This window comes from Methanobrevibacter ruminantium (assembly GCF_016294135.1).
Classification (GTDB): domain Archaea; phylum Methanobacteriota; class Methanobacteria; order Methanobacteriales; family Methanobacteriaceae; genus Methanobrevibacter; species Methanobrevibacter ruminantium_A.
In genome coordinates, this window is the sequence record NZ_JAEDCO010000007.1 from 1 (window position 1) to 55,007 (window position 55,007).

At 32.5% G+C, this 55,007-nt stretch carries 60 protein-coding genes and 1 tRNA gene; 11 read left to right on the forward strand and 50 right to left on the reverse strand.

What is annotated here, in order from left to right; translation table 11 throughout:
* Positions 1–697: thermonuclease family protein (locus tag VW161_RS03015; RefSeq protein ID WP_325192695.1), on the reverse strand; the 697-nt coding region annotated here is incomplete at its 3' end.
* Positions 698–923: 226 nt separating this feature from the next.
* Here VW161_RS03015 and VW161_RS03020 point away from each other — a divergent pair.
* Together VW161_RS03020 and VW161_RS03025 are read left to right on the forward strand one after the other, a co-directional pair.
* Entirely contained in the window at positions 924–1,337 is a 414-nt protein-coding gene (locus VW161_RS03020) for a DUF3795 domain-containing protein (protein WP_304102600.1), read from the forward strand.
* A gap of 160 nt (positions 1,338–1,497) precedes the next feature.
* Positions 1,498–1,995 (forward strand): zinc ribbon domain-containing protein, encoded by a 498-nt coding sequence (locus VW161_RS03025; protein WP_304102597.1) that lies wholly within the window; start codon positions 1,498–1,500, stop codon positions 1,993–1,995.
* Between the two features lie 85 nt (positions 1,996–2,080).
* On the opposite strand, the gene VW161_RS03030 is transcribed toward VW161_RS03025, so the two are convergent.
* The gene (locus tag VW161_RS03030) at positions 2,081–3,286 is read right to left on the reverse strand and encodes a polysaccharide pyruvyl transferase family protein (protein WP_304092644.1); all 1,206 of its coding nucleotides are present in this window, start codon (positions 3,284–3,286) and stop codon (positions 2,081–2,083) included.
* Positions 3,287–3,394: 108 nt separating this feature from the next.
* Positions 3,395–4,390 (reverse strand): NAD-dependent epimerase/dehydratase family protein, encoded by a 996-nt coding sequence (locus tag VW161_RS03035; protein ID WP_304092642.1) that lies wholly within the window; start codon positions 4,388–4,390, stop codon positions 3,395–3,397.
* A gap of 251 nt (positions 4,391–4,641) precedes the next feature.
* Between VW161_RS03035 and VW161_RS03040 the strand changes: the two genes are divergently transcribed.
* Complete coding sequence (locus VW161_RS03040) at positions 4,642–4,785, forward strand: hypothetical protein (protein ID WP_304087832.1); 144 nt, start codon at positions 4,642–4,644, stop codon at positions 4,783–4,785.
* Positions 4,786–4,809: 24 nt separating this feature from the next.
* Positions 4,810–5,145 carry a DUF2085 domain-containing protein gene (locus tag VW161_RS03045; RefSeq protein WP_304087830.1) on the forward strand — a complete coding sequence of 112 codons (336 nt, stop codon included), beginning with the start codon at positions 4,810–4,812 and terminating at the stop codon, positions 5,143–5,145.
* A gap of 133 nt (positions 5,146–5,278) precedes the next feature.
* Here VW161_RS03045 and VW161_RS03050 read toward each other — a convergent pair whose 3' ends face one another.
* The 22 genes from VW161_RS03050 to VW161_RS03155 all read right to left on the reverse strand — a co-directional run bounded on the left by VW161_RS03050 (position 5,279) and on the right by VW161_RS03155 (position 20,786).
* Positions 5,279–5,914, reverse strand: coding sequence for a CBS domain-containing protein (locus tag VW161_RS03050; RefSeq protein WP_304087828.1), 636 nt, complete (start codon positions 5,912–5,914; stop codon positions 5,279–5,281).
* Positions 5,915–6,046: 132 nt separating this feature from the next.
* Entirely contained in the window at positions 6,047–6,874 is an 828-nt protein-coding gene (locus VW161_RS03055) for a 4Fe-4S binding protein (RefSeq protein ID WP_304087826.1), read from the reverse strand.
* 162 nt (positions 6,875–7,036) lie between these two features.
* Positions 7,037–8,080, reverse strand: a complete 1,044-nt coding sequence (locus VW161_RS03060) for a carbohydrate kinase family protein (RefSeq protein WP_304136232.1) — start codon at positions 8,078–8,080, stop codon at positions 7,037–7,039.
* 33 nt (positions 8,081–8,113) lie between these two features.
* Entirely contained in the window at positions 8,114–9,001 is an 888-nt protein-coding gene (locus tag VW161_RS03065) for a formylmethanofuran--tetrahydromethanopterin N-formyltransferase (RefSeq protein ID WP_304136234.1), read from the reverse strand.
* A 94-nt stretch (positions 9,002–9,095) separates the two neighbouring features.
* Positions 9,096–10,235 (reverse strand): hypothetical protein, encoded by a 1,140-nt coding sequence (locus VW161_RS03070; protein WP_304087821.1) that lies wholly within the window; start codon positions 10,233–10,235, stop codon positions 9,096–9,098.
* A 157-nt stretch (positions 10,236–10,392) separates the two neighbouring features.
* Positions 10,393–11,844, reverse strand: coding sequence for a 4Fe-4S binding protein (locus tag VW161_RS03075; protein WP_304104733.1), 1,452 nt, complete (start codon positions 11,842–11,844; stop codon positions 10,393–10,395).
* Between the two features lies 1 nt (position 11,845).
* Positions 11,846–12,880, reverse strand: coding sequence for a 4Fe-4S binding protein (locus VW161_RS03080; protein WP_304104736.1), 1,035 nt, complete (start codon positions 12,878–12,880; stop codon positions 11,846–11,848).
* Position 12,881: 1 nt separating this feature from the next.
* Positions 12,882–14,009: a hydrogenase large subunit gene (locus VW161_RS03085; RefSeq protein WP_304162050.1), complete on the reverse strand. Its 1,128-nt coding sequence runs from the start codon at positions 14,007–14,009 to the stop codon at positions 12,882–12,884.
* 86 nt (positions 14,010–14,095) lie between these two features.
* On the reverse strand, positions 14,096–14,557 hold the full coding sequence (locus VW161_RS03090) for an NADH-quinone oxidoreductase subunit B family protein (protein ID WP_292788381.1): 462 nt from the start codon (positions 14,555–14,557) through the stop codon (positions 14,096–14,098).
* A gap of 56 nt (positions 14,558–14,613) precedes the next feature.
* Positions 14,614–14,997 (reverse strand): DUF1959 domain-containing protein, encoded by a 384-nt coding sequence (locus tag VW161_RS03095; protein ID WP_304136241.1) that lies wholly within the window; start codon positions 14,995–14,997, stop codon positions 14,614–14,616.
* A gap of 60 nt (positions 14,998–15,057) precedes the next feature.
* A complete protein-coding gene (locus tag VW161_RS03100) occupies positions 15,058–15,384 on the reverse strand; it encodes a DUF2104 domain-containing protein (protein WP_304136244.1) in 327 nt (108 codons plus the stop codon).
* Positions 15,385–15,401: 17 nt separating this feature from the next.
* Positions 15,402–15,659 (reverse strand): hydrogenase, encoded by a 258-nt coding sequence (locus tag VW161_RS03105; RefSeq protein WP_304087810.1) that lies wholly within the window; start codon positions 15,657–15,659, stop codon positions 15,402–15,404.
* Between the two features lie 106 nt (positions 15,660–15,765).
* A complete protein-coding gene (locus VW161_RS03110) occupies positions 15,766–16,626 on the reverse strand; it encodes a respiratory chain complex I subunit 1 family protein (protein WP_304092634.1) in 861 nt (286 codons plus the stop codon).
* A 21-nt stretch (positions 16,627–16,647) separates the two neighbouring features.
* Positions 16,648–16,863 (reverse strand): DUF788 domain-containing protein, encoded by a 216-nt coding sequence (locus VW161_RS03115; protein WP_295607447.1) that lies wholly within the window; start codon positions 16,861–16,863, stop codon positions 16,648–16,650.
* Between the two features lie 33 nt (positions 16,864–16,896).
* Positions 16,897–17,565 (reverse strand): hypothetical protein, encoded by a 669-nt coding sequence (locus tag VW161_RS03120; RefSeq protein ID WP_304092632.1) that lies wholly within the window; start codon positions 17,563–17,565, stop codon positions 16,897–16,899.
* Positions 17,566–17,663: 98 nt separating this feature from the next.
* Positions 17,664–18,341: an EhaG family protein gene (locus VW161_RS03125; RefSeq protein WP_304087804.1), complete on the reverse strand. Its 678-nt coding sequence runs from the start codon at positions 18,339–18,341 to the stop codon at positions 17,664–17,666.
* A gap of 4 nt (positions 18,342–18,345) precedes the next feature.
* Positions 18,346–18,951 (reverse strand): EhaF family protein, encoded by a 606-nt coding sequence (locus tag VW161_RS03130; protein ID WP_304136247.1) that lies wholly within the window; start codon positions 18,949–18,951, stop codon positions 18,346–18,348.
* A 42-nt stretch (positions 18,952–18,993) separates the two neighbouring features.
* Positions 18,994–19,254: an EhaE family protein gene (locus VW161_RS03135; RefSeq protein ID WP_298535348.1), complete on the reverse strand. Its 261-nt coding sequence runs from the start codon at positions 19,252–19,254 to the stop codon at positions 18,994–18,996.
* Positions 19,254–19,580 (reverse strand): DUF2108 domain-containing protein, encoded by a 327-nt coding sequence (locus VW161_RS03140; protein WP_325192696.1) that lies wholly within the window; start codon positions 19,578–19,580, stop codon positions 19,254–19,256. Before VW161_RS03140 ends, VW161_RS03135 begins: the two co-directional genes overlap by 1 nt.
* A 38-nt stretch (positions 19,581–19,618) precedes the next feature.
* Positions 19,619–19,894, reverse strand: a complete 276-nt coding sequence (locus VW161_RS03145) for a DUF2109 domain-containing protein (protein WP_304087798.1) — start codon at positions 19,892–19,894, stop codon at positions 19,619–19,621.
* 77 nt (positions 19,895–19,971) lie between these two features.
* Positions 19,972–20,472: a hypothetical protein gene (locus VW161_RS03150; protein ID WP_304087796.1), complete on the reverse strand. Its 501-nt coding sequence runs from the start codon at positions 20,470–20,472 to the stop codon at positions 19,972–19,974.
* Positions 20,472–20,786 carry an energy-converting hydrogenase A subunit A EhaA gene (locus VW161_RS03155; protein WP_304087794.1) on the reverse strand — a complete coding sequence of 105 codons (315 nt, stop codon included), beginning with the start codon at positions 20,784–20,786 and terminating at the stop codon, positions 20,472–20,474. The genes VW161_RS03150 and VW161_RS03155 overlap by 1 nt, the downstream gene beginning before the upstream one ends.
* A 423-nt stretch (positions 20,787–21,209) precedes the next feature.
* Between VW161_RS03155 and VW161_RS03160 the strand changes: the two genes are divergently transcribed.
* The 3 genes from VW161_RS03160 (at position 21,210) to cgi121 (ending at position 24,291) form a co-directional block, all read left to right on the forward strand.
* Positions 21,210–22,148, forward strand: coding sequence for an SDR family oxidoreductase (locus VW161_RS03160; protein ID WP_304087792.1), 939 nt, complete (start codon positions 21,210–21,212; stop codon positions 22,146–22,148).
* Positions 22,145–23,686: a (R)-citramalate synthase gene (locus VW161_RS03165; RefSeq protein WP_325192697.1), complete on the forward strand. Its 1,542-nt coding sequence runs from the start codon at positions 22,145–22,147 to the stop codon at positions 23,684–23,686. The genes VW161_RS03160 and VW161_RS03165 overlap by 4 nt, the downstream gene beginning before the upstream one ends.
* A 77-nt stretch (positions 23,687–23,763) precedes the next feature.
* Positions 23,764–24,291 (forward strand): KEOPS complex subunit Cgi121, encoded by a 528-nt coding sequence (cgi121, locus tag VW161_RS03170; RefSeq protein ID WP_304087788.1) that lies wholly within the window; start codon positions 23,764–23,766, stop codon positions 24,289–24,291.
* Positions 24,292–24,374: 83 nt separating this feature from the next.
* Here the strand turns inward: cgi121 and VW161_RS03175 are convergent, their stop codons facing one another.
* From VW161_RS03175 to VW161_RS03195, 5 genes are all read right to left on the reverse strand, one after another.
* Positions 24,375–25,388 carry a DegT/DnrJ/EryC1/StrS family aminotransferase gene (locus tag VW161_RS03175; protein ID WP_325192698.1) on the reverse strand — a complete coding sequence of 338 codons (1,014 nt, stop codon included), beginning with the start codon at positions 25,386–25,388 and terminating at the stop codon, positions 24,375–24,377.
* A gap of 51 nt (positions 25,389–25,439) precedes the next feature.
* Positions 25,440–26,636, reverse strand: coding sequence for an Nre family DNA repair protein (locus VW161_RS03180; RefSeq protein ID WP_304087784.1), 1,197 nt, complete (start codon positions 26,634–26,636; stop codon positions 25,440–25,442).
* A gap of 139 nt (positions 26,637–26,775) precedes the next feature.
* Entirely contained in the window at positions 26,776–27,702 is a 927-nt protein-coding gene (guaA, locus tag VW161_RS03185) for a glutamine-hydrolyzing GMP synthase (protein WP_298535820.1), read from the reverse strand.
* A 100-nt stretch (positions 27,703–27,802) separates the two neighbouring features.
* Complete coding sequence (locus VW161_RS03190; RefSeq protein WP_304087782.1) at positions 27,803–28,045, reverse strand: hypothetical protein; 243 nt, start codon at positions 28,043–28,045, stop codon at positions 27,803–27,805.
* A 63-nt stretch (positions 28,046–28,108) separates the two neighbouring features.
* On the reverse strand, positions 28,109–28,678 hold the full coding sequence (locus VW161_RS03195; protein ID WP_304087780.1) for a GMP synthase subunit A: 570 nt from the start codon (positions 28,676–28,678) through the stop codon (positions 28,109–28,111).
* 209 nt (positions 28,679–28,887) lie between these two features.
* Between VW161_RS03195 and VW161_RS03200 the strand changes: the two genes are divergently transcribed.
* The 3 genes from VW161_RS03200 to VW161_RS03210 all read left to right on the forward strand — a co-directional run bounded on the left by VW161_RS03200 (position 28,888) and on the right by VW161_RS03210 (position 30,604).
* Positions 28,888–29,034, forward strand: coding sequence for a hypothetical protein (locus tag VW161_RS03200; RefSeq protein WP_298535826.1), 147 nt, complete (start codon positions 28,888–28,890; stop codon positions 29,032–29,034).
* Positions 29,035–29,166: 132 nt separating this feature from the next.
* On the forward strand, positions 29,167–29,892 hold the full coding sequence (locus tag VW161_RS03205) for an Ig-like domain-containing protein (protein WP_304092615.1): 726 nt from the start codon (positions 29,167–29,169) through the stop codon (positions 29,890–29,892).
* Positions 29,846–30,604 carry a hypothetical protein gene (locus tag VW161_RS03210; protein ID WP_304086568.1) on the forward strand — a complete coding sequence of 253 codons (759 nt, stop codon included), beginning with the start codon at positions 29,846–29,848 and terminating at the stop codon, positions 30,602–30,604. Before VW161_RS03205 ends, VW161_RS03210 begins: the two co-directional genes overlap by 47 nt.
* A 191-nt stretch (positions 30,605–30,795) precedes the next feature.
* Here VW161_RS03210 and VW161_RS03215 read toward each other — a convergent pair whose 3' ends face one another.
* The 11 genes from VW161_RS03215 to VW161_RS03265 all read right to left on the reverse strand — a co-directional run bounded on the left by VW161_RS03215 (position 30,796) and on the right by VW161_RS03265 (position 42,891).
* A complete protein-coding gene (locus VW161_RS03215; RefSeq protein ID WP_304086565.1) occupies positions 30,796–31,737 on the reverse strand; it encodes an NAD(P)/FAD-dependent oxidoreductase in 942 nt (313 codons plus the stop codon).
* Positions 31,738–31,857: 120 nt separating this feature from the next.
* On the reverse strand, positions 31,858–33,795 hold the full coding sequence (gatE, locus tag VW161_RS03220; protein ID WP_304086562.1) for a Glu-tRNA(Gln) amidotransferase subunit GatE: 1,938 nt from the start codon (positions 33,793–33,795) through the stop codon (positions 31,858–31,860).
* An 11-nt stretch (positions 33,796–33,806) separates the two neighbouring features.
* Positions 33,807–35,114 (reverse strand): Glu-tRNA(Gln) amidotransferase subunit GatD, encoded by a 1,308-nt coding sequence (gene gatD / locus VW161_RS03225; protein ID WP_304092610.1) that lies wholly within the window; start codon positions 35,112–35,114, stop codon positions 33,807–33,809.
* 223 nt (positions 35,115–35,337) lie between these two features.
* Positions 35,338–35,410, reverse strand: a tRNA-Ala gene (locus VW161_RS03230).
* Between the two features lie 540 nt (positions 35,411–35,950).
* Positions 35,951–36,382, reverse strand: coding sequence for a very short patch repair endonuclease (locus VW161_RS03235; protein WP_304086556.1), 432 nt, complete (start codon positions 36,380–36,382; stop codon positions 35,951–35,953).
* Between the two features lie 72 nt (positions 36,383–36,454).
* Positions 36,455–37,255, reverse strand: coding sequence for an NAD(+) synthase (gene nadE, locus VW161_RS03240; RefSeq protein ID WP_304086552.1), 801 nt, complete (start codon positions 37,253–37,255; stop codon positions 36,455–36,457).
* Positions 37,256–37,426: 171 nt separating this feature from the next.
* Complete coding sequence (locus VW161_RS03245) at positions 37,427–38,920, reverse strand: 2-oxoacid:acceptor oxidoreductase family protein (protein WP_325192699.1); 1,494 nt, start codon at positions 38,918–38,920, stop codon at positions 37,427–37,429.
* 12 nt (positions 38,921–38,932) lie between these two features.
* Positions 38,933–40,099, reverse strand: coding sequence for a 3-methyl-2-oxobutanoate dehydrogenase subunit VorB (locus VW161_RS03250; RefSeq protein ID WP_304136265.1), 1,167 nt, complete (start codon positions 40,097–40,099; stop codon positions 38,933–38,935).
* Positions 40,100–40,354, reverse strand: a complete 255-nt coding sequence (locus VW161_RS03255) for a ferredoxin family protein (RefSeq protein WP_296856814.1) — start codon at positions 40,352–40,354, stop codon at positions 40,100–40,102. It lies immediately after the preceding gene.
* Positions 40,355–40,509: 155 nt separating this feature from the next.
* Positions 40,510–42,183, reverse strand: a complete 1,674-nt coding sequence (locus VW161_RS03260; protein ID WP_304086503.1) for an AMP-binding protein — start codon at positions 42,181–42,183, stop codon at positions 40,510–40,512.
* 156 nt (positions 42,184–42,339) lie between these two features.
* Complete coding sequence (locus tag VW161_RS03265; protein WP_394349906.1) at positions 42,340–42,891, reverse strand: helix-turn-helix domain-containing protein; 552 nt, start codon at positions 42,889–42,891, stop codon at positions 42,340–42,342.
* Positions 42,892–43,324: 433 nt separating this feature from the next.
* On the opposite strand from VW161_RS03265, the gene VW161_RS03270 reads away from it, so the two are divergent.
* Entirely contained in the window at positions 43,325–43,693 is a 369-nt protein-coding gene (locus VW161_RS03270) for a hypothetical protein (RefSeq protein WP_304086499.1), read from the forward strand.
* 158 nt (positions 43,694–43,851) lie between these two features.
* Here the strand turns inward: VW161_RS03270 and VW161_RS03275 are convergent, their stop codons facing one another.
* From VW161_RS03275 to VW161_RS03315, 9 genes are all read right to left on the reverse strand, one after another.
* On the reverse strand, positions 43,852–45,225 hold the full coding sequence (locus VW161_RS03275) for an MATE family efflux transporter (RefSeq protein ID WP_304086496.1): 1,374 nt from the start codon (positions 45,223–45,225) through the stop codon (positions 43,852–43,854).
* 222 nt (positions 45,226–45,447) lie between these two features.
* The gene (locus VW161_RS03280; protein WP_304086493.1) at positions 45,448–46,482 is read right to left on the reverse strand and encodes a TIGR01177 family methyltransferase; all 1,035 of its coding nucleotides are present in this window, start codon (positions 46,480–46,482) and stop codon (positions 45,448–45,450) included.
* 89 nt (positions 46,483–46,571) lie between these two features.
* Positions 46,572–47,807, reverse strand: coding sequence for a geranylgeranyl reductase family protein (locus tag VW161_RS03285; protein ID WP_304086491.1), 1,236 nt, complete (start codon positions 47,805–47,807; stop codon positions 46,572–46,574).
* A gap of 132 nt (positions 47,808–47,939) precedes the next feature.
* Complete coding sequence (locus tag VW161_RS03290; protein ID WP_325192700.1) at positions 47,940–49,715, reverse strand: PH domain-containing protein; 1,776 nt, start codon at positions 49,713–49,715, stop codon at positions 47,940–47,942.
* 261 nt (positions 49,716–49,976) lie between these two features.
* Positions 49,977–51,251: a proteasome-activating nucleotidase gene (gene pan / locus VW161_RS03295; RefSeq protein WP_304086485.1), complete on the reverse strand. Its 1,275-nt coding sequence runs from the start codon at positions 51,249–51,251 to the stop codon at positions 49,977–49,979.
* A gap of 321 nt (positions 51,252–51,572) precedes the next feature.
* Positions 51,573–52,076 carry a multiprotein bridging factor aMBF1 gene (locus VW161_RS03300; RefSeq protein WP_296856809.1) on the reverse strand — a complete coding sequence of 168 codons (504 nt, stop codon included), beginning with the start codon at positions 52,074–52,076 and terminating at the stop codon, positions 51,573–51,575.
* Between the two features lie 207 nt (positions 52,077–52,283).
* Positions 52,284–52,676, reverse strand: coding sequence for a DUF356 domain-containing protein (locus VW161_RS03305; protein WP_304086481.1), 393 nt, complete (start codon positions 52,674–52,676; stop codon positions 52,284–52,286).
* A 321-nt stretch (positions 52,677–52,997) separates the two neighbouring features.
* Positions 52,998–54,224, reverse strand: coding sequence for a hypothetical protein (locus VW161_RS03310; RefSeq protein WP_304086581.1), 1,227 nt, complete (start codon positions 54,222–54,224; stop codon positions 52,998–53,000).
* Between the two features lie 59 nt (positions 54,225–54,283).
* Complete coding sequence (locus tag VW161_RS03315) at positions 54,284–54,781, reverse strand: hypothetical protein (protein ID WP_304104755.1); 498 nt, start codon at positions 54,779–54,781, stop codon at positions 54,284–54,286.
* Positions 54,782–55,007: the final 226 nt, after the last annotated feature.

Genomic DNA, 55,007 nt, shown 5'->3' on the forward strand with positions numbered 1-55,007 from the left:
TAATTGCATCAGATCTGCTCTTGAAAGTGACCTTATTCTTTTCAGAAATCTTCTTACCCCATCTGCAAGTAGGGTAATGGAACTTATGACTGTTTGCACTGGCTATATAAGATCCGGAGGAACTTGATGAAGAGTCTCCACTGTTTGAAGAGCTATATGAACTTACATAATGAGAATATCCATCTGAATTAGGTGCCCAATCATATGGATAGAACTCACTTGGAGGCATATACATGATTTCAGCAAGCCCTTCCCTTAAAAGCATTTCATTCAAGTTCTTACCATCTACAATGACAACAGCCAAATATCTTCCGTACTTATCAGTATACTTTGAATCATCAATGTCTAAGCTTACTTCCTTATTCAAGCATAGTTTCTGAACAAAACGTTTAGAGCAGATATAACCTTCCACTCCTCTTTCTGGAGTATTCACCCCTACAAAACGCACCTTTCCAAGTCCATCAACTTCAATGGTATCTCCATCAGTTACATAAGTGCATAATCCAGTGAATTCCGGTTGGCAATCTGTATCATCAAACTTGTTTAGGATATCATCATTTGACATATCAGAATATTTGGAAAAAGGAATATCATGAGTGAATCCAGTTCCAGTATAAGCTGATCCTGCAGATATAATGGAAAATCCTAAAATAAAAATAATTAGTATGATTAATAAATTTCTACCTTTTAACTTCATATTAATCCCCCTTTATTCAAATAAATGAAAAATTTATTCTAAAATAATTAATACTATTATATTATTGGAAATATATAAAATTTATCTTTAATGGAAAATAAGATTATAAAAAGAATTAATAAAAAAGGAGAAATAAAAATAATTAAATTAAAAATAATTAAATTAAAAATAATTAAATAAAAAAGAATTTAAAAAATAAATTAAAAAGATAATTCTAGTGTTGAAAATGAAAATGCCTGAAAAGATTGATACAATCATGTTTGCACCTTGTGGAATGAACTGCAAGCTATGTATAGAACATTTATCGGAAAGCAACCCATGTCCAGGATGTCTTATTGATAGTCCTAACAAGACCAAGAATGCATTAAAATGCAAAATAAAAAAATGTCTTGAAACAAAAAGAGTCAAGTATTGCGGTAGATGCAGTGAATTTCCTTGCAAGCTCATTAAAAAGCAAGATAAGAATTACAAGAAAAGATACAATTTTTCCACATTAGACAATGCAAAAAGAATCACCTACACTGGAATCAATAAGATAATGTTGGAAGACAGCATTAACTGGAAGTGCGAGTCATGCGGAGGAATCATTAGCATTCAAGAGCATGTATGTAGCGAATGTGGATTAAAATATGAGGATTAGATAGTTTACTTATTTCTAAAAAAATATAACTAGAAAATAGAATAAAAAATTATAAATTATATTAAATATTAAATAATATAGTACAAAGGTTAATATTGAAAATTTAAATAATATTAAAAAAATAATAAAAATTTGGAATATATTAAAAATAGTGATATAAATGAATCCTATAAAATGTCCTAGATGTGGAAAAATAAACGATGGAACTACCGATTTCTGCATTTACTGTGGGACTATCTATGATGAATACAATGCAGAGGAAGATGATTCCAATGTCTTCTTTATTCCTACACGTGGAGGAAAAAAACAAGAAGTCAAACTAAATCCTATGCCTGAAAACCTCTCATCCGGAAAAGAAAGTTACAGATTGATGATTATCATAGGTTACCTATTTGCAATATTAGGTAGTGTGCTCGGTTTTATTTTTGCCATTTATCTGATAACAAGAAAAGATTCAAATGCTAGAAAGCATGGGTTAGTCCAATTAGTTGTTTTAATAGCTGAATTTGCACTAATCGGTTTCTTGATTTTCACTGGTCAAATGGATCCGAACATTATCTTAAATCCATTCAATACCACAAACATAACTCAAATGTACAATTCAAGTGCAATGAACATGAGTGGTTCCACTAATTTATCCAGTTTATTTGGTTTTTAAATTCTAAATTTTACTTCAACAAATTTTGTGAAATGCTATCTTTTTCATCAAATTTAGCACTTAATTTCTCTTTCCTAACAGTGCCTTACCTTCTTTTTTTAGTGAATATACTACGAAAATTCCTAATAGGCTTTGTTAATTTCCAAGAATTAGAATTTTGCATTTCATTAATAAGATTTTTTTGTTTTTTAATAGTCTTTTCGTTTTCATTGATTATTTTTTTATAATTTTCTATAATGTCATTTTTAATATTAATTTTAGATTCAAAATCTCTGGACATATGTATTACATTATGCATATATTCCCTAGATTCACGAGCAGTGTTTGTTAACAAGTATGTTTGATAATTCCTTATCTCTTCACTATCATGCCAAATTTCATATGAATCTGAAATATGTCCTGTAAAACTTTTTGTCCGATTAATTAAATCCTTTCTAATTTTAAGATATTTTTTAGAGTTTTTAGGAGGATTTTCAACATCAAAAATGTCATAGTTATTCTTATATCCTTCAATAGTTGACTCTAAAACCAAATCACTGATTCCTTTAAACCTTTCAGGAGCAAATTTTGCTGAATTGAAAAATAAAACTGGAGTCTCTAAAGCCAAGCATGGAAATGCAGCATGAACCCTATCTGTTAAAACGCAACATGCATTCTTATATAGATTTAATATATTTTCTGCTACGAAGAGTTTTTCATTATAGTTTAAAAAAGAGGTTAATACGTAAGAAGTTGGCATTCTCTCTAAATATTTCTTATCAAAAGAGTAAATAAATTCTTGATTAATATCATAAATAGGCAAATCGGTTTTTGATTTTAAGAAATCTATGATTTCTTCAGAGTTATAAGAATTTACAACAATATAATCTTTTTCCGTTTTTGTTTTTTTACTCTCTAATGTTAAAGTTAGACAACCAGAATAATATGCATCAATATCTATTTCCTTTAGAAGTTCTAAAGTAGCATAATCCCTACAGCCAACAGGACCATAAGTAGAAAGGAAATCCCTACTTTCGGGTGATGAAATTACAGTTTTTGTATCATTAGCAGATGTGGTGAAATGCATTGAAATCAGTAAAGGATCAATTGAATCTGAAGGAGGCCATGATTTTAAACAATCCAAATACCATCCATTCATAATCATTTTAACCTTTTCTTGGTTTTGAAAAAGATTTAATTTTTCATGTTCAATATAATAATCAATTTGAGGTAGAAATCTTCTTGCAGCAATGCTTTGAATTTCATTACCTAAATTAGTAGTATAACTATATTTCATTAACCCATACTTCATTTTTACACCAAAATATATTGCTAATGTATGAAAGATATTTAAAAAAATAATTAAAAAAATTAGTGGTAAATAATGAAAAAAGTTTTTTGAAAAGGACTGGAAACTGAATTAAAATTCAGCATCTCTTTCAATGTTTTCCCAGTTGTCTGTAAACCAACCGTAAACTCTTTCTAAACCGTCATCAAATGAAACAGTTGGTTTGTAACCGAGAATGTCTTTTGCCTTATCAATGGAAGACAACAATTTGGTTTTAGCATCCCAATTACGTCTTGCCACATAAGCGATTCCTTCAGGGTTTCCAGTTAATTCATTAACCTTATTTGCCATGTCAATCACTCTGTGGTCCTTACCGGAACCAAGGTTAATAGCTTCACCAATGGCTTCCTCTTCGATTCCCATAGATAAAAGCCCGTTTACAATATCTCCAACAAATGTCCAGTCTCTTGTTTCAGATCCATCACCTGTAATTGGCAATGCCTGTTTGGTCATGGACCAATAGAAGAAGTTAGGAATAACATTTCTGTATTTTCCTGGAACTTCACCAGGGCCGAATACATTGAAGAACCTTGCATTTACAATAGGCATGTCATATAAGTTATGGAAATAATTGGTATATAATTCACCAAGAAGCTTGGTTACTTGGTAAGGTGTGTGCAAGGAAATGGAAATGTCATGCTCTTCAAATGGCATTTTAGAGTCTAAACCATATACTCCACAGCCAGAAGAGGAATATACAAATCTTTCCACACCAGTAAGCTGTGCATATTGAAGAACTTTCAAGATACCGATACCATTAACCATCAAGTCAGTTTCAGGATTGTCTACACTGTTTTGGTTAGCAAAGTGAGCAGCTAAATGGAATACATAATCAGGTTTCATTTTAAAAACACGCTTAAGCTCTTCATCATCCAAGATATCTCCTTGAATAAGCTCAACGTTTTCCAATTGTGGCACATTCCATTCGTATGCAGAGGACATATTGTCAAGTATTATTACCTTTTCTGCACCAAGTTCACCTAATCTTCTAGTTAAGTTACTGCCAACACAGCCTGCTCCACCAGTTACTAAAATGGTTTTATCTTGATATTCATTATATTTGGACATAAAAATCACTTCAATAATTAATAATTAGTTAAATCATAGTTTAAATTAATTAAAAAATAATTTTAATAGTTTATATGTTATAAAATATGTTTTTATTATTAATAAAATTATTTAATAGAATGAATGATAACTATTAAAGATTATTAAACAACTCAAAATAGAATTTAAACAAATTTAATTAAATTTAATTAAATTTAAATAATAAATAAGAATATAATAAAGATTAAGTCATGATTTTATAGGATGATAGAATGGATCTTGGTCCAGAAGAATTTTTAATATATGAAACTTATTTTGAAAATGAGGACAATAATGTAAACAGAAATGAAGGATGTTGCAGTACTTTAATAGTTCTTGCAGTGATTTTCATAATAGTTAATGTTTTAATTGTATAACTCTTAAATTAAAAAGGTTAGAAAATGAGCGTATTTGACTATATCTGCCATAGAAGACCCGAAAGAAGCTTCTTTTATAAAGGGAAGCAATTTCCAGTTTGTGCAAGATGCACAGGGTTTTACATTAGTGGAATAGCTACCATAATCCTTATAAATCTCTTCCCAATCCCATATAGCTTAACAACACTGCTTTTAGGAATCATTCTTTTAATCCCATGTGCAATCGATGGATTCACACAGCTATTTGAAATGAGAGAAAGCAATAACACTCTCAGATTCATTACAGGAATTCTCGGAGGAATAGGCTTAATTTTTGTCTATGAAATCATGATAGAATTCTTTGTATTCAATTTCTTATAAAAAAGGTCTGAAATAGATAAAATAAGAATAAATAAAATTAAAAAAAGCAAATAAAAATAGAAAAAAATAATAAATAAAATAATAAATAAAAAAGAAAAGGAGAAATTTAAAACTCTAAAGAGATTTAAAAATATTAACGTCTTGCACGGCCTACTTTACGTGCAATTACGATTTCTCCAACAGAAATAAGTCCTGCAAAGAACTTTTCAAGTCCACCTGTTGCCCAAATAGCTTCACCAAAAGTAGAATTTTGAATATTTTTCTCATACTCTTCAGCAGTGATTTTAACACCAGTGGTTCTTGTAGAGATTTTAGCTGAAGCTTCCATTAATTCATCCCAGGTAACCCCTCTAAGTTCCTTCTCCATAGCTTCATAGATTTTTACAACTTTAATGTCATATAATGAAGACATGGAATCCACTACATCTACAGATCTGCATACACCAATTACCTGATTTTCATCATTGATAATAGGAATGCTGATTAACTTATTTTTTGAAGCTGCAATTACAACATTTCTTGCCGCTTCATTTTCACTAATGGTCATGATTTCCTCAACAGGACTCATAACATCAGCGATAGTTTTCTTTCCTTCACGTAATCCTTTTGTTATGTTGAATGAAGTAATCCAACCTTCCAATTTCATGTTTTCATCTAAAACAGGAGCAGTAAATCTTTTGTCCTCTTCCATTTTTAGAGAAACATCTTCTATAGAATCATTTTTTGATACAAAAACAAATTCTTTATCCATCATCTCTCTAGCTTTCATTTTAAACACTTCTCCATAAAGATTTTTGAAAAATCTGTAAAAATAATCTATTAATTAATTTTATTTAATTCCATCTTTTAATTTATCTAATTAAATTTTTTAATTTATTTAATTAAATTTTTTATTTGATTTTTAATCATCTAAAACTAAATTTAAAGCACCTACAGGACATCTGGAACTGCATTCCTTACATCTTATGCATTTATCGTTATTAAGGAAAATCTCACCGTCAACAACCTTGATGGCTGAAACAGGGCAGTTATCCTCACACAATTCACAAGCTACACAGATATCTTGATTGACATCAATGTGACTGTAAATCACTACTGGGCCTAAATCCCTTTTAAGGTTAATTGCACCTTGAATACATAAGTTAGCACAAGACCCGCAACCGCAACAACGGTCTTTGTCAATATAGGAATACATATATCCATCTTCAGAGTCAATAGCCCCATCACTTGGACATGTCTCTCCATGCACTTCTATGAATTCTTTAGTTCTAAGTGATATTGCATTGGTTGGACAGTATTTTAAGCAAGACCCACATCCAATACATTCTTTACGATTTATGGAAATTTCTTCCATTTTAAGAGTTCTATGAGGAACCTTGATTTCCTTTAATGTATATTCTACAGAATCATCTTCCTTAATGACTGATTCAGCATTCCATACATAAATACATGAAACCGGACAGGTTTGAGCACAAATTTCACATTGCACGCACTCTTCACCGATTTTAGCTTTCTTAAGCCAGGTTGAAGAACTGATTACATTAATAGGACATTCTTCAACGCAAAGATTGCATCTGACACAACGAGGAGAAATTGTAATGAGCTTTTCCTGATCATTGAAATCATGAATGTCTACATTAAAGTCTTCAATATCTTCATCTAAATCTACAGATTTAAGAGTGATTTCCCTCTCTAAGGTTTCAATCTGCTTTTTTAGTTTAATTTCCATATTTTTATCCCCATAGATAAAGTTTATTATTAATTTACTCTAATAAGCAAATCTTTAATCTTAAATTTCACAGTTTAAAAACATTATTATGTTTATATATCTTTTAAATAACTTAAATAATTTATTATAATTATTCAATATAGTATTATTGTTCAAAATTTTTTACAAAGACTCAATAAACTCTTCCAATTCCTCTAAATTAGGCAATCCAGTAATGCCAATGGCTTGAACGGATTTTGAAGCAACCCAATTAGCTATTGTACATGATTTAGCCAAATCATATCCTTTAAGATATGAATACAGGAATCCAGCATTAAATGAATCTCCTGCAGCAGTTGTATCAACTGCATCACATTCAAACGCAGGTATTTTAACCTCTTCATCCTTCTTATTTATTGCATAAGCTCCAATAGATCCTCTTTTTACAACAACAGTATCAATGCCATCATTTCTAACATTTGCTGCCAAGTCTCTGAAGCTTAATGAATCATCATCAGACAAATTCAATTTTTCCTTATAATAATCTTCAAACAATATCTTCAATTCGCCTTCATTAATAAGAAGAATATCAGTTCTTTCAAGGATTTCCTTAAGCTCTTCGACTCCTTTTTTAACATATAGCATACCTGGATCAAAGCTTAAGACAATTTTATCTGCCAATAATGGCAACAATTCCTTTTGAGCATTGAATGAATCCCCTACAAAGGAAGTGTAATGAAGTATCTTGCATGCGTTGACATTCAATGGATTTATCTCATCAATGGTTATCTCATCATTTACACCAGGGTCTACATAAAGAGCCCTATCTCCAGCATCAGAAACGAATCCCAAAACCTTTCCAGAATTTCCGCTTTCTGCATAGATGAGATTTGTTAAGTAAACATCATTAATCATTAGATTATATTCCAATAAGTCTCCTTCCTCATCATATGCAATCTTTCCAATATAAGATGTTGAACATCCAAGCTTTGAAAGGCCTATGATTGTATTTGCTGCTGAACCACCAGGAGATTCCTCTTCACCTTTAATGAAACTTTCACCATCGATTTCTGCAATGTGACCAACCTTATAAAGCTTATCCACATTCAATGCACCAAAACCTATTACATCCACATTGATTGCATCATAAACTATCTCATCAACACCTAAATCTTCAGCAGTTACATTTTTTGAGGATTCCGGAATATTTGTATTATTTTCTTCCATTTAATCACATCGTTAAAAGATTATTAAGAAGCATTATTTCAAAATATCCAATAAATTGGTCTTATGTTCACCTAATTGGCCTTCAAAGTTTCCAGCTGAAATCCTTTCAACACCAGGAATGTCAATTATTGCATCGATAGCTTTTTTAATAGCCAAATTCATAGCTTCCTGACTGGTTGCATTTATAACTATTTCTGGAATGTAATAAACTCCTTCTGGAACTTTTGATTCATCTCCGAGTCTTTCCTTCAATGAAGGGCAATAAGGATGATTTGTACTTGGACCAATCTCTGGGAAATTGGTTTCAGGCTTACTTGCTGCAGAGCATATTCCAAATGGAGTGCAAACTCCTTCCACTTCCATTATAGTGTCAATGATGATTCTACCTGCCTTTAAAACAGCCTCTTTAGTAGAACACATATACCAGAAGTTACCGCCCATGATTCCTTCTGCATAAGCAAGTTCAGATTCAATCTGGAAATCTGGAACCGCAATAGGAACATTGATCATTTTTCTACCAAACTCTTCAATTTCCCATTCATAGCCATCTCCACAATGACCTACACTTTCCATCATTCCAATAGCGCCAACTGGATTTTCAGTTATGCTGAATACCCTTGTAAATGGCTTTACAAGAATGTCTTGACGAATTCTGTAGGATAATTCCTTTTCAAATTTTTTCAAGTCATCAGTTAGCCAGAATTGAACAATAGCTCCAGGTCTTCCATCCGGAGTCTTGTCTCCATCTACAAAAGCTTCCACACCTGCTTCAACTCTTCCAATTACAGCACTTGGTGTAGCTGTAGCATCGTAAGCTGCTTCCTTTACAGTCAATTCATCTTCCGCTGTAATCAATGCTCTGATATACATTCCATCAAATGATTCAAAGAATGTATCTTCAACCTTATCATAATTTGCCATAAATGTCATCTCAATAAATATAATTTATAAATAATCTATAAAATCTTAAATCCTAATCTTAAATCAATAAATATTAATGTTTAAGATAGTATTTTTATCCTAGACCACCAATATCCTTTCCACGAATACTATTCCTCATCTCTTTGCTTAACTTAAGCAAATACTCCCTATTTTCATCTGTAATAATCTCTATGATTGGTGCATTCTTATTATGGAACACCTTTTCAAACTCTTCAATTAGGGAATAATCAACTTCAAAGTCTCCAAATGCTTCATCAGGACCTTTTTCAGAGTAAGTTCTGATAAAGTCCAAGACATAATCCTTGTCAAATCTTGAATGAAGGTCAATCAATATGGAACTTACAATTGTATGGTCAGATATAACTGCAATTTCTGCAACATTCAAAGGATATTCATTTCCATTGAAACTAACAGACAATCCACCATTATCCCTTGCATATTGCAATGGCTCAACATCAGTTATGCTGTCACCCATATAGATAATGGAACCTGATTCAAGTCCAAACCTTTCAACAATATCCTCAACTGCAATTTGCTTACCTTTACCACCAACAGTTTTCACACTTTCAATATACTTGTTGATTTCAAGCTTTGGAAACTCATTGAAGAAAATGTCATACAATACATTGAAGTCATCTTCATTTTCATCACCATGTTCAAGTATAATTTTTCGGAATTCTTCAACTTTCTTAAGTTCTTCAATAAATTTTGGTGATTTGTCACCAACAATAGTTTGAGAATTGTTTGTTACAGATGAAACATTATCTGATTTTTTATCAAATTGATTGAAATTAGTAGCTCCATCTACATCAAGTTGTGTGTGATAAGTATTTTGGAATGGGAAATCAATATAATTGCATAGAGCTTCAATATATTGACCATAACTAGTACTAACTATGAAAGAATCAATAAGTTCATTTGCAAATCTGAGAGTGTCATCAGAACCATCAACAAGATAGATATTTTCCCTTGAAAACTTGATCATTTTTTCATTTGTAAGTCCAGCTAATTTATAAAATGGAACAATAAGTTTAAGTGTGTCACCAGCATGATAATTTTCAAGCTTGACATCATCAACAAGATAATCATCAAATCGACTGATGATCTTAAATAATTCACCACCATCTTCAATAAACTCATCTGCCAATTCATATGCATTGTCATTTAATGTTAATGGACCTTCACAATCTGTGATAAAAACTTTTTTTACCATAATTTAATCTTCCCAAATTTTAAGTTTGAAATTTTTTAATTTTTAATCTTTAAATCTATAATCCTAATTTTCATCTAAGATAAATTTTTCAATAATAATGAATTAATAAAAATAAAAAAAGAAAATTTTATTTGAAATAAAATAATTTAAAAGGACATTATAAGAACTGCCAAATTGTAGAGACTCTTGCTGCATTCAATGGACAGATTCCCTCACAGTTTCTACAGGAAATACAATCATCATGATTTACAACAACTTTTCCATCTTCAACGCTTAATGCATCAACTGGACAGTTTTTAACACACACTTCACATAATTGACAAGCATGGTGATTAATCTCTACAGTACCGTTTCTTCTTCCTCTAAGGTCTCTTTTAATGAAGAATATCTCATGATTCCTGTTTGTAAAGAACTCTTCCTTAAGCTTGATAGCTTCGAAATTACAGCTTTCAGCACATAATCCACAGTATACGCAAGAATTGTCTGTATCTATTACAATCGGATTAGGGCCATTCAATCTAATTGATTCAGTCGGACAGACATCTCTGCACAATCCACAGCTGATACAATTCTCTTCCACAACTTCAATTCCAAGTGCAGGTGGGAAGAATTCCACAAGGTCCAATACCTTTACAACATCCAAGTCCTTTTTAATCTGTGCATTTAATCGCTCATTTAGGAATTCTGTTACATTCACTACAATTGATCTGCAGTTTGTGCATGTGAATATTTCCACATCTGAAAATTCCATTCCTCTAGGAACATCCCTAATGTCCATTGAGTTTTCATAATCAAAATCATCAAAGTGATAATCCTTGGAAATGTCTTCAAGCAATTTAACCAAAACATTGTCAATATTGGTTACTCCTTTTGAAATGTTATGAACATCCCTATCAATGATTTCAGAAGCTATTTCCAATGTCTTGATCTTATTGAATGATTCAAATGCCTCTTCCCTTTCCACATAATCGATTGCATATGTAGGACAGGAATGCATACATTCCTCACATCTTGCGCAATATGCTGGGTCAATGAAAGGCAACTTATTGGTTTTTCCGACATTGATTGCACCTTTGGAAGGGCAAATCCTTGTACAAGTCATACAGCCAATACATTCATCCTGGTCAATGCAGAGAGTTTTACCTTCCTTTACGGTTTTAGGAAGCAATTCCCCATACTTAATTGCATCAGTAGGGCAGTGCCTAAAGCAATATCCGCAACGAATGCACTTATCCTCATCTATTTCACTATGAACTTCCTCTCCACCAGAAGACCTTAAATGGATAGCTCCAGACTTGCATGCATTTACACATGCACCACAAGCTCTACAGAGCTTTTTGTTGATGTTTGGAACATTTTCACGAATCGGATCCGCTAAAGTCTTCTTAATGTGAATAGCATCATAAGGACATGCATTGGTACATAAGACACAACCAAAACAGTGTTCATCCAATTTAATGAACTTGGTGTTTGCATCTTGATAAACAGCATCAATCGGACAGACATTCAAGCATGGCTTGTCCATACAATTGATACATTTCTCATTATCAATCTCATACTCTATATGAACATCTCTTAATGGTCTTGGAATAGGGTCAAAAGTTACCATATTAAGCCCTCCTTTCTGCTAATTGAGAAGCCTTTACAGAAATGTGAATAACTTCCTCATCAGTATCATTAGTATCTAAATTAAATTTAGCCAAGAAATATTTGATGACACCAAATGGACAGGTTTGATAACAAATACTGCATCTTAAACATTTTTCCTTATCTCTTACAATGGTATCTTCATCACTGTCAAATGAAATGGCCCCAGTTGGACAGTCTGGAATGCACATTTGACATTTCTTACAGTTGTCTGCATCCCAAGTTATAATTCTAATCTTCAATCTATTGATGGCATCTTCCAATACTTCATGAACCACTTCTTCATCATTTAGAATGGTTAGTGACTTGTCAAATATTGGTTTGAAATCCAATTCATCTAAAAATAGCTTGTCAGTGCCTAAATTAATCAAGTCATCCTGCTTGGATTCAATGTATTCCTCTAATGTGCTTACTGCCAAATTAATGATTTTCTTTTGCTCTTCAAGATTGTTTACAAAGACTCCTCTCATTGCTCCTTTTACAGGACAGGTCTCTAAACATTTTCCGCATGAAATACATTTGGATTGGTTGACAACAACCCTATCATCAATCTCTTCTATTGCTCCAACTTCACAGGCATCCATACACTTATGGCATCTGATACATAAATAATCGTCCACAATGTATTTTCTCTTTGAAGGGATGATATTGAACTCTTCACGAATGAAATGGTTTTCACCACATTCCAATGTTTTTGGAGTTGAAGGGCAGACTTCTGCACAGAAACCGCATCTGATACAAGCAGCTTTATTAATTACTGGATAAATCAAACCAATGGATTCCTCATTGTCTGAATCCCTAACCAATTTGATTGCATTTGGTGATGGGCAAGATGCAGTGCAGCTTCCACAACCAATACAATTTTCCTTGATCACTTCAGGAAAATCCCGGAATCTGTCTGGCTTGTGTGCTATGTCTTCCTTGGATTTTGCATCGAAAAATCCATCAATCCAGGTTTTTCGAGCAAATTCATAAATATACCAAATAAGTGAGGACATTTCATTTCACCTCGAAGAAGTCTTTTACAGTAGATTTGCCAGTATCAACATCAGTTATAGCCACTCTTTCAGTACATGCTATGCAAGGATCTGATGACGCATAAGTAGCTACTGCATCAGCAACTGTTGCTACATCCTTAAGCATGTATTTTGCACAGGAGTCAATATTCATGATACTTGGAGTTCTGATTGAAATGCGCTTAATCAAATCTCCATTGGTTTCAGCCATATATCTTACTTCTCCACGAGGGGCTTCATTTCTCCATTCCCCGTATCCTGATGGAATGTCTACAGGAGTTCTTATATTTCCTTTAGGCATATTTTCAATTGCCTGTTTTACTAAATCAATAGATTGCTCCACTTCATAAAGCCTATTCAATGTACGGGCATAGTTATCTCCCTCTTTTCTCCAAATAGGCTTGAAGTCAAAATAATCACGATAAGTATAATGCTCTTCTCTTAAGTCATGCTTAAGACCAGAAGCTCTTCCAATAGGTCCTACAGCATGTCCTTTAATAGCTTCCTCTTTAGTCATCACTCCAACGCCTTTTGCCCTTAATGCAACGATTGGAGCCTCTTCAAATAATGCTATATGCCTATCAAAGCCATCTTCAATTTTCTTTAAGTTATCGAGTATTGCATTGAAATGGCGCTCATCAGCATCCATTCTGACTCCACCGACAACATTCCATCCTAAATTGACTCTATTTCCAGTTAACAATTCAAGAGAATCCATTGCATATTCCCTTAATGCTAAAACATGCATAAACAATGTCTCATGGTCAAGAGTCTTGAAGAATGTTGAATTTGCAAGCAAGTGGGATTGGATCCTGTCCAATTCATTTGTAATTACCCTTAAGTATTGGGCTCTTATAGGCGCTTGAACTCCAGAAATTGATTCTAAAGTTTCTGCAAAGGTTTGTGTGTGTTCGTATGAACAGATACCACAGATTCTTTCAGATAAGTAAATGCATTTTTGCCAGGCCTTGCCTTCCATAATCTTTTCAATACCTCTATGAACATAACCATAATCGATCTCAGCTTTAATAACCTTTTCACCTTCAGTTTTAAGTTTAAGTCTTAAAGGTTCTTTTAAACCTGGATGAATTGGTCCAATTGGTAATATCATAATATCTGACTCCTATTTACTTATCTAATTTTCATAAATCAACAATAAATATAATTTTTACAATAATATAATTCAAATAAATATATTTAATCTTCCCTAGCGTCTTGAGCTCTTCCTTTAGCTGCAAGAGCACCAGGAGCAACAGTTAAAACTGCCTCTAAAATTTCACTTGGCCTTGGAGGACAACCTGGAATAGCTGCATCCACAGGTATGAAGTCTGAAACAGGAGCAAGAACTCTTCCTCCCTCTTGAGCAAAGACATCTCCAGACTGTGGACAGTTTCCAACAGCCACTACAATCTTAGGTTCTGGAGTTTTTGCATAAATCCTTCTTAAATTGTCTCTCCATTGTTCTGTAACTGCACCAGTCACTAAAAGAACATCCGCTTCACGAGGATTATTGTGAACGTAAATTCCATACTGTTCAAGATCGTATCTTGGTGAAAGGAGTGCAACGAGCTCTACATCACATCCATTACATCCTCCACAGTTTACAATACAAACATGAATTGAACTTTTTCTCACAATATCTTTAAGTTTTTTAAGCATTTCAATTACCTTAAATCTCGTTCTTTATAATAATTTTATAAATATAATCTTTCAAATTATTCTCTCAATAATTCAACTATTTGTGCTCTACCTTCTTCTAAAGCATCCTCATACTTTTTGCCATGCTTTACTATATCTTTGGTTAATTGGTGGCAGATTCTATCAGCATCTTCATCAGATATTAGTTTAGCAACATCACTTAACCAGTAAAGCCTTAAATCAAGATGCATTTGCCTTTTTATCTTTTCCCTATTTGCTATTTCAAAGGTAGCATGCATATTTTCCAAATCACTCATATCAAAGCGATTCATAAGAATATCTTCAAATTCATCTTTAGAAATTCCAAATTCTTCAGACAATGGAATAGTAATGTCCTTTTCCCATTTAAAACTATGAAGAACTCTTAATTTCATCATTTCATATTTTTCTTCACTATTCATATAAATCACCATATAAATGATTTGATTTTAAATTTAACTACTTAATTTTAATATTTCTAATTAAAATAATACTCCTGATGTTGAAATCCAGACTATTGCTGCAATAAGAATACCTATTGCAGTTTCCTTACGACCATAACCTGGCCTTCTTCCTAATGCAAGCCCTATAAAGAAGAATGCAATAGTAAGCAATATTTCAGAGCTAATATTTGGATTTAATCCATGGTTAAATAATAAAAACCATCCAATAATAGATAAAACCAAGGTTAAAACATCTATTTCAGATATTATATAAGGTTCCATATGCTTTTTATAGCTCAATAAAAGACCAGCGATGGATCCTATAATGAAAACCAAAATATAAATCATAATATATAATTCTTCCATAATCTCACCTAGTTTACCTAAATTGGCTTATATAAACAAATAAATGTGATACAAATAATAAAAAATGTAATGATGAATGCAATCTCCTCTAAGTTTTCAGCTAAATGAGCATATTTTTCCTTATTTTGCATCAATATAAATGGAACAAAAATAAGTCCAATTATAGCTAAAGGAAGCGCTAAAATACTTTGATAGAAAGCAGCAAGTCCTGCCACTGCAAAAATGCCTAAAGCTACCAATGAAGTTAATACTCTCATTCCTTTTTCATCATTCATTTTTAAGCCTTCTTTATTAGTTTTTTACTTAATTAAAGATTAATTAAGTTTTTTAATCAACAAATTTATAATAATTTTTTTAAATTTTTAAATTTTTTAATAATGATTAAATAATAATCATGATAATTGAACCTACAGTGCAGATAACTGCAATGGATATTTGAGCCATTACAGAATGGTTTGGATTCAACATAGGAGTTGTAGCATTGATGAATCCTGTAATAATACAAATTACAATCATTCCAATCAAGTATCCGACAACGGAAATAGGCCCAAAGAATATTGTTAAGAATAACCATAATAAAATATACCATGCGATTGATTCTGAAAACATTATGTATCCTCTAAGCATACCAAAGTGTTCAGTTTCAAATCCTGATATGATTTCCTTTCCTTTTGTGATTGCAAAAGGAGAATATGGAGATTTTGTAACAATTAAAGTGAAGAACATAATCGCTGCAAGAGGCAATTGCAATACCAAAGGCCCATGCACTGCCTGATACGCTATGATTCCACTGATATCCATAGTTCCAGTCAATAGGAATATGATAGCGATAACAGCAAAGAGAGGCAATTCACCAGCTGCTGAGAAAACAGCCCTTACACAACTCAATTTACCATATGGGGAACCTGATGAGGATCCTGCATTATGCTCTACAATCTTATGGATAGCATAAACACCGAATATTATCATTAAGGAACCTTGAGCCACTGGACCTACAATAACTGCAGTAACCCAAACAGCTGCTAAAATAACTGTAATACCTACATAAAACGGCATTGCAGCAGTTTTTGGAAATGAAGTTTCCTTAAAGAAAAATTTCAATGAATGCAATAAGTACTGTATAATAGGAGGTCCTGGCCTCAATTGGACTCTTGCCATAACCTTTCTATGGAAACCTAATAAAAGACTACCTGCAAGGAAAGCGATTACTACATTGATTAAAATTTGAGCCATTAAATTCATAATATCTGCAAAGAGATCATATTAGTAACCTGTAAATGGTTCTTCTCTTCTTTCCTCCTCTTCCTCTTTTATTGGTTTGGACATTGTTAAAAGTCCAAATGAAAGTACTAAAAATGGTATACAAACAATAGCTATTGCATATACTATCCAATCAGCAGGATTAAATATTAAAGCGTAAAGGATAGCTAATACAGACACAATCAAGATAATATAACTAGCTATTTTCATTTTATTCATTTTATCGGCCTTCTATTAAATAATAAACGTAATCTACAATATAGTTAATAAGATTTCAACAAATCTAACAATAATAAACAATGAACTTAAGTGGATAATCAATATGAATGGAGATCCAGGAGTTCTGAACATTTCTGCCTTACTTGCAAAGAATGGTGCTATACCGCTTTCACCACAAACTCCTATTAACATTACAAGCGCTCCAAATATCATCATTGGACTTGCAGGAATTGAAGCGAGTTCAATTAGGCTTAATGTACCGGTAGCTGCTAAAATCATAGCTGCTCCACCGAAGAGTGGCAAACCGCACATCATTGCAATCAAACCGTATTGATAAGCGGAATTCAAAACCTCCACTTGCTTTACAGCAGAAACAATACCGATGTTAACAATACCGATTAATGCCATGAATAAGGTAAAGTTAAATAAATCTCCAGTAATCATAGCTCCTGCAGTAGCTATTCCACAAATAATAGCCAAGAATCTTCTATGCTTGAATTCCTTTTTGCCAACTGCAACCTTATTTTCATCAAGAGAACCAAACATTGCTTCCACTTGAGTTTCAGTTCGGCTAATGGCTATCAATGCTGTAAATACAAGTATAGTTACAAACAAGAATATGTGGAGAGGGTTTAAATAAAGAACAATATCTCCTAAAGGAATTGTTCCCATCAAGTCTCCGCCTAAACTCTCTATAAGCATTTAAAGTCTCCTTTTTTTATTTTAAGTTCATTTATTTGTTTTTTTGAATAATAAATTGATAAATATAATATTTTAAATTTTAAATTCATTTGGAATAATCATTTTCTTCCATATTCCTCTCTCATCATTATTCCAATCAATCCAATCTTGGAAGCCACTTTCAAGAGCAATCCTAAAGCAGCTAGGAATAAGCTGAGTAACCAGTATTGAGGCAAGATAAAGAATAACAGGAATCCAATAATCCATAAGCACCAAGAGATACCGGATATTGCTCCCACTCCATCAAGAACAACTATTGGCAATCCTCTTACCTTTCTGCTTAAAACATAAATTACAATACCTCCTCCAGCTACTGCACCACCAGTAAATCCGGATAGGAACACACCATAACCTATCAATAACAATGCAATGAAATTAGGAGCAGTAGTCATAATCTCCATATCTATATTTAATGGCATTGGTGCAAATGAGGTATCTACATCTTTCTTTCTCATTTCACGAGATATTAAAATCTCGGATATTGCCATGATCTCTGCCAATTCAACTACTAGACCCGGAAGAATCAATGCTTCAGACAAATCAGTTCCCACTGCCGCTACAACAATAAGCATAGCCAAACCGACAATATCAGTCAATATAAGAACTTGAATGTCTCTTTTCTCCATTGCAATTCCCATCAGGCCAATGAAAGCTACAATCAAACCACCGTATAAAGCTGTGGAATACATTGAGCTATAGAATGCAGGAACAAATTGTGGAATTATACTTGCAGCCATCTAATCACCTGAACTCCTTTTTAGCTTGCTTTTCACGAGCTTTACGATTGCTCATTTCAACTTCACTGGCTATCTTGTCAGAACTTGCAATAGCTCTTTTTACATCTTCCTTAATGTCTCCTTTACCTTTTTTCTCCTTTCTAACCATGGTAAAGTTAATGGCAAGCCATGATGCAATTATGAATGCCATCATAAGAATAGAGGATTCCAAGATAGTGTCAAAACCTCTTGTATAGTAAAGGATTTCATCTATCACTCCACCTGGAGATGCACAGATACTTGTTCCAAAGTATGGGGAAATACCTTTTAGCATTTCAGCAATTGGAGTCATATATGAATTGATCCAACCCAGATTCTGTGAATTTTCAGGATATTGGGCTTCAGTAACACCCGGACTTTCCAAAATCTCTCCACCCCTATCATATGGAGCAATAGCCAATCCCGCATCCATTTGACTTTGAGGAGCCGGACGAGTGTAGATTTGATCGGGATCCAATCCGATAGGAATAAGGAATCCGGCTATTAGGAGCAAACCTAAAATTAGAGCGAACAATCTAGGAATATTCTTCGGATTTGCCAATTTATTCCATAATTTAGCTATTTTAGGCATTTTGGTTTCCTCCAGGCATTAAGTTTAATAAATTGATAAGCATTATACATCAGCCCCTATCTCTTCTAAACGAGAAATAGCTCTAAACAAGATCAATGTCACAATAATTGTAGTTGCAATTAAAGTCAAAAGAGCCAATGTAGAATTATAAGTAAGTAAAATCAATGAAACTCCTACAGATGCCACTTCAGTATTGATGGTTCTTATGATTGGGTCTTTCACTCCAGGACCCCAAACGGTAGCTAGACTTCCAAAAATGGCAAGTGCCAAGCCTACATAAACCCAAAGAGCAAGATTAAACATTATTTACCACCTTCAGAGTTTCTTATTTCATTTTCACTGCTTTGAATCATTTTAGGAAGTGTGGAATAATCCTTTAGTTTTGATTTACGCACTTCATTTATTTTGATTAAGGCAAGTAAAAATACAATAATAGATAATGGATCAAGAACAGCAGTTAAAAAAGCAACATCCAAATATTTAAAGCTGACAATAGCTAAAAACAAGCCTGCTTCCAAGATTGAAACCATTATAACCTTATCCAATGGTTTCTTTAATAGGACAACTCCAATAGCACCTATTATCATCAAAGCAATTGATATTGTTGTCAAGTCAATAAATTCCAACATTTAAATCCCATTTCTATTATCTATAAAAGTAATAATCATCAATTTTCCTTATGCTCTTCCATATTCTTATCATAGGTAATTTCATCTTCCAAATCCTTTAAGCTGTATGCAATTGCATTTGCACCAATTGTAGAAGAGATAAAGAAAGTTGCAGCTAATACAAGACCAAATGGAGTTTTAATATACAATGCAATCAATGCAGAAACACAGAATCCTATTACATTTATGTAAAGTAATTTTTCTGCCCTATCTTTGGTTATTACTGCTCTTAAAGCCATTAAAATTGTAATAACTCCAATAATTTCAATAAACATAATTTAACCTTGTATTTTTCAATTAATTTTCATTTATTTATTTTAATTCATTTTTTTTAAGATTTAAAATCTTTTAATTATTCATATTTAGTATATCTACCAAAGGATTTTGCTATTTTTCCAATTAATCTAGAACTTGTTGGATGGTGAATTCCTTGAATAGTGAATATTGCAATTACCATTCCACAAATGAACATCTCTGGAGTGATTCCAATGAATGAGTAGATGAATATGAGTAGTGTCATGGTCAAAGCGCCAGTTGTTCCAGCATAACCTGGATCTGCACATAATCTATTCCCAATGTAAACAAGCAATGCAGCTATTAAACCGCCTTGAATTCCAAGAATGTAAACTCCAATTGAAGCAATCAATGTTCCTGCTGATGCATCTGGAGAACATAGGATGTTTCCTTGGAAGAATCCTCCTGCCAAATCCCCTTTTCTATTTTTGATGGAATATCCTACAGTCTCTGCCCCTTTAACACCTGGAGCTTCAGGAAGACCTAGGAATGTATCCACTATTACAAAATTAAGCCAAGAGATAATGGTTGCTAAAATCAAGCCAATTATTAGATCCATTATTTGCTACCTCCTTGAGGGTTTGGGAAAACATAATCGAATAGATACTTGACAAAAATAGCTGAGAATGCCCCAACTATAATTGCAATTATCAATCCATTATAAATCCAAAACACATTTAATGAATAAAAAATAGCTAGAATTCCTATAGCGAACACAGGAGTTGGAAATAGTGCACTTTTTGTCCAGGAAAACCTGATTGGCTTTTCTGGAAGAAGTGGCAATTTTAAAGCTAACGCTAAAACTATTGCAACTATGATAGCCACCATATAATTCATGAATAATTGAAATCCATTAGCACCTATACTAATCATACTTATATATATGTTATAATTTAATATATATCTTTTATTACTTGTTGCCAAGCCGAAAAAATAGGGCAAATTTATGATTATTTTTAAAATCGAAAAAAAATTAAATCAATCAACAGAAAATAAAGATAATTTATGAACAATCTTTGAAAAAGAAGCAGTTTGAAAGGATAAAAATTTAGGCATTCCTAAAAATTATAATTATTTTTATTAACACCACAATTGACAAAAATATAACCACAATATTACCAGAATATGACCACAATAGGAATTTATTTCTTATATAAAATTACAAAATATTAAAATAGTATTAAAATTATAAATCTATACTAATATAGAAAATAAAATTATAAATCAATGATGAAAATCATAGGCATTGAATCATTGAAAAATCATTTTACATTATAAATTAAAGGACCAGATATAATGGAAAATAAAGAAATTGTAGTTACTGGAGGATGCGGATTTATAGGTTCACACATTGTTGAAGAGCTATTGGAAGACAATAAAGTGACCATTATAGACAACTTATCCTCTGGAAAAATGGAAAACCTAAAAAATCCAAATCACGAAAATTTAACCTTAATTGAAGAGGATCTTCTAGACTGTGATTTAGATGAGATTTTAAAAGGAAAGGATTATGTATTCCACCTTGCAGCGAAGGTAAGCGTGCCAGGAAGTGTAGCAGAACCTTTAGATTACAACGAGACAAACATCGACGCTACCTTGAAATTGCTTATTGCATGTAAAAACAACAACATCAAAAAGATTGTTTTCTCATCATCTTCTGCAGTTTATGGAGAAAATCCCAACATGCCTCTTAAGGAAACTGAACTTCCTATGCCTTCATCCCCTTATGCTGCTCAAAAGGCAAGCGACGAATTATACTTAAAATCATTCCATGAAAGCTATGGATTGAATTATGTAGCTCTAAGGTATTTCAATGTCTTTGGTCCTAGACAAGATGAAAACTCACCTTATGCTGCAGTAATCCCTAAATTCATCTCTGCAATCCTAAAAGGTGAAAGCCCAGTTATTTATGGTGATGGAGAGCAAAGCAGAGACTTTATTTTTGTAAAGGAAATCGCTAAAGCAAACATTGCAGCATGTGAATCAGACTACAATGGAATGGTGAATGTTGCATTAGGAAAATCAATGACCATAAACCAGCTATTTGATATTGTTAGTGATGTTTTGGAATCAGACTTAAAAGTTAATTATCTTGATGAGCGTCCAGGAGACATTAAGCACTCATTAGCGGATATCAGCAATCTTAAAAATATTGGATTCAAGCCAGAAGATGATAAATTTGAAGAGCAGTTAAGAGAAACTGTAGAATGGTTTAAAGAAGAGATGGAAAAATGAAAATTGAAGTATTAGACACCACATTAAGGGATGGAGAACAGACTCCTGGAATCTCCTTAAATGCAATTAAAAAATTAAGGATAGCTACCAAATTAGACGAGATAGGAGTTAATTCCATTGAAGCAGGATCTGCAATTACATCTGAAGGTGAAAGGGAAGCCATTAAATTGATTACATCACAAGGATTGAATGCAGAGATTGTAAGCTTTTCAAGAACATTGCTTAAGGATGTGGATTACTGCTTGGAATGTGATGTCGATGCTGTAAATGTTGTAGTTCCCACTTCTGATTTGCATTTGAAATATAAAATTAAGAAATCACAAGATGAAATGCTTGAAGATGCTGTAAAAGTGGTTGAATACGCTAAGGATCATGGCCTTGCTGTAGAGCTTGCAGCTGAAGACTCAACAAGAACTGATGTGGAATACTTAAGAAGAATTTTCAAGGCAACAATCAATGCAGGAGCAGATAGAATCTGCCCATGTGACACTTTAGGAATGCTTACACCACTCAAATCCTTTAATTTCTATAGAAAATTCTCTGATTTGGGAGTTCCTGTAAGCGCTCATTGCCATAATGACTTCGGTCTTGCTGTAGCAAATACATTATCAGCTATTGATGGAGGAGCTACAAGATTCCATGGAACCATCAATGGTCTTGGTGAAAGAGCTGGAAATGCAGCTATTGAAGAGGTTGTAGTCTCATTGAACACATTATATAAATATAGTGACGATGATGATGAAAGCAAGTACACCACTGACATTAAGATAAACCAGCTTTACAGCACATCTAAATTGGTTTCAAGATTAAGCAATGCATATCTTGCTCCAAACAAACCGATTGTAGGTGAAAACGCATTTGCACATGAATCTGGAATCCATGCAGATGGAGTTATAAAAAACAGCGCAACCTATGAACCTATCATGCCAGAGCTTGTAGGACATAGACGTAAGTTTATCGTTGGGAAGCATGTTGGAACCAAGGGCTTGAACAATAGATTACAGGAATTAGGCATTGAAGTTGACAAAGCCCAATTAAATGAGATATTCCTTAAGGTAAAGGACCTTGGAGACAAGGGAAAAACCGTTACAGACACTGATTTGGAAGCTATTGCAGAGCATGTCCTAAACATCGAGCAGGAAAAGAAAATCAATCTTGATGAACTAACAATCGTTTCAGGAAATAAGATTAGGCCGACCGCTTCAATCAAGATGAACATTGAAGATAAGGAAGTGATCGAAGCTGATGTTGGTATCGGTCCTGTTGATGCAGCAATCAATGCAGTGAATAAGGGAATCAAGAACTTTGCAGACATAAAGCTTGAGGAATACCATGTAGATGCAGTTACAGGCGGTACAGATGCATTGATTGAAGTAATTGTAAAACTAAGCTCAGGAGATAAGATCATATCTGCAAGAGCAACTGAACCGGACATTATCAATGCAAGTGTAGAGGCTTATGTTGACGGTGTAAACAGATTGCTTGAAAACAATCATTTTTCCTTAGACAAAAAACAAGCAAAGAAAAATAAAAAATAAACAATTTTTAAATTATTTTTTAATTTTAATCATATAATTATTTTAATTTTTATAATCTAACATTATAGAGCGATAAAATGAAAGAATTCAATAATGAATTAGCTAATTTGGATAATGTTGAAATATTAGGTTTCACTGGAGAAATAGAAAGTATTCCTAAAACATTGGAACAAGTCGAAGACATTAGAAACAGCTGTTGTGATGTTGGCATTATTCAACTTATGAATGCAGATGCAATAGCTGGAAAGGAACACCTTCAGCAAGGAGTCATTCATGCAATCAATGCATTCAAAAGAGGGGAAAATTTAGCTAAGGATTTAGGTATTGAAATTCTAATCAGAACTTCTGCCCAAAGGCAAATTTCAAAGGCATTTGACATTCTTGGTCTTAAGGAAGGTAAAATGAATATAGCGGTTGTTCTAATCGATTGCCCAGATTACTTTATCGATGAATTATCTGATATGTTTGTAAGAAATGATGCTGTTTTAGAAGCTGACGAATCAATATTAACAAACTTATATGATATTCCTGAAAAAGAGTTAAAGAACATACCGATAACAGACATATTAATTGATAAAACTACTCGATTAATAGTAGAACAATGAACAAAGAGAGTGAAAAAATTTTAAAAAAAACTATTTTTTTAACCTTAAACATACTTCAATTTAAAAAAAAAAACTATTTTTAATTAATTATCAAGGCACTTTAAAGTTTTGATGATTTCATCCAAATTATCCTGACTTAAACATTCAATATCCAAATTCTTGATTTCCAAGGCAACTGCTTTTTCTTTTAATCTGTTATAATTAGGACATTTGGTAATCATTCCATGGCTGTCTAAAACAAATTCCTGACGTAATTTATATGATAATGACTTAGGGTCTCCTGTTTCTACAATAACATTTATTCCCCTTTTATCCTTGTGGAATACATTGAAACTTGTTTTTTCTTCAATAGCTTCCTTAAGATATAGGCATGCATCAACAGTCTTTTTAAGGTTATCCTTAGCGCAATCCAATTCATTATAGATTCCACAGGCAGTTATGTTGCTTGCATTATTTGTTTTCAAAAGAAGTTTTGACTTATCAAAAAATCCCTCATCATTTGCTGTTATGAATCCACCATCCTCAACATTGACTATTTTTGGAGAGCCTGTAGATCCAATAATGATGTCTGAATAATTTCCATTTGCCAATCTATTCTCATAATCCCCAATAGCTCCTGATGCATCTTCCACAACAAGAATATTGTTCTTATGGGCAAAATCACAAATTGCCTTCAAGTCCTGCTCAGCAGTATAAGCTGCAAAACTTGTTAAGAATAGAGCAGATTTATTGTTTTCATCATCCAAATCTATAATATTGTCTTCTGATGATGAAATAATTGACTCGTTGAGATTATCTAAATCAATTAATCCCTCATTAGTCTTTACAGTGATTAAGTCCTTATTTAAAAAATTAGCTATTTGCTTAAATCCGTTCCATGCCCCTTGATCTGGAATTAAAATAGCGCCATCAATAGAATTCATAGCAGAAAGAATTGCAGAATTGCCACTATTCACCAATTTAACATGGATTTGATTAGTGATATGGGCTAATTTCTCTTCAGCCAATGCATGATAATCCTTTTTATCCTCACCACTTGCCACTTTAGACATGGCCATTTGAGTTTCCTTTGATGGTTTTTTAAATTTAAGATTCATATTTTTACCTAAAGTCATTATTTAATGATTAATTTTAATATAAATTTGTTATTATTGTTGCAAATCTGGAGATTTCTTGAAGAAGGAATCCAATGTTGTCTGCTTTGAATGCAATAATTCCTTTAGCAAATTGCTTTGCTTTACATATTTGCTGATTGGAATCTTTAATTTAGTTCCGCAGTAAACAAGAGAGTCTTTTAGTGATTCAAACTCCTTGTACTCCCCATCCATCGCATATTTAATATTCTCTCTAACATTAAACACTCCAAGAGGAACATACCCGGAATAAGCTTCCCTAAGTATAATAACGCCAGATTGAAGTTTTAGTTTAGCTAATTTATCCAATACTGCCATTTTAGCAGTGTAATAACATCCACCTACACAGGAATATTCAGTTTTATCAGTATTTGTTTCATAATCCGAAAAAATCATTTCCTCTTTACCAAGTATTTTAATAAATGCTTCAAACCATTCATATTGCCATTCGGTAGGTGTTAAGATAATAGCATAATAATTTTTCAAGCTTGAAAATTCATAAACCCTATAGGAATCCATTATATTATAATGTCTGACTTCCTTCAATAGATTGTCTGCAATTGTACTGTCACAGGCAGTAATTGACCATCTTGTTGGAACCAATTTTCGATTCTTTTTAAGACCGAATGCTCCAACAGAAAACGCCTTTTGCATTGCTGAAAATGGAACATCCTTATTATGGAGATTCATCACCGCTTCACGAGCCTTTAAATCAGTGTCATAAAAGCTTTTTTCAAGTTGCTTATCCCATTTGACTGCATCAATGTCGAATTTTTCAATTAAAGCGCTTGGACCATGAGGTGTGCTTTCTTCACTGAACATTGAACCGCTAGGCCTTGATCCAAAAGTGGCTTCGCTGTCAATGGATTTTGATGCAAGAGAAATGTCCTGAAGCTTTTCAACAAAGGGATTCTCCAAATCCTTAATGTCAATCAATTGTTTTCCACGGACAAGATTCAATCGGTATCCAATAATGTCTTCTTGGGTTTTATTTTCACCTATCCACTGCTCTGGAGAGTCCATTATATATGTATCTCCAAGTTGAGGAACCATCATTGGTCCAGCATACACTTTAGGATAGCTCCATCGACCTATAAAAACAGATGGTGGTGTACTTCCATCTAAATCCTTTCCAACATCAACTGATCTCATCTGTATATTCTCAGTTAATTTGGCTAAATAAGCATTCTTAGTAGTCTTAGATGTTCTCATAATAATACCTTAAATAAAATAAATGATGATGATTGCTAATTGAGTATGATGAAAAATAAAATAGTTAAAATTAGTTTTAAAAACTAATTTAACTTTAATTTAGAGAATTTATATTAAATTTTTGTCAATTAATAAATAATTAACAGAATTCAATGGTACTAGGTGGCTTGTCACTAATGGATAAAGCGACATGGGTAACTTCAGAAACTTCAGAAGTGATTCTTCTGGAAATGGTTCTGATTACATCCCAAGGCATTTCAGGAACAGTTGCAGTCATTGCGTCAATAGAACTGATTAATCTGATTACAATAAGATAACCGAAGTCCCTTTCATCACCTTTTACACCAGTTACCTTAGTGTCAGTAAGTACAGCGAAATATTGCCATAATTCCTTATCTAAGCCAGCTTTTTCCACTTCTTCTCTTACAATAGCATCTGCAGCTCTGCAAACAGCTAAATTATCTCTTGTTAAAGCTCCAACAACTCTTACACCAAGTCCAGGACCTGGGAAAGGTTGTCTTTGTACAATGCTGTCTGGAAGACCTAATTCAGTACCGACTTCTCTTACTTCATCTTTATATAAGTCTCTTACAGGTTCAACTACTTTTAAAACCATACCGCTTGGCAATGCCATGTTGTGGTGAGTCTTGATTTCTCCTTCAGTTTCAATCCAATCAGGAGCAATGGTACCTTGAACCAAGTATTTAGCGTCAACTGCTTGTGCTTCTCTTTCAAAGACTTCAATGAATACTCTTCCAATGATTTTCCTTTTCTCTTCAGGGTCATCTACACCTTCAAGTTCGGATAAAAATTCATCAGATGCATCAACATACTTGAAGTTTAATCTTTCTTCGAAAACTGCACAAACCTGTTCTGCTTCTCCTTCTCTAAGCAATCCATGGTTAACGAATATTGCAGTCAAATTGTCACCAATAGCTTCTTGGGTAAGAACTGAACAGACAGAACTGTCAACTCCACCGGATAATGCTATAATAGTTTTTTCATCACCAATTTCTTCTTTGATTTTACGAGTAGCATCTTCAATAAATTCTTTTGGGTTTAACATAAAAATACCTTAAAAAATTATTTAAAAATTATTGTTCCAATAAAGCTTCTTTCAATGAATATAATTGAAATTATGAAAAATATTATGTAAATTCTTGGATTTATTCAAAATCTTCGATAAATTCCATAATGATAGCTTCTAAACCTTCGTCTTTGCCATCCATTACAGCATCCATCATGTCTTCGTATTTGACATATTTTTCAATTTTAATAGCTTTTTCACCAATGCCAGTTATTCTGAAATCTTGTTCACCATCACCAATAGGAATGCTAATGGTTTTGAATTTTAAGTTAGCTTTATTGTCAATTGCTTTTTTCTTAAAGTCATCTAAATTATCAAACATCTTATCAACCCTTTTTTAAATTTAAAATTAATAATAAATATAATAACTCTTTTTATTTTTAATTTATCCATTTTTATAATTCTGACAAATCTCATAAAAATTCTTAAAGATGAATTCTCCTTTAGGAGTGTGATGAACTTCTGGATGGAATTGAATTCCATAAATCTCTTTTTCCTTATGTTTCATAGCTTCTATATCACAAAGAGAGGAACTTGCAATTATGTCAAATTCTTCAGGAAGAGTGTGAACTTCATCTTTATGAGAGCTCCAAACGTCAAGTGGAGATTCAAGTCCTTTAAAGAGACTGGAAGTATCTAAAAGATTAATTTTTACTTGAGCATAACTTTCAGTGTCTGAAGTGGAGACTTCACCACCAAAGGTTTTAGCTATTAACTGATGACCTAAACAAATGCCAAGAATAGGAATATCAAAGTGCTTGATGAATTCTGGAGCATTTCCCACATCATCAATGGAAGGACCTCCACCTAAAATCAAGCCGATAGGCTCTTTTGATTCAATCTCTTCAATGGATAGTTGATTGCTAACCAATTGAGAAGGAATCTTAAGATACTGTAAGCTTCTTTGGATTCTGTGGTTGTATTGTCCCTTGTTATTAATAACTAAAATTGTCATATAATCTCTCAAAATCATTTTTTTTACGAATAAATTCCTTATAATATTACATTAAAAGCTAAAAATTAAATGCATATATAATGTATAATATTATATTAATTTAATATATATTTAATATAATATATAAATTTATTACATTAACTTACCATATTAAGATAAATTAAACAACTTAAATAAATTTAAATAGTATTAAAAGATAAATAAGAACTATGAAAATCGATGAATTAATAACCTATTTAATAATTATTATAGTTGTAGCAGCTTTAATTAAAGTGTTTGCATGGTTATTACCTATCTTTGTTGTATTGGCAATAGCCTATGTATTATATGTATTCATTACTGAAAAAGAATATTAACTTTAGATATTATATCTTAGTTATTTCATTTTCATCTATCTTTTTTTATTTTTTGATTAATGATTATTTTTAAAATTAGGTTAATTAAAATCAGACTTATTAGAATTATTTAAACTCCCAAGGAGGTATTAAATGAATAAAAAAACGTTCAGATATTTTTGCGCTATTTTGATTTTTCTTTTCATAATTAACATAGGCATGATATCTGCAAGTGAAATAGATCAAAGCACAGATGCTTTTTCAAATCAAATTTTAAGTGACAACTCTGGAGTGGATGAGGTTCTCACAGATAATCCGGAAGGATGCTCCACAGAGATAATTCATGAGGAGACAGAAACCACAGGAGACAATAACAATTCAAGCCCTGAAATTACAGATCCAACTGAACCGATAGTAGATGAACCTCAGGAAGTGATATTGGAAAAAACATCCATAAGCTCTGCAGATTATGTCATAAAGAACAATTATTTAAATGTTTATTTGAAAGACAGTTCCAAAAATGCCATTGCAAATCAGGAAGTTACACTTACAATTAATGGAAAGACCCTTTCTGCAATTACCAATAGCAATGGAGTATGTAAATTCAATATTACAAATGCAGCTAAAACATATTCTGTGACATTGAATTTTGAAGGGGATGACAAATACGAGTCCTCAACAAAAACATTGAATTTAAGAGTTATTGCAAAGCCAATCTATACAAAAATGACCATTGCACAATATGGAATCTTTAGAGGCAATTGCTTGAATGTTTACTTGAAAACAACTGCAGGCAAGGCAATAGCTAATCAAACCATTAAAATTACAATCAATGGAAAAAACCTATACAAGAATAACAAAAAAGAACGGTTTAGCTAAATTGAAAATCAGCTTAAGGTCTAACATTTATAGCGTTACCATCAAGTATGCTGGAAAAGGCAATTACATGCCTGTAAGCAAAAGCACTAAAGTAAATGTGCTTACAAGCAAACTTATAGGAAAAACCAGCTATGGAAAGGTATACTTCATTGGACCTATTGGAAACCGCAGCTCAAAAGTAAAAATAGCTTATGTTGTTGGATTGCATTCAATGGAACATCAAATTCATGATTCACTTTATAAAATCATAAAAAATAAAGTAGTGATGAATTATAAGTATTATGTTTATAGAATCGTTTTAACCAATAAGAAAGGATCATATTCCACCTTAAGAATGAGAGGTCAAAAGCTTGCTAAGAACTATATAGTTCCTCATGCAAAAAAGCAAAACTTTGATTTGGTGGCTGACATTCATTCCACATCTGGAATAAGCTATAAGCAAACTTACTTTATACATGTTCCAAAGAATCAGCATACTCCTTCAATGAAATTGGCTAAAAAGACCATTAAAATAATTAAATCTATTGAGAAAAACTCTAAGATGCTATATTGGTCTCCTCCAACTCAAACAAGTCCTCCTTATATCCACTTACCATTGATTAAGGCAGGAACACCTACATTTGTATTTGAGACTTGGAGCTATGAGAAAAAATCTCAAACTGATAAAAGAGCTAAAATATTAATACAAGCAATAGATAAGGTATTTGATTAGATAATTAAATATCTTATTTTATTTTTTTTGAATAAAAATAATTATTCGTTGAAATACGAATGAAAAATAATTTTAAAAAAATATTAAATAAAAAAGATTATTAAAAAATTAAATTAAAACTAAATTAAAACTAAATTAAAATTAAATTAAAAAAATAAAAAATAAAAAATAAAAAATATATAAAAAAAGAATTATTGAAGATTTAAATAATTATAAGCAGAAATAGCAGCTACTGCACCTTCTCCACAAGCTACAATCCACTGTTTTACACCACCAGTAATATCTCCCGCAGAATAAACTCCTTCTACATTGGTAGCCTGATTCTTGTCAGTAATTATGTAACCGTTCTCATCCAAATCCACTCCTAATTCCTTAGCCAATACATTGGAAGGATCATCACCAATAGCTACAAAGACAGCATCTGTTTTATAATCCTCTTCTTTGCCATTTCTTAAAAGAGTTACTGAATCAACAGCCATATCTCCTTTAATCTCTTCGATAGTTGAATTCCAAAGAACTTCAATATCATTTTCCTTCAAAGCATTTTGGAGGTGATGCTCACATCTCAATTCATCTCTTCTGTGAACCAATTTAACATTGCAACCAAGGTTCTTAAGGTATAATGCCTCTTGAGCAGCACTGTTTCCGCCACCTACCATAAGAACATCCCTTCCAATGAAAAACATTCCATCACAGGTTGCACAGTATGCCACTCCACGACCTAAAAACTCTTCTTCACCTGGAACATTCAAATGCCTATGGCTTGATCCAGTAGCAAAAATGATTGTTTTGGTGAAGAATTCATTTTCACCTGCATCATCAGATGTCATCAATAAAGGAGAATTCTTAGTCTTTAGATTAAAGCCACCTTCTGTTTTTTCAATTGATTCAATTACTGTGTTTTCCAAGATTTCACAATAATTTTCACTTTGAGCCTTCATCTTTTGAATGAGTTCCATTCCAGCAATCAAGTCAAAACCAGGATAATTCTGCATCATAGGGACTTCCAAACCTAATCCTCCAGCCATTCCTTTATCAATGACTAAAGTTTTTGAGTTTTGTCTTCCAGCATACATTCCTGCAGTCAATCCTGCTGGACCTGCACCAATAATTACAATGTCATAATTCTCCATATTACACACCTAATAAATATGAATAAATTTTTTAAAAATGGACTATTTTCTAAAATATGAATTTGAAGTTTTTAAAAATTGACAAGAATTTATTTTAAAAAAATAAAATAGAATCAAAATCTATAATAGATTTTGAATCTCTTCTCTTACAATTTTATTCACTAAACTACCATCTGCTTTTCCTTTAAGCTTTTTCATACTCATTCCCATTAAAGGGCCCATAGCACCCATTTGACGTTCCTTGATCATGGATTCATTTTGAGTAGCTATTTCATGGATAATATCTCTAACTGCATCTTCACTTAGAAGAGTTAAATTAGCTTCTTCAGCAATTTCTGCTACATCAGCATCTGGTTTTTTGCTAACTGCAACCATCAAGTCTTTTATAGCATCCTTAGAGATTTTTCCTTCTTCAAGAAGTGAGAAGACTTCAACCAATTTTTCCTCATCAAAGATTGAAACATCTATTCCCTCTCTTCTTAAATCCCTTAAATCTGAAACAAGTACAGAAGCAACAGTTGTTGGATCAACTTTAACCTTGCTTAATAATGATTCGAAAGTGTCTTCAAGCAATCTTCTAACGATTTGGCTTGCTAAATCTTCACTGAGCTTGTATTCTGCCTTGATTCTTTCCTTCTTCTCATCAGGAAGTTCCGGAAGGTTGTTTTTAATAGGTTCAACCATATCATCAGTGATTTGGAACAATGGAATGTCAGTTTCAAGATACATTCTGTTTGCAGTTGGAAGAGGTCTCATGTATTCTGTATTTCCATCATCCAATGCTTTTCTTGTCTCTTCAACAACACCGTCAAATGCCATGTTTGCTCTTCTGATGACTTCATTCAATGCATTAACTGCAACATCCTCATCGTGAGCTACAATGATTATTGCATCTTGAGGACCTATTTTAAGGAACTCTTTCATAGCATTGACTTCATCTTCTTGAATACCGTATGCAGGCAATTCATCTGTGTGGAAAAGTCCTGAAACACCCATCTTTTTAGCATAGCTGGACAATTCAGTACCAAATCTTCTGCCTGGCTGAATCTCTTTACCGATAAGACCATCAAATCCTCTTAAGATAATACCTTTAATGCATGCTGCAGAGGATAAAATCTTAGATGAAGTGTCTTTGAATACTTCATCAAGGTCGTAAATGGTATCTTCAACACTTGCATCTCTTTTTATGAGTTCATCTTTAATGTCTGCAAGTGCCAATTGCCTTTGAACTTCCCTTTCTACAATTTCAGGCATTAAATCAAGGTCCTGTACACCTTTGATTTCTACCCTTGCACCTCTTGTAATGGAGATGTTTACATCCTGACGGATAGTACCGATTCCTCTTTTTACATTAGTGCTTCTTAAGACCTGACCAATCATATAAGCAACTTCTTTTATTTGCTCTGGATGGTGCATGGAAGGATCTGTAGTGATTTCTGCAAGAGGAATTCCTAATCTGTCAAGACGGAATTCAGTAAATTCATCATCTGAATCTATCCTTCTTGCTGCATCCTCTTCAAGCCCTAATGATTCAATAGCCACTCTTCCATATGGAGTGTCTAGGTAACCGTCAGTTGCTGCAAGACCGGTTCTTTGGAAACCTCCAGTGTTACTTCCATCAATTACCTGTTTTCTCATTGTATGGAATTCATCCACCATTCTCATGTTTAAAAGTGAAGCGATAGTAATACAAATATCCAATGCTTCCCTATTCAATGCATGAGGAGGTTCATCATCAGTTTCAACAAGACAAGTGTGATTGTTGAATGACTCATACTTAAAGGTCATGTCCCTTAAGGATTCTTGCAAAGCAGCCCTGTCTATTTGACCTAATTCACTTTGAGTTGGCCTTAAGTTTCTTATGATTCCATCATCAAATTCATCATCAATAAGTTCAGTTGAACATGGACAGAAAAGCTTATGCTTTGTATTCAATTGTTGGTGAATTTCTAAACCCATCATAAGTCCAAGCTCTTTCCAATTTCTTTCAATCTTAGGAGTTTCAGACTTATTGTTTTTGTTTCCTTTGTTTCCTTTTTTAGATTTGTTTTTAGCCATTTTCTACCCTCCTAATTCAAGAAATATTTAAGTGAAGAACTTTCATTCAATTCTCCAGCAACATTGGTTTGAATAATGTCTTTAACTTCATTTACATCTTCAGTCTGTCCTAAAGCCCATGCCAATTTCACATAAGCGGTTTCAGGAGTCATGTCCATACCGGAAATTACACCAGCATCCTGCAACAGTCTTCCTGTACTGTAAACATTCATGTTTATTGTACCATATAAGCATTGGGAAGTCATTACAACTGGGATGCCATCATCGTTAGCTCTTTGAAGTGCATCAACCATATAATCAGGAACATGTCCAAGACCGGTTCCTTCTATAAGCAAACCTTTGTATCCTTTGTCAATGTGATAATCAATTATGTCAGACTTGATCCCTGGGAATGATTTGATTAAAGCAACCTTGCTTTCAATAGCTGTATTCAATTCCAATTCATTTTCTCCACGTTTTGTATATGGGAGATTGACTGATTTCACTTTACCGTCTCTTAAAATAGCTATTGGCTCACTATCGATGCTTCTGAAAGTGTCCCTTCTGCTTGTGTGCATCTTGCGCACTTTAGTTCCCTTATGAAGTGCACAGTCACCGTCATTCAATGTGTTGTGCATCAATACTGTAACTTCTGCAATGTCGGACAATGCAGCTCCACATGAGTTGTAAATGTTCAGGAACGCATCTGTTGAAGGTCTGTCTGAACTTCTTTGTGCACCAGTAATTACAATAGGAACAGGTGTTTTAATCATAAAGCTCAATGCCGCTGATGTGTAATGCATAGTGTCTGTACCATGAGCAATCACTATTCCATCAGCACCGTTATTGATGTCATCAGCAATGGATTCTGCTGCTTTTACCCAATATTCTGGCTGCATATTTTCAGATAATATGTTATATAAAGCCTTTACATCATAATTTGCAAGGTCTAAAAGCTCGGGATTTGCTCTTAATAAGTCTTCTGCAGTGAATTTAGGATGTACAGCTCCAGTCTTGTAATCGATAATTGAGGATACTGTACCACCAGTGGATATGATGGAGATGTTTTGTTTGTTAGGATCTTTTTCTATTTTATCTCCTTCAAAACCAATTTTTGGCTTGTCTCCCTTTTCAATAAGTTCTATGTTTGCAGATTCAATGTTTACTCCAACATTATATCCGCTGTCAAGTTTAATTACAATATAAGCATCTTTTGCATCTTCAGATCTGTCAAGCAATATTCCCTCATAGGAAATATCTTCCTTTGTTACCTTTATTGTATCACCAATGGTAACATTAGCATTATCTAAAAACTCTTTGGAAATTTCTTTATAAGTCATTTAATTCCTCTTAATCTTTTTGAATTATAATAATTATTATCATTAGAAATAGATTTCAAATCGTTTAAAAATCTATATTATATTAAATTATATTTATTAAAGTATATAATATTTAGTTTATATTAAAAAAATGTTAAAAAAATTAGAAATAAAATAATAAAAATATAAAAATATAAAATTATGCTGAAAATATTAGAAAAATTTTAATAATTAAAATAAAAAGTGGACTGACCGGGATTTGAACCCGGGGCCTCCGCCATGCCAAGGCGACGATCTCCCATCTGAGCTACCAGCCCACAATAGTTAATTAAATCCAATTAATTAAAATAATTAAAATAATTAAATTAAAAAAAGAATTAAAGAATTAAGTTTTTTAAAAAACTTAATTGAAAACAAAATAAAAATAACAGTTACATCTATTATTTTATTGATACATTGCACATTGTGCAAGAAAGTATTATTATATAGTGCTCATATATAATCGAGGATAATATCTCCCTCGTTTAGGAATATTAACATTCCTAAAAATACTAGGAAACTAAAAGATACAGTCATAAACATTTAGCGACTCCATTTTTAAAGTTCTATAGTGATATAGAACATAATAATCATACATGATTTTCTTAAAATAAAAAAATCATATATTATTTACTATTATAAAAAAACTGGTATATAAATACATACTATTTAATCCTCTGATTGTTCGTATTTTCCAATATGAACTACGAACAATCAGTTATTTTAGAAAAAAATCGTGTTAAATCATTATAAATAATTATAAATCGTTATAAATTATTACATGAAATAAAAAATTAGATGAAATTGTAATAATTTTCCTATTCTTCACTATCTTGGGATGTTATTCTATTATATAATATTTCAAGTGTCTCTTCACGCTTGTCCTTTTTTAATTCGCACTCCCAGACCGTAAGGACAGTCCATCCCATCGCTTTAAGCTCTGCCTGATTACGTGCATCACGTTCTCTATTTCTATAGAGTTTCTCCTCCCAGTATTCAACATTGGATTTCGGCATTTTAGCATACTTGCATCCCTCATGAAGATGCCAGAAACAGCCATGAACAAAGACTGCAGTCTTATACTTTGGAAGCACAACATCAGGACGTCCAGGATACCTTTTATCATTCTTTCTGAATCTAAGCCCTCTTGCGAAGAGGTACTTGCGAACAAGAATTTCCGGCTTGGTGTCCTTTCCCCTAATCCTTGACATGATGTAACTGCGAGTCTCCTTACTAAATTTGTCAGCCATGAAATCATCTCTAAAAAAACATCACAATGGATAAAATTCAAATATTATTATATTCAATCTAAAAAATAAAAATTATTCATATTTGAAACTTGGCATCAATTCCAACTTGAATTTATTCAATTCATGAAGGTAATCAATCCTATCTTTTGTCTTTTTATCACTAATTTCACCAGTTCGTATATACTTATCCAATACATCATAAGTAAATCCGAGCTTCTCTTCATCAGATTGATTGGAGAGTCCATCAGTTGGTACCTTATCAACTAACTCCCTCGGTAAATTAAGGCTTCTTCCTATTTCCTTAACTTCAGTTACTGTAAGGTTTGAGAGTGGTGAAAAGTCTCCAGCTCCATCACCATATCTTGTTGCATAACCTACCCAATCTTCAGACAGATTGCAATTGTTTGCAACCCTACCGTTATTGCTTTGACTTACTGCATATAAAACAGACATACGGATTCTGGGTGGAAGGTTTATCATGGTCTGTTCGGATATTTCGATATCAGATTTCATCATTTGATCTAAAACTCCATTTACAGCATCCTTAACATTGATAATATAATGCTTTATGCCTAAATGATTTACAAGAAGCTTAGCAAAATCAATGTCTGATTGAACATCATTAGGCATTAGGACTCCTATTACCCTGTCTCTTCCTAAAGCTTCAACACATAATGCAGCAACTACAGAGCTATCCTTACCTCCAGAGATCCCTACAACAGCATTGCAACCTTTTCCGTTTTCTTCAAAGAAATCTTGAATCCATTTAACACATTGATCTTTAGCGTCCAATGCATCAAATTCGTAATCTTTAGTGATAATATCTCCTCTATATAGTTTTAAAAATAGGTTCTTTTCAAATAATAATTTCAATTTTTTATATAATAAACTTTTTTAAAAAAATTAAAATCATAAAAATAATTTAAAATGAAAAAATAGGTAATAAAAATAAAAAATAATAGAATAAAAAAATTATAAAAAAATTGTAAAAAAAATAAAAAAATAATAAATAATGAAGAATAAAAAAGAAAAAGAGTTAAGAGATTATCTGTTTTCTCTTAACCAAGTTGCTCCTGCTTCCAAAACCTTTAAGTTAACATCAATGAGTTTTGGTTTAGCTGCAAAGGTATCCTTAATACCGTTTTCAAATGCTTCTTTAGATAAGATAGGACTATCTGCACCTAATTCCATTAAAGCACCTAAGATTGCAGTGTTCATAGCCTTTGCATTACCTACCTCAGTTGCAATAGCTCTTGCTGGAATAGCAATGATCTCAACATCATCTTTTACATGAAGGTTATCCTTATTGTAATCTCCTGCACGGGAATCGTATAGGATTATACCTTTTTCCTTAACATCAATAGAATATTTTTCTAAAGCAGGCTTGTTCATTGCAATTAAGATATCACATTCTTCCACAACTGGAGAACCGATGGTTTTTGCTGAAATGGTTACAGAACAGTTGGAAGTTCCACCTCTTTGTTCTGGCCCATAGCTTGGGTACCAGGATACTTCCTTACCTTCACTACATGCTGCTTGAGCAAGGGTGAGACCAGTACTCAATACTCCTTGACCACCAAAACCAACAATTTTAACCTTAATGTCATCAAAGTCCTCTTCGATTTCCTTGATCTCCTTGCTTCTGTCTATTCCAAAGACTTTATCAAGAGTTTCAATAGAGAAATCACTTACAGGTCTTTCCTTAGGTTCCCTTTCTTTGGATAAATCCCTGAATCTTTTTACAGGGAATTCCTTACCCATTTCATTAATCAAGAAATCCTCTACACCTTTTACATCTCTTCTTATATTGGTTGGACAAGGTGATAAAACTTCAACGAAAGCATAACCTTTACCTTCTTTCTGAATCATTAAAGCTTTTTTAATAGCTATTTTAGCTTTTCTAATAAGATTTGGATTTGCTAAGGACACTCTTTCAATGAATACAGGTGCCTTTAAGTTATCCAATAATTCACATAAGTGCAATGGATATCCTGCAAAGTTAGCGTCTCTTCCGTTTTGACAGGTTACAGTCTTTTCACCAATCAAGGTTGTTGGTGCCATTTGACCACCAGTCATTCCGTAAACAGTATTGTTTACAAAGAAAACAGCTAATTTTTCTCCACGGTTAGCAGCTTGCAATGTTTCATTCAATCCAATGGAAGCTAAATCCCCATCTCCTTGATAGCTCATTACAATAGCATTGTCTTCAGCTCTTGAAATACCAGTAGCAACTGCAGGAGCTCTTCCGTGTGCAGTCTGTACATTTCCACAATTGAAGTAGTAATAACCGAATACAGCACATCCTACAGGAGAAATCATTACGGATCTTTCTTGAATATCCAATTCATCCATCACTTCTGCAATCAATTTATGTAAAATACCATGACCGCAACCAGCGCAGTAATGAGTATTGTAAATGTCATTTCCTTTTCTAGGGAAGCTGTCATATAAGGATTCTGGCTTTTTAATAACTTTTTCTTCGATTTCACTCATTTGAACCTTTTCAATGTTTTCATCAGTTACTTTAATATTATCCATTCTTTCACCTCCCTAATCTACAACCCTATGATTATAATAGTTATCATTATCTAATTCTTCCTGATATTCCTTATCATTTAGGTAGCTTGCATCATAATCCTTTTCGTCACTGTGAACCTTGTGACGCTCATCGCTTCCTACCATCTTATAGATTTCATTAAGGATATCCTTAAGCTCAATTACATTTCCACCCATTCTGTTTACCAAATGGACATCATCGTAATTAGCTGCTGCCTTAACGTCTTCTCTTAATTGACCGTTACTCATTTCAACAGAAACAAATTGAACACCTTTATCTGCTAATTCCTTAATTCTTTTCTCTGGGAATGGGAATAAGGTGATTGGTCTTAAGAGACCTAATTTAATGCCTTTTTCTCTTGCAACATCAACTGCAGTTCTAGATAATCTACTGCTTGTTCCATATGCTACAATAACAATTTCAGCATCTTCAACCATATGCTCTTCATAAAGAACTTCATTTTGTCTGATAGTTTCATACTTTTCTTGAATTTGGAAGTTAAAGTCTTCCAATTGATTGAAATCAAGGAAAATTGAAGTAACTAAATTGTTCATGGTTTCCTTGTTGCCTCTTACAGCCCAAGATTCATCAATCTTAGGTTCAATAGCTTCTTTAGGGAATCTTAAAGGTTCCGCCATTTGACCTAATACTGCATCAGCAAGTACAACTACAGGGTTTCTGTATTTGGTTGAAAGCTCAAATGCCTTCATGGTAAAGTCACACATTTCCTGAACGCAGTTAGGTGCCAACACTATATTTCTATAGTTTCCGTGACCTCCACCTTTTACGATTTGATTATAATCTCCTTGTTCAGGACCGATATTACCTAAACCAGGACCTGCTCTCATTACATCCACAATAACTGCAGGCAATTCTGCACCTGCTAAAAAGGTGAATCCTTCTTGCATTAAGCTGATTCCAGGTCCAGATGATGCACTCATTACTCTGTGACCAGTGGAAGCTCCACCGTAAATCATGTTTACAGAAGCCTCTTCACTTTCAGCCTGCACAAATTTTCTTCCGACCATTGGGAAATATTTGGATGCCTCATGGAGAATTTCACTTGCAGGGGTGATTGGATAACCAAAGAAACAATCACAGCCAGCATATAATGCTCCAATGATTACAGCGGTATTTCCTTTTACAATTTGGTTACTCATTTAAGCATCTCCTTTAGGTTTTCTAGTCCTTCTAGGAATATGAACTTCAATAGCTAATGGTTCAGGACAAGTGTAATAACAATCTCCACAACCAATACAGCCTTCTCCAGTATATTCTGCATATTGATATCCGCTATCATTAATCTCTTCACTTAATTTAAGGCATTCCTCTTTGCAAGCGCTTATACATCTTAAACATGCCTTACAATTGTTTTTGCTAATGACAGGATATGGTTTAATTTGATTTACATTCATTTATTCACTATCCCATAATAAATTCAATTTTTTAAATTTTGAAATATTAATTGATAAAATTGATTATTGATCTTTTAAACTAATTATTGGTCTTTTAAACTTAATCTGATTATTAATTGAAAAGTTTAAAAAAAATAATAAGAAGAGAAAAATAATTATTTTAGTTTATTCTCATCTTCAGTTCTGATTATCTTTCTTTGAATCTTACCACTAATTGTTTTAGGCAATTCTTCAACAAATTCAATCATTCTTGGATATTTATAAGGAGCGGTTTCATGCTTTACATGATTTTGAATATCCTTTTTAAGCTCTTCACTTGGCTCGAATCCTTTTGCAAGAACAATTGTTGCCTTAACGATTTGGCCTCTCAATTCATCAGGAACACCGGTAATTGCACATTCCAATACTGAAGGGTGAGAAATTACTGCATTTTCCACTTCGTACGGTCCAATACGGTACCCTGAAGACTTGATTATATCATCATTTCTTCCAACAAAGGTGTAATAACCGTCTTCATCTATATATGCAGTGTCTCCACAGTGGTAATAACCATCATGGCATACTTCATCAGTTTTCTCTTGGTTTCTGTAATATTCCTTAAATAAACCTACAGATCTTTCTCCAGTTATATCAAAACAGATTTCTCCTTCAGAACCAATATCTACAGTATTGTGGTCAGAGTCTAAAAGGGTTACTTTAAATGCAGGGGATGGTTTTCCTACAGAACCTGTTTTTGATTCCATCCAAATGAATGTAGCCAATGAAAGGGTGGTTTCAGTTTGACCGAATCCTTCTTTAATCTCCAATCCAGTGAATTCCTTGAATCTTTTAAATACTTCAGGAGGCAATGGCTCTCCAGCAGTAGTTGCATATTGAACATTTGAAAAGTCAAATTGGGATAAGTCTTCCTTAATCAAGAATCTGTAGATTGTTGGAGGTGCACAGAAAGTGTTTACCTTGTTTTCAATGATCTTTTCCATTAAATCCAAACCATTGAATCTAACATAATCGTAAACAAATACTGCAGAACCTGAAATCCATTGACCATAGTAGTTACCCCATACTGCTTTACCCCATCCAGTATCAGCAGATGTGTGGTGAACACCGTCTTCTACAACATTATGCCAGTATTTTGCAGTGATTAAGTGTCCAATTGCATAAGTGTGAGCATGTGCAACCATTTTAGGGTTTCCAGTGGTTCCGCTTGAGAAATAAATGAGGAAAGTCTCATCCTCGTGAGTTGCATCTTCTCCAGTTGGCCTTTCGAACTCATCACTCATCTTAGCGAGTTCCTCATCAAAGTTTAACCAACCTTCCTTATCGATATTTCCTACAAGAGCTTTCTTAAGCTCAATGCCTAACTCCTGTTCACAAGCTTCATAATCTGGAATCAATTGGTCTTCTTCAACAGATACAACCATTTTAATGCTTGCGTTTTCTACTCTATAAATAATATCATGAAGTTTTACCATGTGAGTGGTTGGAATAGCTATTGCACCGATTTTGTGAAGTGCAGTCATGCAGATCCAGAATTCATACCTGTTTTTTAAGGTGAGCAATACTGCATCTCCCTTATTGATTCCTTGGGATTTAAATAAGTTTGCAGCTTTATTGGATAATTTTTTCATATCCAAGAAGGTGAATACCTTTTTCTCGTTATCATCACACCAGATCAATGCAAGCTTTTCTGGGTCTATTCTTGCATACTCGTCCACTACATCAAAACCAAAGTTAAAGTCCTTTGGTACAGTAAATTCAAAATTATCGTAAAAATCCTTATAAGATTTGAAATCAACTCTGTTTACAAAGTTTCCTATTAAAGATGTCATTTTATCACTCTATTTTTAATCTAAGCTAATATTCCCCTTGAATATAGCCATTAATCCTTCTTATTTTATTGTAAATTTTTCTGTTAAATATTCATTATTTAAATATAATTTTTTTCAATATGCTCAGTCAAATATTCATTAAATATTCTATTTCAATTACATAATTACAGCTAAAAATTTAGCTTTTTCATCATTTAAAGCAATCATTGCATGTTCACAAGTTGCATCAAAGAATATAGAATCTCCTTCGTTTAAAATAATCTCATTGTCTTTAATGAATATTTTAACGGTTCCTTCAAGAATATAGTTAAATTCCTGACCTGCATGTGAATTCAAAGAAGGAATAGCATCTTCTTTAGGATCAACAGTTACAATAAACATTTCAGCTTTTTTATGAACGAATTTCTTACATAAGTTTTCATACTTATATTCTTTCCTTCTGTCAACAGCAAAACCTTTGTCTGCTCTAGTTACATCAAAATAAGTCATACGAGTTTCTTCACCAGTAAGAATCAAAGCTAAATCAACATTGAAAATCTGTGCAATTTGGTATAAGAAACTAGCTGGAATGTCAATAATACCATTTTCATATGAAATATAAGTTTCTTCGTCTACATCAAGTTCTTTAGCAATTTCTTCTGTTGTAATATCGGACAATTCTCTTAATTCTCTAATTCTCATTCCGATATCTTTGTTTACGTCACTCATTTTAACCATCTTTTTGATTTTTGTTTTTAAATTTTAATTGTTTTGTTTTAATAATTTGAACTATGTTCATATATTAATATATTATATAATACATAGCATTATGTAAATTTGTAATTAAACTAATATAAATATTATGGTAAAAACTACTTAAAAACTATAAAAAAATAATAAAATTAGAAAATATTGCTTAATTAACTGAATTAAGATAATTATTCAAGTATTATTGAAATAAAGACTTGATATGGTTATATCTATTGAAATTAAAGAATAATTTTATTCCATTTCAAGAAGAACAATAGAAGTGAAAATGATTTTTATAAAAAATTTTATATTATATAAAACAATAATAATAAACTGAATGAAAAAACTTTAAAAAATTTACATTATACTGACAAATACATTAAACTAATGAAAAATAAATGGAGGGACTAGTATGGTAAATAGAGAAGAATGTGTAATATTTAAACAAGAATTTGGAAATGAATTATTAGTTAATCAATCTTATGTTGGAATCAGAACAAAAGAAGATGGAATGATGTCCTTTAACCTTAGAGTTCCTAAAGATCAAATCACTGAAATTGAATCATACTTTAAAGGATTTAAAATCCCTGAACCAATTCTCATTGACATTGCATGCACTGGAAATATCCACTGCTACTTTAAGGGAATTTCACCAATAATAGAAAAACCGGAATATTCCTTTATTTCTGTAACTGTTCAGGAATTAAAACAAGAAGTAGTTGATGAAGAACAGGAAATAGGTATTCCTGCACATGAATGTGTTGGCTGTGGTTTACACTAGTTCAAGTACTTGAACTTATTGTAAAACATTAACCAACTTTTACTTTTTTTTTACTTTATTACTTTTTTAATTAGTTTACTTTATTACTTTTAACTTTTTTACTTTTTTCTTGCTTTTTAAAGTTTATTACTTTTTTAATATTTTAAAATTTTCTATTTTTAGGCAACTGTTTTTTCACACTCTTTCTTAAAGCTTCTCTCATAGAATTTTATGCATGCAAAACCAATGAAAGAACCTAAAATCATACCGATTATTGCACCTAAATAAACTCCAAATATTCCCATTTTAAGTGGAATTGCAAAGAGATAAGCAAAGAAAACACTTAAAATCAATTCCCTTAGAATTGTCAATGCCAGTGACTTGAATCCAGAACCTACCCCTTGATAAACATAAGCTGCAGTTGCTCCAAATGGTATGAAAAGATTATAGAAAACCATTATCCTAAGGACCTCTGCAGTTCTTACAATCATTTGAGGATTTCCATTAATGAAATTGAATCCTTCTGAAATCGGATAAGCAAAGACAAAGAAGATAATGCATATTATCAAGGTTATAAGAAAACTGATGAAAGTTGAATAGTTTATTGTTGTCTTGAAGTTTTCATAATTTCTAGCTCCATATGCAATTCCTGAAACTGTTATTGTTGAGAATCCAATAGCTATGCATGGCAGGAATCCAATGGAAACAAATCTCCATACAACAGTGAAAATAGCAACTTCAATTGTTCCGGCAGTTATGAAAATCAAATAATTGAAGCAAATGGCAACAATTGAATAAATCACCTCTTCACAGCTTGCAGGCAAGCTTACCAAAAGGATTTCCTTATAGATTTCCATTTTGCTGTGGTAATATCTTAAGCTTAGTTTTATGAAAGTGTCCCTTTTTATCAAATACCAGTAAAGCATCATGAGCAAGTTTGCAAGTGTGGACAATACTGTTGCAATAGCTGCTCCCTTAATGCCCCAATTAAAGTAATAAATGAAGATAGGATCCATTATCAAATTCAATATTGCATTTACAACTAAAGGCACTGCAGCTCTTCTAATGTCTCCTTCTGCTCTAAAAAGACTTGAAACCACTGCTGGAAAGAGCATTATATAACTGGTTAAGAAGATAATCATCCCATAATCCATTGCAAGATCAATTACTTCACTGGCTCCAAAGAGAATTAGCAAATCCCTTAAAAAGAAAACACCAACCAACAAAATAAGAATGGATACAATTGATGCGAGAACGATACTGTGAATAGCTGCATTGTTGGATTCCTCATATTGTTTGGCACCAATCAATCGTGAAATCAAAGAATTGGCACCTGCACCTATTCCTACACCAAAACCAATAATAACCAAGTACAATGGAGACATGAATCCTAAAGCGGCAAGTGGTCCAGAGCCAAGTCCACTTACCCACATGCTGTCAATTAGGTTATTGGCATACATCAATAGCATAGACAATATTGTGGGATAAGCCAATCTATTAATTGCTTTTTTCGGGTCCCCGATTATTGACTCAATATTCTTATTGATTTCCATAAGATTATATTGTGTTCTTATAGTATAAAAAATTAAAAATAGGTAAATAGGATAAGCAAATGTGGAAATGGAAAAATAAATTTAGAGAAATAAGAGAAAATGAATAAAAAATAATTAAAAAAATAATTTAAAAAATAAGAAAAATAGAATAAAATAAAAGATGTTTACTATTAAACATACATCGTAAACTAAAAATTAAATAAAAAAATAAAATAATTAAATTTAATGAATTTTAGCTATCACAGAAATGATACGAGTTAAACTTCTATGCATTTTAATCTCATACCTTTCCAATAATTCGAACCCTACATCATTGAGCAGTGAATCGATATCCAATGTATGTGGACTAGCCATGACTAAAAGTGCATCTTTCTTCATACTGTGTTCGATTGATTGTAGGAATTCACTGAATATTCCAGAAGTGCCTTCACCACAGGTAGTTGTGGAAATACCATATGGGGGATCTGTAACAACTGCATCAACCTCTTCATACATTTCAAGCTCACGGACATCAACAACATGAGTCTTATAGTCAGTGACCCCAGCATATTCCAAATTGGTTGCAGTTCCCTTTTTCATTTTCCAATCAATGTCACAGCCAATTACCTTACAACCTATAAGACCTGCTTCAATAAGGATTCCTCCAGTACCACAGAAAGGATCAAGCACAGTGTCTCCTTCCTTGACTCTAGCTAAATTAGCCATGCATCTAGCAAGTTTAGGACTCATGCAACCGGGATGGAAGAAAGGTCTCTTATGAGGTTTCATCTCTTCAAAATACTTCTTATTGAGCTGATACTTACCGAAACATAAATAGACATTACTATGATGAGCCACAACTCTAATGAATGATTTTGGATTTGATAAGTTTACTGAAATATTCTCTGTATTTGATAAGATCAAATGTCCCACTCTTCTTTCAGTACCTACTGTATCTATGTCAGTACTGAATCTTTTCACTCTAACAGCAAAGTTCTCATCAACATATTCTGACCAGTCAATAGCTTTGACAGCACTGTCCAAAACCTCATAATCACATTCATCTATCAATTGATGAACCTCATGAGTGTAACCTAACCTTTTAACAAAGATTCTGTAGTAATCATCAAAAACATCTTCACCAAGATTTCTTAAGATAACCAATCCTGGACAAACTATTTCCATTTCTGTCTCTATTTCCTCAATTTCCAAAACTGCTCTAAGTTCAGCCAATGGTAGTTTGTCATGTTCCTGTGATAAGATTAACAATAAATCCATTTTTTATCTCCAATTTTTTAAATCAATAATAAGTATTTCAATTAAGCATATTCATTAATTTTTAAATCAAATAATCATTTTATTAATCATTATACTAACCAGATTTTAGCCAATTCCCTTTTATGAATAGCTGGCAATAATGATAGAACCAAACCTCTTTTCAAGAATTCCTTAACAAGTATTGATTGATTATCCATATCTCCATATTCAGATATCAATTTATCGGCTTCTTTCTCCTTTAGCTTTTCAAAGAAATAGTCCAAATCATCATCTGACAATGTGCATAATGTTTTTTGAACCTTAAACTGATAGGAAAATTCCTTTATGAATCTTTCTTCAAAATCATCTTGATAAGATTTGAGACAATCCTGTAATATCTTCTTGTCATCATGAGTCTCCTTTTCAAGGTTTAGAGAATTGAAATCTTCTGAATCTAAAACTTTGAGAATTGTTTTTTTAGCCATTCCAACTGCTTCAAAACCTATTAAAAGACCGCCACCAGTAGTTGGCTTAATCTGTGAAGCAGCATCGCCAATTATCAAAGCCCTATTTTTAAACAATTTATTTTCCTTATTGTAAATAGGGATTTTACCCTTATACTTTTCAATTATTTCATAATTTTCATATTGGAAGTCATTCATTAGGAACTCATTTAAGATTTCATTTTGTCTTTTATAATCATTATTTGAAAACAATCCAATCCTAAATATATTTTCACTTACTGGAATCTGCCATATGAATCCGGGGAATAAATCTCCATAGGCATATAAGTCTACAAAGGACATCTGATTGTTGTCCTCTTCAATTTTAACTAAATATTGGCTTGCACAATAATAATCGAAATCATTTCCAAATGCTGAAGAAACAATTGAAAGAGGTCCATCTGCACCTACAATAATCTTGGATTTGATGCTTTTTTCAGTTGATTCATTTTGGAATGTGACTTTTCCTTCCACATCATCAATAGCTACAACTTTAGAGGACAAATAAGAATGGGCACCGTTTTCAATAGCTCTTTTGTAAAGGAATTGATCTAAAGCAACCCTATCGATTATCAATGCTTGGTCTTCCTCTTTAGAAACGCTTAAACTATGATTCTTACTGTGTAAAAAAGCACCTTTAACATTATTTAATATTAATTCATCTGGAAATTGATTGACATCCAAAACTCTTTTATTGATTATGCCTGCACATTGCAAGGGCAAACCTATTACTTTCTTTTTATCTATTAGGCAGACTTTAATATTCTCTTTAGCCAATTCATAAGCCAAGGTAGAACCAATAGGACCTGCTCCAATGATAGTGACATCATAATCAAAACTCATAGTTAACCCACATATTGAAATAAAAGAGCTTAAGAAAAAGCTAAAAATTAAATAAATTAAAAATATTAAAATAAAAAATTGATAATAATTTAAAAATTAAAAATAATTAAAAAATTATTTTCAATATAAAAATTATCTCCTGAATTTTCTGGAATGCTTTTCAAAGAGATCATCGGAAGTCTTCTTCTTTTTATCATTTCCAGATTCTGCATCAGATTCATCCATATATTGATTATAATCATCATAATGGGAGCCAGAATTACGTCCAGATTTTTTTCTGGATTCTCTAGGACTCATATACTTATAATCTATCTCACCATCACCAGAGTATGGCCTTGTATGATTTGCATCATAATGAGAATTGGATCTGTAATTCTGATTTCTTGAATTCGAATGCCTATAATTCTCATTTTGCCTATAATCCCTTTGATTGAAGCTTTCATGACGATTATCATAATGATTAGGATTATTATGACCATCTCTTAAAGGCATGGATTCCGGATATCTGTGGAAATTAGCATTATGCCTATCTGAGTAATCATCATAATATCTGTCGTCATAGCCGTCATAATTCATATCATAACTTCTACCAGGTCCTTTATCATAAGCTCTGTCATATCTTCTATCATATTCTCTAGAGCCGGAGACAGGATTATAATCATCTCTAAAGCGATTATCATTAGATGGCTTGAATTTAAGATTATCTCCCATGTCATGCATTGCTTGATTTATAGTGGTGTCAAACTCTGCATCAGAGATATCTTCATAATAATCATCCTTTTCATCATTACTGCTTGAAAAAGGATTGAATCTGGAAAGACCTTTGGATTTCTTTTCTACCTTTGGAGGCTCTTCGTTATAATCTCCATACGGATTACCTCCTTGGATACGATCATCATAATCCCTTTGTGCATCTAAATTGTTTTGATGGAATTCCTCATAATTATTTGCAAAGTATTTATCAGGATTTCTTGAATAAGAGTCTTTAATAGCTCCAGAATACTGATGATGATGTGAATCAGGCTTTCTTCTTGAATCATATTGATTATTGTAATTTTCTATAGGAGCTCTGCTTTCCCTATAGTTCCTATCTCTTGAATAATCATCATAACCATAGCCGCCAAAATCATTAGGACTATTATAATCATTATAATAATGATCATTGGAGCCATAAGGAGTATTATAATTTGAGTTATAATTTGGATTGTTTCTAGATTGTTTAGCTTGACGCCTTATTTCTCTAAGCTGCCTTTTACGCTCTTTAGCATCAACCAATTCCAAATCATCCAAATCTTCCATACGCATATAATGGCCAGGTTCCTGATTTGGCCTAATTGGATTGAAATTGGAATTAAAATCATCATAACCATTCTGATATCTCAAATGGGTTCCTCTTATATTCTCAAATATGATATCTTCAATCTTTTTAGGGCTGGAAACATCCTTCAATTCCAAATCCTTTCCATCATAAGCACTGTATAATGTGATAGTGCCTACTGAAAATATTTTTCCAAGAAGACTTTGGGAACGACTAACATCCTGAATAGTGTTGAAAGGCATGTAGTTTTTCTTTTGCAAGAGAATACCCTTTTCAACAATCACTCTGCTTTCAGTAATTGTATACTTGATTGAAGTCCAGATTAAAAGCTTCAATATGATGTATAATAATACAATCATGATTAAGATAAACACAGCTATTGCAAAATAGCGAGTCATTGGAACTTTAGTTGATTCAATCAAATAGACATTCATGTTCCCAATGTATTGAATACCAGCAGAATACAAGAAAAATAAAAATCCTAACACAAACATTGATATTAAAATTCCTTTTGAATAGACAAAAATATTAGGTTGTGCTTCGTATAATATTTTCTCATGAAAGTCTTCTTTTTTATCTTTACCAAACATTAGTTTATATTTATAAATTTTATTTTAAATATAGTTTATGTAAAAGAATAGGTTAAAATTGAATAAAACAAGACAAAATAATGTAAATTAACTTAAAAAAAGTGAAAAAATTAAAAAAATAAGAATAAAATGGCCTCAGATCGCCCATCATTCATCACGTATCAGAGCTCATAGGGTTCATCACAGGCCATTAATGATTATAAAATATAAAAAATAGAATAAAAGAGATAAAAAATAAAAAAATGAAAAGTAAGTTCGAAATTATCCGAACATTACTCCACCATTGTCATCTAATTGAGCTTCTTTATTTTTACCTAAGATCTTGTTGATAGCATCCTCAAAGTCTGCCATAATGATATGGTCTCTTTCTTCACGGATAGCAAACATACCTGCTTCTGTACAGATAGCCTTTAAGTCTGCACCAGCAAATCCTTCTGTAAGAGCGACTATATCATTAAGATCAATGTCAGAAGCCAAATTCATTTTCTTGGTGTGGATTTTGAGAATTTCAAGTCTTCCTTCTTCATTTGGAGCTGGAACTTCAATGAATCTGTCGAATCTTCCAGGTCTGAGCAATGCTGGGTCTAAGATATCAGGTCTGTTGGTAGCGCCAATGATACCAATATCTCCACGGGATTCGAAACCATCCAATTCTGCAAGCAATTGCATGAGAGTTCTTTGAACTTCCCTGTCTCCACTGGTGGAACTTTTAAGTCTTTGTGCTGCCACTGCATCAAGCTCGTCAATGAAGATGATACTTGGTGCCTTTTCCTTAGCAAGCTCAAACACTTCTCTAACCATTCTTGCTCCTTCACCAATGTATTTCTTAACGAATTCAGAAGCAACAACCTTAATGAATGTTGCATTGGTTTCGTTAGCCACTGCCTTTGCAAGCAAGGTCTTACCAGTTCCTGGAGGACCGTACAATAGAATACCTTTAGGTGGGTCAATACCAACCTTTTCAAATAATTCAGGATGTTTTAAAGGTAATTCCACTGTTTCCTTAACTTCAATGATTTGATCATCCAAACCACCAATCACATCATAGGTAACATCAGGTTTGGTGTCAATTTCCATACCGGAAACATTTGCGTCCTTTTCAGAAGGCAATACTTCAACAACACCAAAGGTCTGTTGATTTAAAGCTACTCTTGAACCTGGTTTCAATAATTTTTCATCCAAGAACTTTGAATAGTTAATAAGGAAACTTGGTCCAGTACTGCTTTTTACAGTCAATCTGGAATCATCGATGACTTCAGTAATGGTAGCCAATATAAGTGGAGGTGATCTGAATCTTTCAACTTCACCTCTTAATGATTTTAACTCTCTTTCTAAACGTATCTTTTCATTTTCAGTTAGAATCTTGTCTTTTTCAAGCTTTCTAACTTTCCACATGAGATTACGTTTGGTTTTTGTATTTTCTGCCTTTAGCAAGTCAAGTTCTTTTTGAAGTTCTTCAACGGTTTTAGGCTCATCTACTTCATCAATTTTAGTAGGGCTTGAGATATTTTGAACTTCATTTGGAGAATCTTCCATAATATACTCCTCCTTTAAATTAGTTATTATCAATATAAATTTTAAATTTAGTTTTCAAATGCACTAATTAATTTCATATCATATTTTTACAACAATTTTACATATTTTAAGATAGATTTGAGATTATAATAATTGTTATATATTATAATTCTATTTAAATCTAAATATTCGTAGATTATAAAATAATTTATACATAGTAATATATAAAGTTTTTCTTAATTTTAGTAAGAAAAATAATTTCATAAAAAATCCATAGGGCAAATAGATAAAAAATAGAATGAGAAATCATGAAAAAATGAAATTGAAAATATTGTAAAAGGACTATTTCCTTTTGATCTTTACAATACTTCCTAATGTATTTGGACCTGATGCAGAACTTTTAAATGATTCCAAATCCATTTCATCATATTTTTCAATAATGGTAATGCCCAAAGTCTTTTCGAACTTTTTAGCTAATTTAATGTCAGGTTCCATCTTTCCTGATTCTATCCTATTGATTACTGAAACCTTTTCATACATCTTAGCGCCTAATTCTTCTCTAGTCCAACCTTTAGATTCTCTAGCTTTTCTGATTAATACATTATAATCTTCAACAAGCTCATCCATAGGTTCTTCTCTGCGTCTTCTTTGAACATTCTGCTTGTTTGCTTGAGGTCTTTGAGGATTTCCCTTTTTGTTTCTTGAAACAAATTTTCTCTCAAGAGGAGTGTCCTTTTGAACTCTTCCGAATTTAGAACATTCCTTGCAAACTTCTAAAACTGAACCATCTATTTTTGTTCTTATAGGTCTGCCTTCTATAGGTTTACCACATATTTCACAATTCATGTTTAAATATATGATTTTTGAATTATATAATACTTTTTAATTAAATCTAATAAGGTATTTACCAAGTTAACTGAAAAACAGGAATATATGTGAAAAATAGATAAAATAGGGGAAAATAGACATTGAAAAGGGATTAGAAAATAAATAAAATAGAAATAGCTATAAAATAGTGGAAAAATATTAAAAAAAGTAAAGGATTAAACTAATCTATTCAGTTTTATTAACCTTATAATCCTTCATTTGAGTTGATTGCTTTTTGCCAGAGTAATATCCTCTGAATACTTTTGCATCATTTAGGGATTTATTCAATTCCTTATAGTCATCATAATCATTGCTGATAACAACAATATGAGCAGGAGGATGGATCTTTTTGATTTGAACAATTGCAGTTGCAGTGTCTTCCTTTATACGAAATGCAGTAGCCACTTTTGATTTGGTTCTTAATGGAGCCTTTAAAATGTTTTCTACAATCTTATCCGCATATTTCGCATCAATCTTTTTAGGTTTTGTAGTTAAGTTTAAATTTGCATGTCTTTCAACATCTGCAATTGCATTAAGAATTTTTGAGTTGTTTTCTCCTCTAATCAATACCAAAGCCATGTTATCCCTAATATAATATAATATAATAAAAAAAATGATTTACATTATTTAAAAATCTATATATTAGTTTTATATTTTTTTATTTAAATATATTACTATAAAAAACTAATTAAACTTGAAAATAAACAAGAATATTAAAAATATTGAATAAAAACTAACAAATATGTAAAAAAATTGAATAATAAATAATTTAAATCAAATAAATAAAAAAATAGATAAAAAACGATAGAATTACTGAACAATAAATTATAAAAATAGAATAAAAGAATAATGAAAGAAAAATAAAAAATAAAAAAAAAGAAAATTGGTTAAAAACCAATTTTAGGATACACGGTCTCTGAATGATTTCAATAATCTTGTTCTGAATACAACCAAGACTATTAAAACAAAACCGATTGCTGTTTGAATAGAACCTAAAATAGTAAGCACTATGGAATTGATAGGTAAATGCCATGCAGGAGAAGTTCTACCATTAGGCAATGGATTATAGTATACACCTACAGCACGGACATCAGGCTTAACGTTTAAATCGCTAGGTTCCACATAATCTACACCAACGATAAGCCCGTTATTGATACCCTTATTGATCGATCCGGCTATTGTCGATGCATTATAACCATACTTCTTGACTGATGCTTTCACTACCTCACGGGTAATGTCAGACAAACCGGCTTTTTCACTTCCGTAAACAGAAACGGAAACAGCATCCTTGGATATTGTAATCTCATTAATCAAAACATCTGTAGCGGAACGTACTTCCAGTTCATGATTACAGATTGGACAGACATTATAGTTTTCTGCATCAGGGTATCCAGTAGCCCAACCACAGTCTAGACATACTTTAGAGTAATTTTCATCCATAGGATAACCTGTGGTGTTTACTTCTTTCGGTACGAACATGTCTCCAGTACTGATTAATGATACAAGGTTCACTGCACCCCCACCATATTTCTCACCAGAGTCTCTAGCTACTTCTTCCATAACTTTTCCGACGATATAGGTAGCAGGATATCCATCCCTAATCATTTTTCCTATGTTTACTGCAGTTTCTCTACGTACACGGTCTGCAGTACCCATCTTAGGGTTACCTTGACTGTTCCTTAAGTGAATGATAGCTCCTTTAGAGCCTTGAGGTAATTGCACTACACCACCTTCATGGTGAGTGATCCTAACTGTTCCATCATTATCCACTACAACAAGGTATGCGTTATAGTCTCCGCCAATAGCAGCACCCATTGAAGGTCCACCGACAACAAGACGAATCCCATCGAAACCACTTGCTAAAGCGGCAGCAGCTGCTGGGCTTGAACCATGTTGCATAGCTCCAAGTGCATCAATAATCGCATAGTTCCTTTCTGTACCGTTACCTTCCCCCCCGGAAAGCATTGCGTATCCATCATTCTTTGACATGATGAATGAAGATTGGAACATGTTGTTTGCAAATGACATACTTCCTGCAGCAGCACCATTTGGGTCTTCACCACTAGGATCAGTAATAACAATTACGTTACAAGTAGCTGAAGCAGCAGCGATTACTGTAAAGAGCATTAAAACTAAAAATACTAAACCTATGATTTTACTAGACTTTTTACTCAAATTTTAACCTCCTATCCAGCAATACTATAATTATAAACACTTGTTGATTTTTCTAGATTTGAACTATCACTAGAAGTAGTTTTATTATCTGTAATGTTAATGGTTGAGAAATCTTCAATAACAGTTACAGTAACAATACCAGTATCTCTGTTCACAGTAACATCCGCACCAGCAATAGGAGCTATTTTAGTACCTGGGATTGTTGATCTTCGAACAAATTTCTCTGCATTTGCCTCGGCCTCAGTCACGGGCAGCTCCCGTATTGATGTCTTAAGGATATCTCCATCAATATAACTGCCTTCTCTTAAACCAGAGTTCTGAACATTATAACGAATACTGTCAATAGGAACTATATCATTTCCTTTAACGATGATACCTGCAATAGGCACACCTTCAGCGACTTCAGCAGAGGATGCATATGCTACATAGATAATCAATCTACCACAAACAATTAAGATAAAAGCTAATAATAGAATTATTAAAGTATCTCTCCTAATTTTTAAAAACATAACATGCCTCTATAAATATAAATTAAGTTATAAAAACTTTTTAAACAAATTATAATTAATTAAAATTATCATATTAACTCTACGATTCGACAGAATCGCAAATAAAGTATAATATAAGTATTTATTTAATTTACATATTATTAATAGTTAACTATAAAAAGAGTTTGAGAATAATAAAAAGAGTTAAAATAAGTCAATATAAGAAAATAAAATAGAAAATAAAATA

Excerpts from the sequence above, each read along its gene's own strand:
- VW161_RS03020 (WP_304102600.1), top strand. The coding sequence starts at position 924 with ATGAAAATGCCTGAAAAGATTGATACAATCATGTTTGCACCTTGTGGA.
- VW161_RS03025 (WP_304102597.1), top strand. The coding sequence starts at position 1,498 with ATGAATCCTATAAAATGTCCTAGATGTGGAAAAATAAACGATGGAACT.
- VW161_RS03030 (WP_304092644.1), bottom strand. The coding sequence starts at position 3,286 with ATGAAGTATGGGTTAATGAAATATAGTTATACTACTAATTTAGGTAAT.
- VW161_RS03035 (WP_304092642.1), bottom strand. The coding sequence starts at position 4,390 with ATGTCCAAATATAATGAATATCAAGATAAAACCATTTTAGTAACTGGT.
- VW161_RS03040 (WP_304087832.1), top strand. The coding sequence starts at position 4,642 with ATGGATCTTGGTCCAGAAGAATTTTTAATATATGAAACTTATTTTGAA.
- VW161_RS03045 (WP_304087830.1), top strand. The coding sequence starts at position 4,810 with ATGAGCGTATTTGACTATATCTGCCATAGAAGACCCGAAAGAAGCTTC.
- VW161_RS03050 (WP_304087828.1), bottom strand. The coding sequence starts at position 5,914 with ATGAAAGCTAGAGAGATGATGGATAAAGAATTTGTTTTTGTATCAAAA.
- VW161_RS03055 (WP_304087826.1), bottom strand. The coding sequence starts at position 6,874 with ATGGAAATTAAACTAAAAAAGCAGATTGAAACCTTAGAGAGGGAAATC.
- VW161_RS03060 (WP_304136232.1), bottom strand. The coding sequence starts at position 8,080 with ATGGAAGAAAATAATACAAATATTCCGGAATCCTCAAAAAATGTAACT.
- VW161_RS03065 (WP_304136234.1), bottom strand. The coding sequence starts at position 9,001 with ATGGCAAATTATGATAAGGTTGAAGATACATTCTTTGAATCATTTGAT.
- VW161_RS03070 (WP_304087821.1), bottom strand. The coding sequence starts at position 10,235 with ATGGTAAAAAAAGTTTTTATCACAGATTGTGAAGGTCCATTAACATTA.
- VW161_RS03075 (WP_304104733.1), bottom strand. The coding sequence starts at position 11,844 with ATGGTAACTTTTGACCCTATTCCAAGACCATTAAGAGATGTTCATATA.
- VW161_RS03080 (WP_304104736.1), bottom strand. The coding sequence starts at position 12,880 with ATGTCCTCACTTATTTGGTATATTTATGAATTTGCTCGAAAAACCTGG.
- VW161_RS03085 (WP_304162050.1), bottom strand. The coding sequence starts at position 14,009 with ATGATATTACCAATTGGACCAATTCATCCAGGTTTAAAAGAACCTTTA.
- VW161_RS03090 (WP_292788381.1), bottom strand. The coding sequence starts at position 14,557 with ATGCTTAAAAAACTTAAAGATATTGTGAGAAAAAGTTCAATTCATGTT.
- VW161_RS03095 (WP_304136241.1), bottom strand. The coding sequence starts at position 14,997 with ATGAATAGTGAAGAAAAATATGAAATGATGAAATTAAGAGTTCTTCAT.
- VW161_RS03100 (WP_304136244.1), bottom strand. The coding sequence starts at position 15,384 with ATGGAAGAATTATATATTATGATTTATATTTTGGTTTTCATTATAGGA.
- VW161_RS03105 (WP_304087810.1), bottom strand. The coding sequence starts at position 15,659 with ATGAATGATGAAAAAGGAATGAGAGTATTAACTTCATTGGTAGCTTTA.
- VW161_RS03110 (WP_304092634.1), bottom strand. The coding sequence starts at position 16,626 with ATGAATTTAATGGCTCAAATTTTAATCAATGTAGTAATCGCTTTCCTT.
- VW161_RS03115 (WP_295607447.1), bottom strand. The coding sequence starts at position 16,863 with ATGAATAAAATGAAAATAGCTAGTTATATTATCTTGATTGTGTCTGTA.
- VW161_RS03120 (WP_304092632.1), bottom strand. The coding sequence starts at position 17,565 with ATGCTTATAGAGAGTTTAGGCGGAGACTTGATGGGAACAATTCCTTTA.
- VW161_RS03125 (WP_304087804.1), bottom strand. The coding sequence starts at position 18,341 with ATGGCTGCAAGTATAATTCCACAATTTGTTCCTGCATTCTATAGCTCA.
- VW161_RS03130 (WP_304136247.1), bottom strand. The coding sequence starts at position 18,951 with ATGCCTAAAATAGCTAAATTATGGAATAAATTGGCAAATCCGAAGAAT.
- VW161_RS03135 (WP_298535348.1), bottom strand. The coding sequence starts at position 19,254 with ATGTTTAATCTTGCTCTTTGGGTTTATGTAGGCTTGGCACTTGCCATT.
- VW161_RS03140 (WP_325192696.1), bottom strand. The coding sequence starts at position 19,580 with ATGTTGGAATTTATTGACTTGACAACAATATCAATTGCTTTGATGATA.
- VW161_RS03145 (WP_304087798.1), bottom strand. The coding sequence starts at position 19,894 with ATGTTTATTGAAATTATTGGAGTTATTACAATTTTAATGGCTTTAAGA.
- VW161_RS03150 (WP_304087796.1), bottom strand. The coding sequence starts at position 20,472 with ATGGATCTAATAATTGGCTTGATTTTAGCAACCATTATCTCTTGGCTT.
- VW161_RS03155 (WP_304087794.1), bottom strand. The coding sequence starts at position 20,786 with ATGATTAGTATAGGTGCTAATGGATTTCAATTATTCATGAATTATATG.
- VW161_RS03160 (WP_304087792.1), top strand. The coding sequence starts at position 21,210 with ATGGAAAATAAAGAAATTGTAGTTACTGGAGGATGCGGATTTATAGGT.
- VW161_RS03165 (WP_325192697.1), top strand. The coding sequence starts at position 22,145 with ATGAAAATTGAAGTATTAGACACCACATTAAGGGATGGAGAACAGACT.
- cgi121 (WP_304087788.1), top strand. The coding sequence starts at position 23,764 with ATGAAAGAATTCAATAATGAATTAGCTAATTTGGATAATGTTGAAATA.
- VW161_RS03175 (WP_325192698.1), bottom strand. The coding sequence starts at position 25,388 with ATGAATCTTAAATTTAAAAAACCATCAAAGGAAACTCAAATGGCCATG.
- VW161_RS03180 (WP_304087784.1), bottom strand. The coding sequence starts at position 26,636 with ATGAGAACATCTAAGACTACTAAGAATGCTTATTTAGCCAAATTAACT.
- guaA (WP_298535820.1), bottom strand. The coding sequence starts at position 27,702 with ATGTTAAACCCAAAAGAATTTATTGAAGATGCTACTCGTAAAATCAAA.
- VW161_RS03190 (WP_304087782.1), bottom strand. The coding sequence starts at position 28,045 with ATGTTTGATAATTTAGATGACTTTAAGAAAAAAGCAATTGACAATAAA.
- VW161_RS03195 (WP_304087780.1), bottom strand. The coding sequence starts at position 28,678 with ATGACAATTTTAGTTATTAATAACAAGGGACAATACAACCACAGAATC.
- VW161_RS03200 (WP_298535826.1), top strand. The coding sequence starts at position 28,888 with ATGAAAATCGATGAATTAATAACCTATTTAATAATTATTATAGTTGTA.
- VW161_RS03205 (WP_304092615.1), top strand. The coding sequence starts at position 29,167 with ATGAATAAAAAAACGTTCAGATATTTTTGCGCTATTTTGATTTTTCTT.
- VW161_RS03210 (WP_304086568.1), top strand. The coding sequence starts at position 29,846 with ATGGAAAAAACCTATACAAGAATAACAAAAAAGAACGGTTTAGCTAAA.
- VW161_RS03215 (WP_304086565.1), bottom strand. The coding sequence starts at position 31,737 with ATGGAGAATTATGACATTGTAATTATTGGTGCAGGTCCAGCAGGATTG.
- gatE (WP_304086562.1), bottom strand. The coding sequence starts at position 33,795 with ATGGCTAAAAACAAATCTAAAAAAGGAAACAAAGGAAACAAAAACAAT.
- gatD (WP_304092610.1), bottom strand. The coding sequence starts at position 35,114 with ATGACTTATAAAGAAATTTCCAAAGAGTTTTTAGATAATGCTAATGTT.
- VW161_RS03235 (WP_304086556.1), bottom strand. The coding sequence starts at position 36,382 with ATGGCTGACAAATTTAGTAAGGAGACTCGCAGTTACATCATGTCAAGG.
- VW161_RS03245 (WP_325192699.1), bottom strand. The coding sequence starts at position 38,920 with ATGGATAATATTAAAGTAACTGATGAAAACATTGAAAAGGTTCAAATG.
- VW161_RS03250 (WP_304136265.1), bottom strand. The coding sequence starts at position 40,099 with ATGAGTAACCAAATTGTAAAAGGAAATACCGCTGTAATCATTGGAGCA.
- VW161_RS03255 (WP_296856814.1), bottom strand. The coding sequence starts at position 40,354 with ATGAATGTAAATCAAATTAAACCATATCCTGTCATTAGCAAAAACAAT.
- VW161_RS03260 (WP_304086503.1), bottom strand. The coding sequence starts at position 42,183 with ATGACATCTTTAATAGGAAACTTTGTAAACAGAGTTGATTTCAAATCT.
- VW161_RS03265 (WP_394349906.1), bottom strand. The coding sequence starts at position 42,891 with ATGAGTGACGTAAACAAAGATATCGGAATGAGAATTAGAGAATTAAGA.
- VW161_RS03270 (WP_304086499.1), top strand. The coding sequence starts at position 43,325 with ATGGTAAATAGAGAAGAATGTGTAATATTTAAACAAGAATTTGGAAAT.
- VW161_RS03275 (WP_304086496.1), bottom strand. The coding sequence starts at position 45,225 with ATGGAAATCAATAAGAATATTGAGTCAATAATCGGGGACCCGAAAAAA.
- VW161_RS03280 (WP_304086493.1), bottom strand. The coding sequence starts at position 46,482 with ATGGATTTATTGTTAATCTTATCACAGGAACATGACAAACTACCATTG.
- VW161_RS03285 (WP_304086491.1), bottom strand. The coding sequence starts at position 47,807 with ATGAGTTTTGATTATGATGTCACTATCATTGGAGCAGGTCCTATTGGT.
- VW161_RS03290 (WP_325192700.1), bottom strand. The coding sequence starts at position 49,715 with ATGTTTGGTAAAGATAAAAAAGAAGACTTTCATGAGAAAATATTATAC.
- pan (WP_304086485.1), bottom strand. The coding sequence starts at position 51,251 with ATGGAAGATTCTCCAAATGAAGTTCAAAATATCTCAAGCCCTACTAAA.
- VW161_RS03300 (WP_296856809.1), bottom strand. The coding sequence starts at position 52,076 with ATGAATTGTGAAATATGTGGTAAACCTATAGAAGGCAGACCTATAAGA.
- VW161_RS03305 (WP_304086481.1), bottom strand. The coding sequence starts at position 52,676 with ATGGCTTTGGTATTGATTAGAGGAGAAAACAACTCAAAAATTCTTAAT.
- VW161_RS03310 (WP_304086581.1), bottom strand. The coding sequence starts at position 54,224 with ATGCTCTTTACAGTAATCGCTGCTGCTTCAGCTACTTGTAACGTAATT.
- VW161_RS03315 (WP_304104755.1), bottom strand. The coding sequence starts at position 54,781 with ATGTTTTTAAAAATTAGGAGAGATACTTTAATAATTCTATTATTAGCT.